Origin of the sequence: Streptomyces sp. NPDC048196, from assembly GCF_040652715.1 — a bacterium.
Lineage (GTDB): Bacteria > Actinomycetota > Actinomycetes > Streptomycetales > Streptomycetaceae > Streptomyces > Streptomyces siderophoricus.
This window is the reverse complement of the sequence record NZ_JBEZMM010000035.1, coordinates 1-57671: the sequence shown is the minus strand read 5'-3', so window position 1 is coordinate 57671 and position 57671 is coordinate 1. Positions and strand designations below refer to the sequence as shown.

The 57671-nt window shown below is 66.4% G+C and carries 31 protein-coding genes and 5 pseudogenes; 9 read left to right on the top strand and 27 right to left on the bottom strand.

Going from position 1 to position 57671, the window contains the following annotated elements:
- Positions 1–283 precede the first annotated feature (283 nt).
- The gene (locus tag AB0E02_RS27890; RefSeq protein ID WP_362143830.1) at positions 284–1033 is read right to left on the bottom strand and encodes a maleylpyruvate isomerase family mycothiol-dependent enzyme; all 750 of its coding nucleotides are present in this window, start codon (positions 1031–1033) and stop codon (positions 284–286) included.
- Between the two features lie 274 nt (positions 1034–1307).
- On the opposite strand from AB0E02_RS27890, the pseudogene AB0E02_RS27885 reads away from it, so the two are divergent.
- Together AB0E02_RS27885 and AB0E02_RS27880 are read left to right on the top strand one after the other, a co-directional pair.
- A pseudogene (locus tag AB0E02_RS27885) lies at positions 1308–2067 on the top strand (hypothetical protein); the annotation flags it as partial.
- Positions 2068–3009: 942 nt separating this feature from the next.
- Positions 3010–3618, top strand: a complete 609-nt coding sequence (locus tag AB0E02_RS27880; RefSeq protein ID WP_362143827.1) for a hypothetical protein — start codon at positions 3010–3012, stop codon at positions 3616–3618.
- Positions 3619–3676: 58 nt separating this feature from the next.
- Here the strand turns inward: AB0E02_RS27880 and AB0E02_RS27875 are convergent, their stop codons facing one another.
- Positions 3677–4510, bottom strand: coding sequence for an ABC transporter permease (locus AB0E02_RS27875; protein ID WP_362143824.1), 834 nt, complete (start codon positions 4508–4510; stop codon positions 3677–3679).
- Positions 4507–5448: an ABC transporter ATP-binding protein gene (locus tag AB0E02_RS27870; protein ID WP_362143821.1), complete on the bottom strand. Its 942-nt coding sequence runs from the start codon at positions 5446–5448 to the stop codon at positions 4507–4509. The genes AB0E02_RS27875 and AB0E02_RS27870 overlap by 4 nt, the downstream gene beginning before the upstream one ends.
- A 218-nt stretch (positions 5449–5666) precedes the next feature.
- Between AB0E02_RS27870 and AB0E02_RS27865 the strand changes: the two genes are divergently transcribed.
- Both AB0E02_RS27865 and AB0E02_RS27860 read left to right on the top strand, forming a co-directional pair.
- Complete coding sequence (locus AB0E02_RS27865; protein WP_362143818.1) at positions 5667–6134, top strand: hypothetical protein; 468 nt, start codon at positions 5667–5669, stop codon at positions 6132–6134.
- On the top strand, positions 6131–6475 hold the full coding sequence (locus AB0E02_RS27860; protein ID WP_362143815.1) for a transcriptional regulator: 345 nt from the start codon (positions 6131–6133) through the stop codon (positions 6473–6475). The genes AB0E02_RS27865 and AB0E02_RS27860 overlap by 4 nt, the downstream gene beginning before the upstream one ends.
- Positions 6476–6522: 47 nt before the next feature.
- Here the strand turns inward: AB0E02_RS27860 and AB0E02_RS27855 are convergent, their stop codons facing one another.
- The 8 genes from AB0E02_RS27855 to lxmK all read right to left on the bottom strand — a co-directional run bounded on the left by AB0E02_RS27855 (position 6523) and on the right by lxmK (position 14445).
- A complete protein-coding gene (locus AB0E02_RS27855; RefSeq protein WP_362143812.1) occupies positions 6523–9126 on the bottom strand; it encodes an insulinase family protein in 2604 nt (867 codons plus the stop codon).
- A gap of 38 nt (positions 9127–9164) precedes the next feature.
- Positions 9165–10043 (bottom strand): hypothetical protein, encoded by an 879-nt coding sequence (locus AB0E02_RS27850; protein ID WP_362143810.1) that lies wholly within the window; start codon positions 10041–10043, stop codon positions 9165–9167.
- Complete coding sequence (locus tag AB0E02_RS27845) at positions 10040–10654, bottom strand: flavoprotein (protein WP_362143808.1); 615 nt, start codon at positions 10652–10654, stop codon at positions 10040–10042. The genes AB0E02_RS27850 and AB0E02_RS27845 overlap by 4 nt, the downstream gene beginning before the upstream one ends.
- On the bottom strand, positions 10651–11613 hold the full coding sequence (locus tag AB0E02_RS27840; RefSeq protein WP_362143806.1) for an LLM class flavin-dependent oxidoreductase: 963 nt from the start codon (positions 11611–11613) through the stop codon (positions 10651–10653). The genes AB0E02_RS27845 and AB0E02_RS27840 overlap by 4 nt, the downstream gene beginning before the upstream one ends.
- 150 nt (positions 11614–11763) lie before the next feature.
- Entirely contained in the window at positions 11764–11967 is a 204-nt protein-coding gene (locus AB0E02_RS27835; RefSeq protein WP_362143803.1) for a hypothetical protein, read from the bottom strand.
- A 105-nt stretch (positions 11968–12072) separates the two neighbouring features.
- A complete protein-coding gene (locus AB0E02_RS27830; RefSeq protein WP_362143801.1) occupies positions 12073–12282 on the bottom strand; it encodes an LxmA leader domain family RiPP in 210 nt (69 codons plus the stop codon).
- Positions 12283–12421: 139 nt separating this feature from the next.
- Positions 12422–13387: a T3SS effector HopA1 family protein gene (locus tag AB0E02_RS27825; protein ID WP_362143798.1), complete on the bottom strand. Its 966-nt coding sequence runs from the start codon at positions 13385–13387 to the stop codon at positions 12422–12424.
- Entirely contained in the window at positions 13384–14445 is a 1062-nt protein-coding gene (gene lxmK / locus AB0E02_RS27820) for a class V lanthionine synthetase subunit LxmK (RefSeq protein ID WP_362143795.1), read from the bottom strand. Before lxmK ends, AB0E02_RS27825 begins: the two co-directional genes overlap by 4 nt.
- Positions 14446–14861: 416 nt before the next feature.
- Between lxmK and AB0E02_RS27815 the strand changes: the two genes are divergently transcribed.
- Both AB0E02_RS27815 and AB0E02_RS27810 read left to right on the top strand, forming a co-directional pair.
- On the top strand, positions 14862–16595 hold the full coding sequence (locus AB0E02_RS27815) for an ABC transporter ATP-binding protein (RefSeq protein WP_362143878.1): 1734 nt from the start codon (positions 14862–14864) through the stop codon (positions 16593–16595).
- Complete coding sequence (locus AB0E02_RS27810) at positions 16592–18490, top strand: ABC transporter ATP-binding protein (RefSeq protein ID WP_362143792.1); 1899 nt, start codon at positions 16592–16594, stop codon at positions 18488–18490. The genes AB0E02_RS27815 and AB0E02_RS27810 overlap by 4 nt, the downstream gene beginning before the upstream one ends.
- A 633-nt stretch (positions 18491–19123) precedes the next feature.
- On the opposite strand, the pseudogene AB0E02_RS27805 reads toward AB0E02_RS27810, so the two are convergent.
- The 10 genes and pseudogenes from AB0E02_RS27805 to AB0E02_RS27760 form a co-directional block, all read right to left on the bottom strand.
- Positions 19124–19289, bottom strand: a pseudogene (locus AB0E02_RS27805) (helix-turn-helix domain-containing protein); the annotation flags it as partial.
- 529 nt (positions 19290–19818) lie between these two features.
- Entirely contained in the window at positions 19819–20130 is a 312-nt protein-coding gene (locus AB0E02_RS27800) for a hypothetical protein (RefSeq protein WP_362143789.1), read from the bottom strand.
- A gap of 29 nt (positions 20131–20159) precedes the next feature.
- Positions 20160–21272 carry a type VII secretion target gene (locus tag AB0E02_RS27795; RefSeq protein WP_362143786.1) on the bottom strand — a complete coding sequence of 371 codons (1113 nt, stop codon included), beginning with the start codon at positions 21270–21272 and terminating at the stop codon, positions 20160–20162.
- Between the two features lie 115 nt (positions 21273–21387).
- Positions 21388–21789: a hypothetical protein gene (locus AB0E02_RS27790; RefSeq protein ID WP_362143783.1), complete on the bottom strand. Its 402-nt coding sequence runs from the start codon at positions 21787–21789 to the stop codon at positions 21388–21390.
- A 759-nt stretch (positions 21790–22548) separates the two neighbouring features.
- Positions 22549–24711, bottom strand: a complete 2163-nt coding sequence (locus AB0E02_RS27785; RefSeq protein ID WP_362143780.1) for a hypothetical protein — start codon at positions 24709–24711, stop codon at positions 22549–22551.
- Positions 24712–24731: 20 nt separating this feature from the next.
- A complete protein-coding gene (locus AB0E02_RS27780) occupies positions 24732–25403 on the bottom strand; it encodes an ABC transporter ATP-binding protein (RefSeq protein ID WP_362143777.1) in 672 nt (223 codons plus the stop codon).
- Positions 25404–25496: 93 nt separating this feature from the next.
- Positions 25497–25766 (bottom strand): hypothetical protein, encoded by a 270-nt coding sequence (locus tag AB0E02_RS27775; protein ID WP_362143774.1) that lies wholly within the window; start codon positions 25764–25766, stop codon positions 25497–25499.
- Between the two features lie 526 nt (positions 25767–26292).
- Positions 26293–26850, bottom strand: a complete 558-nt coding sequence (locus AB0E02_RS27770; RefSeq protein WP_362143771.1) for an XRE family transcriptional regulator — start codon at positions 26848–26850, stop codon at positions 26293–26295.
- A gap of 9 nt (positions 26851–26859) precedes the next feature.
- Positions 26860–29100 carry a helix-turn-helix transcriptional regulator gene (locus AB0E02_RS27765; RefSeq protein ID WP_362143768.1) on the bottom strand — a complete coding sequence of 747 codons (2241 nt, stop codon included), beginning with the start codon at positions 29098–29100 and terminating at the stop codon, positions 26860–26862.
- An 802-nt stretch (positions 29101–29902) separates the two neighbouring features.
- Complete coding sequence (locus AB0E02_RS27760; RefSeq protein ID WP_362143765.1) at positions 29903–30796, bottom strand: IS982 family transposase; 894 nt, start codon at positions 30794–30796, stop codon at positions 29903–29905.
- A gap of 113 nt (positions 30797–30909) precedes the next feature.
- On the opposite strand from AB0E02_RS27760, the pseudogene AB0E02_RS27755 reads away from it, so the two are divergent.
- From AB0E02_RS27755 to AB0E02_RS27745, 3 pseudogenes are all read left to right on the top strand, one after another.
- Positions 30910–31726: pseudogene (locus AB0E02_RS27755) on the top strand (transposase).
- Between the two features lie 22 nt (positions 31727–31748).
- Positions 31749–31973, top strand: a pseudogene (locus tag AB0E02_RS27750) (hypothetical protein); the annotation flags it as partial.
- Positions 31974–32036: 63 nt separating this feature from the next.
- Positions 32037–32120, top strand: a pseudogene (locus AB0E02_RS27745) (IS5/IS1182 family transposase); the annotation flags it as partial.
- A 656-nt stretch (positions 32121–32776) separates the two neighbouring features.
- Here the strand turns inward: AB0E02_RS27745 and AB0E02_RS27740 are convergent.
- The 6 genes from AB0E02_RS27740 to AB0E02_RS27715 all read right to left on the bottom strand — a co-directional run bounded on the left by AB0E02_RS27740 (position 32777) and on the right by AB0E02_RS27715 (position 57664).
- The gene (locus AB0E02_RS27740; protein WP_362143761.1) at positions 32777–34126 is read right to left on the bottom strand and encodes a methylaspartate mutase; all 1350 of its coding nucleotides are present in this window, start codon (positions 34124–34126) and stop codon (positions 32777–32779) included.
- The gene (locus tag AB0E02_RS27735) at positions 34123–34560 is read right to left on the bottom strand and encodes a hypothetical protein (protein ID WP_362143759.1); all 438 of its coding nucleotides are present in this window, start codon (positions 34558–34560) and stop codon (positions 34123–34125) included. Before AB0E02_RS27735 ends, AB0E02_RS27740 begins: the two co-directional genes overlap by 4 nt.
- A 1-nt stretch (position 34561) precedes the next feature.
- Positions 34562–36556 carry a non-ribosomal peptide synthetase gene (locus AB0E02_RS27730; protein ID WP_362143756.1) on the bottom strand — a complete coding sequence of 665 codons (1995 nt, stop codon included), beginning with the start codon at positions 36554–36556 and terminating at the stop codon, positions 34562–34564.
- 140 nt (positions 36557–36696) lie between these two features.
- Complete coding sequence (locus tag AB0E02_RS27725; RefSeq protein WP_362143753.1) at positions 36697–37734, bottom strand: TauD/TfdA family dioxygenase; 1038 nt, start codon at positions 37732–37734, stop codon at positions 36697–36699.
- Between the two features lie 3 nt (positions 37735–37737).
- A complete protein-coding gene (locus AB0E02_RS27720; RefSeq protein WP_362143750.1) occupies positions 37738–37956 on the bottom strand; it encodes an MbtH family NRPS accessory protein in 219 nt (72 codons plus the stop codon).
- A 46-nt stretch (positions 37957–38002) separates the two neighbouring features.
- Positions 38003–57664: a non-ribosomal peptide synthase/polyketide synthase gene (locus tag AB0E02_RS27715; RefSeq protein ID WP_362143876.1), complete on the bottom strand. Its 19662-nt coding sequence runs from the start codon at positions 57662–57664 to the stop codon at positions 38003–38005.
- Positions 57665–57671: the final 7 nt, after the last annotated feature.

Genomic DNA, 57671 nt, shown 5'->3' with positions numbered 1-57671 from the left:
CGCAGTTCAGCCGGCGTACTTTGTGCAGCCGCTGCCAGACACTTGCGTTGTTCCAGTCTGCCAGCATCGCCGGCACGGACCAGCCCCACCCGTACGATCACATCGTCGACTCCGCCGGGATAGAGCGCGTCTGTCCCAGACACGTAGGACGAGAGCCGCGAACAAAAGACGGTAACGGTTCGTTGGCATCCTTGCTCAACAGACGTACTGCCGATCTTCCTGCCTCTGGGCCGGCGTAGGCTGATGCGAACCCACGAACGACACCAAAGTGGTGGTGCGGAGGTCAGCCCAGGTCGGGCCAGCTCAGGAAGTACTCCAGAGTGGCGCGGTCACCCTCGCTTCGCAGACTGTCGAGGGGGAGGCGGCCGTGCAGGGTGAGGAAAAGGTTGGTCGCCGATCCGTGCAGGTCGGCGGTCGTCTTGTGTCGGCCGTCGGTGACGTGTGAGGTCGACGCCGTCAGGTCAACCAGCCACGACTGGCCTTCGGCGGCGTGCAGGCCGATCCGAGTCGGCTCGTGCGGCCAGGGGCCGGCGGTGCCGTGGCTGACGCCGATGAACTCGGTGATGCCGTCGAGTGCAACAGCCGCAGGGACAGGCTTGGGAGTTCCGGTGGCCAGCTGGGCGTCGAAGGCGTGGACAGCGGCCTCCCGGACCTGATGGCGAGCCACGGCGCTACTCGTCGTGGGCACGTTGATGTCGCGCCACCAGGTCCAGCAGCCCTCTTCGGGCCCTGCGGCTCGCAGGGCGGCTATCAGCTCCTGCGTAGCTGCTGCCGAACGGGGCAGGAGGTCGGCTGACGGTAAGTCATCGACCAGTGCCACTGTCGGGGGCTTCTCACTGGGGCCGGCCCCGACCGCCGCCGCCCAGAACCGGTGCACCTCGGTAAGGTGCTCGACGAGGTCACGGAGGGACCAGTCGGGGCAGCTGGGGACGCAGACATCCAGATCGGGAGAGCCCGCGACACTGCTGCGCAGGGCGGCGGAGCGGTCCTGGATCAGGGCCAGTAGGTCTTCGAAGGCAGGTGCCTGGGTCATCCCAGCTTCCTATCACCAGGCACCGACATTGCGGCCATCCGGTTTCCACCGACCCGTTGGCACTCCAGTTGCAGACCCCGTTCTTGCTGGTCGGGGCGGGTCCGAGAGCGGATGCGGCCATCGGTGATCATAGGTATGTGAAGACAGAGGATCAGACAGGGGCCGCAGGCCACAGGACAGAGCCTGCTCGTTCGCAGGAGACGTTCGAGACCCTGATGGCCGTATCGCAGGACGGTTCGTCCGGGTAGAACCACGGCGCCGGGCACGGGCATTCATGCCCGGGCTGTTGTCGGAGCTGTCGCGCAAGAACTGCTGGACGCTCGTCGAACATGCCGGGGACACGCCCCCGTACGGCCTGCAGCACCTGCTGTCGCGCGCCGAATGGGACGCCGACACCGTTCGCGACGACACCCGCAGCTTCGTCGTCGAGCAACTGTGCAACGCCACGGCGGGTATGCAGCGCCAGTAGACCGGCATTGCCGGGCGGGCGACCCGCACCTGCGAACCATGCTGGAGAAACGGCAAGTCGGCTACGTGCTCGCCGTTGCCCGCGATCAGCAGATCACCACCTACGCGGGCAACTTCCGCGCCCACGTCCTGGTCAAGAAGCTCCCCGCACGAGCCAGGCAAGACTCTTCGCCAGCTCTGGCGCCGGCGCCGGAGCCAAGGGCCACCGCTTCTACGACTGGGCCCTGGCGGACATCGTCGACAACCGGCCCGGCCACCACCAGTTGCTCATCCGCCGCAACCGGCGAACCAGCGGGCTCACCTTGTACCGCCGCTGCTCGGCCATCCAGGCAGCGCTGTCCACCCTGGTGCAGGGACGGGACCCAGATGGACGATCGAGGAGACCTTCCAGTCCGGAAAAGGCCTGGCCGGACTGGACGAACACCAGGTCAGAGGCTGGACGTCCTGGCACCGCCGGGTCATCCTCGCGATACTCGCCCATGCCTTTCTCGCCCTCGCCCGTTGCCGACCAAGATTCCCGCCGTCCCGGGCCGGACAACCTGATACCACTCACCTGCAACGAGATCCATCATGCTCGGCGGTGCCATGCCCCCGGATACGACAAGGCCAGGGACGTGATCGGCCCGCTGGACGACGCCGGCGCCACCTGGTGGGACGAGCGACAAGTCGGCACCGGCCCCGACCTGAACCGTCTGTGCCCGGTGTTGCGCCGCGTCGCGGCAGGACCACCGGTGCGCCGACCCTTCGAAGGGCTGCCCTGCAAGGGCCAACGGCGGCTGACTCCGTACCGAACCCGGTACCTACGACCTCAGGGATCGGACCAAAGCAGTCGCCTCCTTCATCCTGAGGCTCGGCCGTGCTGCCCGGAGCGCTTGGATTGCCCTGATCTCCTTTGCCTTCGGATCGATCCCGGCAACGGCAAGCGTCTTTTGTGCCCACTCCTCCGTGGCAGGAGACCGGTCGGAGACGAACCCGTCCACAATGTCGAATGCCCTTCGCAAACCTGGACGTTCCAACTCGTCAGCGTCGTTGAGTGCGTCTTGAATGGCGCCTTTGACCGGCTCAAGATCAGGGAGGGACGGACGGTTCGGCAGTGGCAAGTAGATCACCGAAGGAACCCTTTCGTTCGATCTGACCCCCCAGCACGATACGCGACCTTTGCATCGTTCCCGCTCGATCGCGGCACCCACATGGCGCATATTCACCTACGTTGATGGGGGTGACTTTTGGTATGCACCTGCGATCCTTAGGGCGAAGGTGGTGGAAGACCCATCTCCGACTCATTATGATCGAGAAGACCGATTCCGACTCATTGCGATCGAGGAGGGGGGAATCCGACTCATCGCGATCGAGCGGAGGGGTTCTGACCAGGTTCACTCGCATGCAGGGGCCCAGCGCCCAGGGGGAACATGTTTAACGGGAAACCACTTCTTGACGGTATCGATGCGGCGTCAACAGAAAGACGCCAAGGCGGCATCCACATACGCCGATTGAGCGGCTCGAGAGAAGTGCGCGAACAGATCGAAGACCTGGCTTTCGCCACCCATCACGAAGTACTCGCTGCCCTCCGGCTGGACCGGCTGACGCCGGCCCGCTTGGAGCTACACGAGTACCTGACGCTCCGTTGGATCCGGCGTGGCGTGGCGATACGCTATCTGTTTGATTCCGCCGCGCTGGATGATGCTTCCACTTTCGCGTACCTCCGTCAGATCAGCGTGGCGGGAGCAGAGGTCCGGATCGCGGCTAGCCTCAAGAGCAACCTGCTGATCTGTGACAACCGTTCAGCCCTCCTCTACACAAAACCCGAAGACCCGGAGGGCGGCGCCATGGTAACGAAGGAGTCCGATCTGGTGGCCGTGGTGCGGGGGCTCTTTTCGCAGACATGGGAACAATCCACGGAACTCGGGCAGCTCACGAAAGACCGTCTCTGTCTGGCACCCGCTGACCAGGAACTCCTGATCCTCATCCTCAAGCCGGGAAAGGACCTCGCCCGCGCACGTGAATTGGGCGTTTCGCTTCGGACGTTCCACCGGCGCGTGGCCGACCTCTACGAACGTCTCGGCGTGACGAGCCGCACCGAAGCCGCCCTCGTCGCACGTGAGTACATCAGCGCTTGACGGTGGCTCCGGGCGGGCCTGCGCAGAACCAGCCAATACGCAGGCCCGACCTGCTTCATCAGTAGGCCGTTTTGGCCATACGCTTCTGCTCGCGTTCCGAAAGCCGGCTGCCGGATTCGCGGCTGGTCATCCGGCGCAGCAACCGGGGGGCCAGCAGAAAGCCCAGAGTCACCCAGACGGCAAGGACGCCGAGGGTGGGCAAGTGCTGCCAATCGCCCGTCGGTTCCAAGATTTTTGCACTGTCGGGAAGCAATGCCGAGCGTACGCCCTGGGCAATCCAGCGCAGTGGGAACACCGAGGCGAAGTCCTGCAGCCAGGACGGCAGGTTCCGCAGTGGTGAGAAGGCGCCGGAGATGAACATCAGGCTCATGACGGGCAGCATGTAGAGAGCCAGCGCCTCCCGCGCCGCCGGAAGCACCGAACCGATGGCTGCGCCCATCGGCACCACGGCTGCGATGCCCAGGAGAACCACCCAGCACAAGGTGCTCCACTGCCCCAGACTGCTCGGAAGATCGACGCCCAGAAGCGCCGCGCCGCCCACGAGAAGGAGTACAACCGAAGCAAGCAGATTGACCAGGACGAAGAGTGTCTTGCCCACCAGGTAGGACGTCATCGCACCGGGGATGCCTCGCAGTCGCAACAGCGTCCCGTCCTCGCGATCACCGAAGAGGAACTGCGGCACCGTCATCAGGCCGAACATGACGATGGTCGAGGCGATGCCGCCGGCCAGGGACAGCTGGGTCATCTCGCCCTTGTGCCCCCCGGCCCGCCAGTAGCTGATACCGAGAAAGATCACTGGAGTCGACAGGTACGCGTAGAGGTCCTTGCGGGTGCGCATGACCTGGCGCAGCTCGATAAAGCCTCGGTGCAGTCCGAGGCGTAATGGGTTCACGATGCCTCCGTACGAGCGGCGGTGAGGTCGGTGTCGGTCTCCTCGGGCAGATCGGCACCGACCATACCGAGGTAGGTATTCTCAAGGGTTGGGCGGCGCACTTCGATCCCGGGTATCGGGCCGTTGAACTGCTGGTGCAACTCCCAGAGTGTCTGCGACGGATCTGCGGTGAGCAGCCTTTGCGCCACTCCCTCCTTGTCCGTCCACCGGACCTCGGAGCGGGCGCTGGCCGCCGCCGCGAGTTCGTCGAGCGTGCCGACTGCAGTGAGGCGGCCGGTCTGCAGGATGCCGATGCGGTCCGCGAGTTGCTGGGCCTCGGTCATGTCGTGCGTGGTGAGCACGATGGTCATGCCGCGTTCGTCGCGTAATTCTGTGAGCAGTGCGTGGAAGTCACGGCGCGCCGCGGGGTCGAAGCCCGTCGTCGGCTCGTCCAGGAACACCAGGTCGGGGCGGCCGATGATGCCCATGGCGACGTCAAGCCGTCGGCGCTGGCCGCCGGAGAGCGTGCTCAGCGTCTGATACGCCTGGGCTGTGAGGCCCACCCGCTCCATCAGCTCCGCGGGGTCAAAGGGATCGGCGTAGTGCCGGGCGAAGTGATCGAGCATGTCCCCGATCCGCCAGCGGCCGTGGTCCCGACTGGACTGGAGCACGATGCCGATCCGCGCCCGCCAGGAGGGTTCGTCCCGCTCCGGATCCACCCCCAGCACCTCGACGGTGCCTGCGGAACGGCGTCGGTAGCCCTCGAGGATCTCGATCGTGGTGCTCTTGCCGGCTCCATTCGGGCCGAGTAGCGCGAACAGTTCACCACGGCGGACCTCAAGGTCCAGACCGTCCAGGACGTCGTGCTGTCCGTACCGCATCCGCAGCCCGGTGGTGCATATTGCGAGGTCGTATGTCCTGCCGCCGGCCATGGAAACGGCGTCTGCAGTCACCGTCATATCCCCTCCACCAGCCTGTCGTCGGTTCTCTTGCTCAGCCCGTTGAACACAGGCGCCCCCCATTGCGCTTGCGGGTGTTGTGTAACGGCGCGGCTATCCGCGCCCGGCCGTGCTCTGCGCACCGGCCGACTTGCCTGCCACGCTAGTACTTGCCTACCAGGAATGTAAATGCCACTATTTCAAGTGACCTTGTGGGACTGGACTTTGGAGGCCTACCGATGGATGACACACCCGCGACGAGCGCTGCCAAGGCCGCAACGGCGCTGCGCATTGCTGAGGCTGCCCGGGCGGCAGCGGTCGAGAGGCCCCGCCCCCTGCCTGCGTGGTATCCGGCCGCCAATGGCTTGTTGTTTGCCGCCGGGTTCACACTGATCGGTCTCCAGTGGGTCGTGGCCACCGCCCCGTGGCAGCTGACGGCGGGATGCCAGCTTGCGGGCGCCGTTCTGCTGGTCGTCCAGTGCTTCCTTGCCCAGCGGGTCGAACGCCGCCCCGGCATCATCCAGACCGTCCCTCGCTTCATCAGCGGGCGCGGTCTCGCGACGGCGTACCTGGCTTCACTGGCTCTGGCCGCCGCGCTGTTCCTCGTCTCCGGGCCAGCCGGCCTGTTCATCACTCTGGGTGTGAGCTGTGGTCTGGTGAACTGGCTGCTGTTGCATCGGGAGCGCGTCATGGCGGGTGCCAAATGAGCATCGATCCACGCCGCCCTCCGGCACTCGACGAGCTGATTCATCACCCCACCCGGCTCGCGGTGATGGCGTTCCTCTCCGGCTGTGCGGAGGCCGAGTTCCGCGCGGTCCGCGAGGGGTGCTCGGTGTCCGAATCCGGTCTGAGCAAAGTGGTCGCCCGTCTGGAGGCAGCTTCCTACATCAAGGTGCGCAAGGGCGCCATCGGGAGGCGGCCCAGGACCTGGCTCCGCCTGAGCAATGAGGGCAGGCAAGCTCTCACCGATCACCTCGCCGCGCTTCAGGCGATCGCAGCCGAGGCGGCAGCTCTTGGAGCAACCGTGGACTCCTCGGTCGGCGACTAGAAGAAGGCGCCCTGGCCGCCCGGAGCGGCCGAGGCACATCCCGCACGTCATGTGCTTCCCCCGGGGCGCCAACGCGACCACACGGCGTGCAGTGCCTCCAGGGTCGTTGGATCGCCCATCACGACTCCGCCACGCAACTCGTGGCGAAGGAGCCGCGCGGCCGTCTGGGACACCTGTCCAGCAGTTACAGCGAGCAGCCTCTCCGGAAAGGTGGTGAGCGCTTCGGGCGCCCATCCAAGTACGCCGAACCGGGCAAGGGCGTCGGCAAGTGCTGCCGGAGAGTCGAAGACCGATGTCATCTGCGCGGCGCAGAAATCCGCCGCCTGCGCGAGTTCGGCTGTGCAGGGAGGTTCGTGTGCCAAGCGATGCGCCTCCCGGCACACGACATCCAACAGCTGCGCCGCATCGACAGCTGCCGTCCTCGCTCGCACCCATGCTCGCCGCTGGCCCACGAAGCGGTCCCGCCCGACGAGAAGTTCCGCAACAGGTGCGCCCAGATCGCCGAGCGCCGTGGCAAGCCGCGATCCGTAGTAGCCGCCGAAAAGAGCGGTGGTGAGGTATCGCGTGGCTTCGCCCTCGGCGTCGGATGCTTCCGGGGAACAGAGGAGGAACCCAGCCTCCGCTGATCCCTTTTGCTCCACATGCCTCAATTCCGCGCCTGCCCAAGGAACTCCTCCGCGGGCGGACGCCGAGCCGGTCTCGGCAGTACCAGGCAGCAGCTGCTTCACAAGGCTCAGCGCCGCTTCCGCGGACAGGGCACCCACGACGGCAAGACAACCGCCCTGAGTACTGGGACGGATCCCCTCGTACCGTCCGTCCTGCTTGCAGACCCCGTTCCACAGAGCCAGTTCCATCAGCCGCCAGGGCTCCGCAGCGGGTTCCGCTGTGACATTCTCTCCCTCAGCCACCGTTCCGGTATCAGCCGCAGCGACGGCCGCCACCACTGCCGCGACCGGTGCCAGCCCCACCTCCAGTTCATGGTGGGGAACATGGGCAAGGGCTTCGAGCCACTGTCCGTCTCCGCTCATCCGCACGGCAAAGGAGGCGCCGGAAACGGTCAGGGCCTCTTGGACGCCGCGCACCATGCTGTCGCGCAGGAGGCGCCCGACGGCGTGCGGTGCGGTCAGGCCGAGTGACCCGAGGGGAAGCCGCAGCCGTGCCTCGACCACTTGCCCCCTGGGGTCCTCGATGGCCGAGACACGCAGCCCGTTGGGCAGCACCTCGTCCCTGGCAGCGCGGAGCTCCGCATGCCGGTGCTTACCCATGGGTGGTACGGGCAGCGGCCCTTGGTGCCCACGGGCCGGCCGTTCGTTCGCAGGGTGCGGATGAGGTGCCTGCCGCTGAACCGGTCTATCGGCCGCGACGGAGGGCGCAGGCCGTCTCCGCACTGGGGCGGGCTCGATCACCAGCAGACCGTGCGGCGCCGTCGCGAGAGCCTCTGCGGCATGGGCCACGTCGGCGGCGCACACGACCGCCAGCTGGTCCGGTATCTCGTCAAGCAACTCCGGGCGCCCGTAGAGGTATTCAAGCCGTCCCAGCATGCGGCTGCGGGCCAGCAGATCGCTGTGGTTTCTCAGGTGCTCAACGCGCAGGCGGCGGCTTACTGCTTCCACACCCTCGGCGGTGACGTCCCCACTGGCCCATCGCGCGAGGGATGACCGCACGGCCGCCAGGAACTCCTCGGGGGCAGCTCCGCCGGGCAGCAACCCGGCGACGATGAGGGCGTCCGGACTCACGGCATCGAAGGGACCGAAGAATCCGCAGCTGCCACTCGCCTTCCAGGTATGCCCCGCATCGTCCGTCGCACCGCTTCTGCTCAGCTTCCCAGCGAGGACAACGGTGGCCAGATATCTGCTCAGGTCCTTTTCAGGCCCCGGGAGTTGATACCCGAGGGCGACTGCCGTGCTGGTGATCGCCGGTTCGCTGCAGGTGAGGACGGAGCCAGGGACGCCGAACGGTTCGTCCAGCTCCGGGCGCGGTGGGCATCGGCGCGGTGGTATGCGGCCGAAGTGCCGCTTGGCCAGAAGAATTGCTTCCTGGGGGTCGAATCCGCCTGCCAGGGTGAGGACGGCATTACCGGGGGCGTAGTGCTCCTCGAAGAAGTCAGCGCAGTCCTGAAGCGTGACTTTCTTCAGCTGGGCGATGTCGCCGTAGCCATCGTGGGCGTTGCGGTGGAGGCTGTAGAGGGCCTGCGGGAGCAGTGGCCACGGAAAGCCGCCGAGGGGGCGGTCGAGGGTGCGCTCCCGGATCTCGGCCTCGACACCCTTCAGTTGCTCCGCAAGGACACGCTCGGTGAACCGTGGCGCGCGCATGCGGTCCGCTTCGCTGAAGAGCGCCGGCTCCAGGCCGGCGGACGGCACCACCTGGAAGTAATCCGTGTAGTCCTGGTGCGTGGTCCCGTTGGCTTCACTGCCCAGTCGGCGGATGTGCTCGTAGAACCGGCCATCGGGCAGGCTCGCACTGCCCCGGAACATCAGATGCTCGAAGAGGTGGGCCAGCCCTTCCTCGCCCGGTCGCTCGGAACGGAAGCCCACCCCGTAGGTGACGCAGACGGCGACGCGGGGCACCTCTGGCACGGGGTCCAGCAGGATGCGCAGTCCGTTTGGCAGCACCGCGCGTACCAGTCCCTGGTCACTCGGGTCGCCAGCCATCGTTTTCCGTCGCGCTGTCACAGGTTCGAGCCTCGTCGTCACAGATCGATGAGAAAGGACAGGAATCCGGCGTAGCGCGGGACGTCCTGCGGCCGCCACGCCACGTAGGTGCTGAAGTCGTGCAGGTGAAGCGCGGTACGCAAAGCAGCCGCACGGTTCCAGCGGTTGCCGAGATCACGCCCGTAGCCGGAATAGAGGGCTGAGAGTAGGACCTGCCACTGCTTGTGATCGCCTCCCTGTTGCCAGGCGAGTTCCACCAGCTCCCCAGCCACCCAACCCACGTCCACGTACCACGGGGTCATACACACGTCCTCGCCGGTCAGCAGCTCCACGCCGGCCGCACCCATGACCGTCGCTCCCAGGGAGGGGCTGCCGTGGGAGAGCACGTGCCTGGAGTCTGCGACGACTTCGGAGCACCACTTGCCGAGAACGCCCCATCGGACCTCGCCGAGGGCCTTCCGCAGCAGTTCGCGTGCCGGGCCGAACCCTGCTCCGTTCGACAGCCAGTGGGCGAGGCGGTCCAGGCCGGCCGGCCGGCGGGACGGCATGTCGGAGGGGGGTGTCAGCCTGTGCAGGCGGGCGAGAAGGGCTCCGACACGCAGTAGGGACGTCTCCGCCTCGGTTGTGGGCCCGTTGTTCAGAAGGCGGGCGGCCAGTGACTCGTTGCCCGTCACCTGGTAGTGACGGGTGCTGCCGGCGTGCCGTGCCGGGGCCAGCCGGTCCGGACCGCCATCGCCCAGGCTCGTGAGCAGCGTCGTCAGGGACGGCGGCACTACGGCGAAGGTCTGCGGTGCCTGCGGTCCGGGCTCCCGGCTCCACAGCCAGCCGCCCTCATGGCATGGTCGGATCGCGGTGCGCAACAGCCCCGTGCCGTACGCGCGATCATCGCTCCGGTCGCCGGTCTTCGCGGACGTCATCCCGCGGCCTTCTCATAGGGGCCAGCGGCCAGCCCGCAGCGCAGACGCTCCAACTCCCTTATGGCATGGGGAAAGAGCGCTGGCGCCCATGCGTCCGGTCGTCCGGTGGTCTTGCTGACTCCTGGACGCGGCGGCAGCAGTGCAGTGTTGGGGCGGGCCGAGAGGGCGGCCACGTGCGCCGTGCACGCGGGGCTCTGCCAGCCACCTGGCGGCAGGGCCGGTGCCACGACCACGGGTGCGGGGGTGCACTGGGCGGCCAGCAGGGCGGGGCTGTCGGCGAGGCCGAGTGCAAGCCTTGCGAGAAAGTGGAATGACGCTGGGTAGACCAGGATCCCTTCCGCCCATTCCGCCCATTCGACATGAGGGGCGCAGCTGTTGTCATCGGACCAGGCGTCGACGAGTGCCTCGCCCGATCGGTGGGCCGACATGCCCTGCCGGGTGACGAACCGCTGTGCGCTGTGGGTCAGCACCACTTTGATCTCGGTCGCGGGGTACACCTCGCCGAGCCAGTTGAGCCAGAAGGGCATGGTCGCGGCGGAATAGGACCCGGTGACCACCAGAAGAAGCCGGGACAGGCCCAGCGGCGACAGGGCCTCCGCACCAGTGGTCACGGGGCGACCTCCCTGACGATCTCGTCGAGTTCGTTCAGCGCTGCCTGGGGACCGTACGCGGCGTAGACCCCGGTCAGGTTGACAACGACCTCGTCTACTCCGGAGGCCCAGAAGTGCCGTATACGCTCGGCGAGTTCCTCCACCGGCCCGTAGAGGAAGGCTCCGCCGTCCACCAGCCCCTTGGCGCCGGCGGCGAGATCGGTGGGAACCGTCTCGATACCGGCCCTGCGCAGCATGTCGCGGTAGTGCGGCATGTTCAGGTGGCCCGTGTTGCTGGCGCGCGCGAGCAGCACCGGGTCCCGATCCGGACGGCTCACCGCCATCGGCACGATGGACACCACACGCGGAGTCTTGCGCCCCTTGCGCTCCGCGCCCTCGCGCAGAGCCGGCGCCACCACGTCCCGCACATAGTCCGCGGGCGTCAGCCAGGTGATCGCGACATCGGCCAGCTCGCCGGCCAGGCGTGCCATACGGGGGCGGAGCACACCGAGCCCCACCTCCACCGGAGGGGTCGGCAGGGGATGCAACCCGGTGCGTATCCGGAAGTACGCGCCTTCCTGCTCGACACCGTCGCTTTCGAGCAGGCCCCGTACCGCGGATATGTACTCGGCAACAGCAGTCAGCTGGCTGGTATAGGGAGCACCCATCAGGCTCGTCTGGAACACTTCTGCTGCGGGCCCGAACCCCGCGACTACTGGATGCCCCGTCGCGGCAGCGAGCGACCTGGCCTGCACGGCGGCTTCATAGGGGTGACGCAGAGGCATCAACGTCACGCCCGTCCCCACTGGCACCCGGAATCCCGCGCCTGCCGCGAAAGCGAATGCCTGATGAGACTCGACCAGCGTCGACTGCCCCTGCCACAGGCGGTGTGCCTGGCTCCACTGCAGGTACGCCGCATACGGAACGATATGCTCTGGTCGGTGCGGTACGAAGGGGACGAGTACGGAAATCACAGCCACGGGAGTCCTCCAAGGTATTTCTGGCGTCGGCTGCGTGGCTTGACGTAAGAGGTTTCCGGGAAGTCCTGAGAACACCCAGACCGCCGCAGCGGGTGCCGTCTCGACCGGCACCCGCTGCGGCTCATCACGATCTGGCCCGCAACGGTCTGTTCAGCAGCCGTGGTCGAATGTGGCCGTGACAGCCTGCGAGACCGAGAAGCCCGAGGCCGCACTCTCGATGGTGTAGACGACGCTGGCGATGCAGGCCGGCGTGGTGGCCGGAGCGTCGGTCATGGCGTCGGCGGCCAGGCCGTCGGCGCCCACGTACGCGCCGTAGCTGGACACGAGCTCCATGGCGATCGTGTTATGGGTCATGATCAAACCTGCTTTCTTGAGGCCGGAGCAACCGGCGTGGATGGAATGAGTCTCTTGCCCGTCAGCGCAGTTCAGGCTGTCGGCAGTCCTCTTTCGGGGGCTGTGTCAGCAGCCCTTGTCGAAGGTGGAGGTGATGGCGCTCGCGGCGGCGGAAGCCGCGCTGGCGCACGCAGCCGAGCTTTCGAGGGAGATAACGGAGACACACACGAAGGTGGTTGCCGGCGCGTCGGAGGACGCGGCCGCGTTCAGCTCCGACACATCGGCGTATGCGCCGTAACCGGCGACGAGCTCCATGGTGGCGGCGTTGCGGTTCACTGTTGCCCCTTTCTGATGGTTACGTGTGTTTTTGCATCCCGTACCCGTTTGGGCCGGAAGCAGGGAGCGTGTGCACCCGCTCCCTGCAACCGCTCCAATCCGGTTCAGCCGCGCCAAGGGCGCGATCGATATATCCGTTTCAGACGATGCCCGCCGGTGAGTCGGCATTTGACGCCATGTCATCCAGGGCGATTCGGGCCTCGGTGAATCGTTCGGTGATCTTCTCGTGCAGCGGGCCCGCACCCTTTCCGTGGTCGATCAGGGCCTTGGCGAGAACGCCCGCCCGGTGCTGGCCGAAACTCAGCCCGCGCATGCCCGCGCGCTGGTCGCTGGGCTCCCAGGCCGCCGCGATGCCCTTCGCCAGCGGGCGGGCGAACAGCGAGACGCCCTCTCCCAGGCCCGGCAGGCCACCGAGGGATTCCGCCAGGGCTCCTGCGAGATCCCACGATCCGTCCCTCAGATACACCACCAGCGCATCCCTGCGGGGGTAGAGCAGCTTGGTGGACAACACCTTCGCGCGGTAGTGGGCCTGCCTGTCCTCCAGGAGCTGGAGCGCAGTTCGCCACACCTCCACGGCCAGGTCCGGGTCGGCGAGATGGACATACACCCGCAGCACCGGGCCACGGCGCAGCGTCGGCAGAGATCCATCCACGAGGAAGAAACCCGGTGAGAGCGCGGGCCGGGCGGCTGCAGCCGAGACCATCACGTGCTGCCCCTCGGTCAGCGTTCCGGGAGTCAGCACCTTGTCTCGCGCCGTCCACACCCGCACGCCTTCACGTTGGACGAGAACCACCCTGCGCTCCGCCTCAGGAGCGACGCAGACGACTCCGGGTGCCTGTGCCACCCGGTGCGGAACAGCATCCGCCAACTGCCTCTCGAACTCCGGCGACCGGATGTGGAAGGGAAGCGATCCGGGCTCGGCATCCATTCCCGCGTGGAGTACGTCGTACAGCGCGGCCGAGAGCAGACGCTGCAGTTCACGCGGACTGTCCGCCTCGATCTCTCGGTGCCCCACGGTGGCAGCCGAGAGGTCCTCGGTGATCGTGACCTGGTCCAGCACCTGGTGGAACTGGTCGGGCAGGGACAGGGTGTCCGGGGCCGTCATACGGTTTCCTCCAATCCAAGAGTGGTGGCGAACTTTGCAGGGGCGAGAAGGGCCGCGCGGCCCACCCCAGCGGCCGCCCGCTCGATCCCGGAGAGGCGGGCACTCCGTACCGCGCTCGCCATGAGTCTGTCCAGCGCGTGCCAGCCGGCGAAGGCCGTCGCACGTTCCCGTAGGCCGGCATCGACCTCTGGGCGCATGCTGCGATAGCCCCGCCAGAAGTTCTCGATGCGCGGACGGAGCCGCTCAAGCTTCTCGACACCGCGGCTGACGATCAGATCGTGGGTCAACTCGAAGTCCACGAAGGTCGAGGCGCCCTCTGCATCGCCACGTGTGGTGACAATGTCCAGGACCGACCGGTAGAGCCATTCACCGGCGAACCCGCCGACATCGCGGGCCGCGTCCGCCAAGCGGAATTCTTCCCAGTCGGCGATATACAGCACGTCGTCCTTGATCAGGAATTGATCTACCCTCAGGTCACAATGTGACGGCACCTTTTCTGCGCCACGCTCGGCCTCAAGGAGATTCTCCACGCCTTCGCTCAGCTCAGAGTCATTCTGCATCAAGCTCCACGCTGAAATCTGCCCGAAGCTGAGGTTTCCGAAAAGACTCTCCGGAATCCCGCGAAGGAGATGCGGGGCAGGCAGGGAAGGCGGCTTGGTCTCCAGTTCTGCAGTGCCGGGAGCAGTGGCGTGCAGGCTGCCGATAGCCTGCCCGGCCGCAAAGGAAAGGACGTTGTCAAATGTCTGATCGATCATGAGCTCCGCACCGTTCTGCGCGTCCTCGATGCATTCGAAGACAGCCAGTCCGGCACCAGAGTCGCTGCCCAGCAGGACCGGGCGATGCAAGTAGCGCAGCCGACCGCCGCTGGCGAACCCCTCGAACGCGAGCAGTCTGGCCATGCGTCCGCGGACGTCGTCCTCGGGCCCCCTGAGCCGCTTGACGAAGACCTTGCGGCCGTTAGACGTCGTCCCGGTCCATGCCTCGTTGCGTCCGGGCGCAGAGGCGAGCGTCGTCCTGTCGAATGCCCCGAATCCAAGGTCTTCCAGCAGTGAATCCACTTCCGGAACCGCGTCGAGGTCCGACGGAGCGTACCCTAACTTCGCCATTCCTTACCCCCGAGAAATTCGTGTTCCTGCAGGTGAAATCAGGTGAGAGTTAGGGGAGCTGATACAGCGGCGTCATCCGCAGCATTCGCTGAATCTTCCCCGGCCACGTCCCCCCGCGCATCGTCGTGCCGGGGGCAACACTGTCATCCTCTTGCGTCACTGCGCCACATTCCGCGCTGGCACGTCACTGCCAATGCGTGGCGCCGCAACGCCAGCCGCGCACCGCCGATTCCCGTTTCGCAGGCGAGGTCAGCGAATTAACGTTGCACTCACCGTGGGGAACCCACGCAGGGGGCGAAGTTCCGTCTGGGCACAATCCTCCTCCGTTGCGGATTCAATCCGTTTCGTCCGATTATGAGGGCATTCGTATGCTCATCCGACTTGCATGGTCCCATTTACGGCCCTATGTCCGACCGATGGCACTTCTTGTACTGCTACAGCTGGCACAGACGGTCGCAACGCTCTGCCTGCCGGCTTTGAACGCGGACGTCATCGACAAAGGAGTCGTCAAGGGAGACGTGACCTATGTACTGCGTGTCGGCGCTGTCATGACCGCAGTGACCCTGCTGCAGGTCGCCTGCCTCCTCGGCGCCACCTTCCTGGGTGCACGAATCTCCGCAGCTGTCGGCCGTGACCTCCGTGCCGCCGTCTTCGGGCGTGTCCAGTCCTTCGCCGGCGTCGAGTTGCACCGCTTCGGGGCAGCCTCGCTGCTCACCCGGACCACCAATGACGTCCAACAGGTCCAGACGCTGGTGCTCATGGCGCTCACGCTCATGGTGTCTGCGCCGGTCATGTGCGTCGGCGGCATCGCCATGGCGCTCCGGCAGGACCCGCCCCTGTCCGCTCTTCTTCTGCTGGTCGTCCCAGTGCTCGGCGTTGTCGTCGTACTGATCCTCCGCCTCATGCAGCCGCTGTTCCGTGGACTGCAGAATCACATCGATCAGGTCAACCAGGTGCTACGGGAACAGATCACCGGCATACGCGTCATCCGTGCCTTCGTCCGCGACCGGTACGAGCGCGAGCGATTCACCCGTACAAACACTGGTCTGCGCGACATCTCCCTGAGCGCCGGACGGCTCATGTCGCTCATGTCTCCCGCTGTCATGCTGGTGATCAACAGTGCCGGTATCGCCGTCGTGTGGTACGGGGGCCATCGGATTGACCAGGGGCACCTGCAGATTGGCGCGCTGACGGCGTTCCTGAGCTACCTTGCCCAGATCCTGATGTCTGTGATGATGGCCACCGTCATGTTCATGATCATGCCGCGGGCCGCGGTGTGCGCCGAGCGCATCGACGAGGTTTTGTCGACGGACTCCAGCGTCGTATCCCCCCTCGCACCGGTCACGGAGTTGCACGGGCGCGGTCGTCTGGAGCTCGCCGGCGTGGAATTCCGCTACTCGGGTGCCCAAGAACCTGTCCTCAAGGGCATCTCCCTCGTCGTGCGGCCCGGCGAGGTGACGGCCGTTGTCGGTTCCACCGGAAGCGGCAAGTCAACGCTGCTCGGACTGGCTGGGGGCCTCTTCGACGCCACGTCCGGGACCGTCCGCATCAATGGCGTGGACATACGCCAACTCGACAGCTCCGCGCGCTCCGCAGCCGTGTCCATCGTGCTCCAGAAGCCATACCTCTTCTCCGGGACCGTCGCCTCAAATTTGCGCTATGGCCGACCTGATGCCACCGACCAGGAGTTGTGGCACGCCCTTGAGATCGCGCAGGCGCGCGACTTCGTCGAGGCGATGGAAGAAGGGCTTGAGACATCCATCGCGCAGGGCGGTTCCAACGTCTCCGGCGGCCAGCGCCAGCGACTGGCCATTGCCCGGGCTCTGGTGCGTAATCCGGAGATCTACCTCTTCGATGACTCCTTCTCCGCCCTCGACTACACCACCGACGCCCACCTGCGGGCTGCCCTCGCCCGCGAGATCGGTGACGCGACCGTGCTCATCGTCGCCCAACGCGTTTCGACCATCCGCAATGCCGACCGCATCGTCGTCCTCAACGAGGGGCGCATCGTCGGCGACGGGCCCCACTCCGCACTCATGGAGTCCAACGAGACCTATCGGGAGATCGTGCTCTCCCAGCTCACCGAGAGGGAAGCCGCATGACTCCGGCACAGAGTACGGCGAGCAACGCACTCGGAACCTTCAGACGGCTGATCTCCGCGATACGTTCCGAACGCCTGCTGCTGTTGGCCTCATTGGCACTCGGCATCGGCAGCGTGGCCCTCTCCGTCGTCGGGCCGAAGATCCTCGGTCACGCGACAGACCTGATCTTCGCGGGGGTGGTGGGACGGCAGCTGCCTGCTGGTATCAGCAAAGGACAGGCAGCGGAATCCCTGCGCGAGCACGGGCAGTACGCCCTTGCCGACATGATCGGATCGCTGGACGTCGCACCGGGTCACGGAGTCGATTTCGACGCGCTCGGACGGATTCTGCTGTGGGCACTGGCGATCTACGTCGTGGCATCGGTACTCGGCTACCTCCAGGCACGTACCGTCACGACGGCGGTGCAGCGGGCGGCATTCCGGCTGCGCGAGGAGGTGGAGGAGAAGCTCGGGCGGCTGCCGCTGGGCTACTTCGACAAGCAGCCGCGAGGTGAAGTGCTCTCCCGCGCAACGAACGACATCGACAACCTCACCACGGCGCTGCAGCAGACCCTCAGCCAGATCATGGTCTCGCTGCTGACGCTTGTGGGAGTGCTGGCGATGATGTTCTGGATCTCTTGGCTGCTGGCTCTCGTCGCACTGGTCACCGTGCCACTGTCTGTGGTGGTCACCACCAAGATCGGCAAGCGGGCGCAGCCCCACTTCGTCGCGCAGTGGAAGTCAACCGGCAAGCTCAACGCGCACATCGAGGAGATGTACACCGGCCACGCGCTGGTGAAGGTCTTCGGCCGGCAGCAGGCGTCTGCGGAGACCTTCCGCAAAGAAAACGAGGAGCTCTTCCGGGCCACTTACAAGGCCCAGTTCGTCTCCGGCCTCATCCAGTCCGCCATGATGTTCATCGGCAATCTCAACTACGTGCTGGTCGCGCTCGTGGGTGGTCTGCGGGTCGCGAGCGGTTCGCTGTCGATCGGTGAAGTCCAAGCCTTCGTGCAGTACTCGCGGCAGTTCAGCCAGCCGCTGACGCAGGTGGCGTCGATGGCCAACCTCGTGCAGTCCGGCGCGGCCTCCGCCGAGCGTGTTTTTGAACTCCTCGACGCCGAGGAACAGAGGCCGGATGCTGCCGCCGCAGTACGGCCAGAGCACGTCCACGGCAAGATCGTTTTCGAGGACGTCTCCTTCCGCTACGAAGCAGACAAGCCGCTCATCGAAAACCTCTCGCTCACCGTGTGCCCCGGTCAAACCGTCGCCATCGTCGGCCCGACGGGCGCGGGCAAGACCACCCTGGTCAACCTGCTGATGCGCTTCTACGAGGTCAACAGTGGCCGGATCACGCTCGACGGCGTGGATACCGCCGCGATGTCCCGCGAGGAGCTGCGCTCCCACATCGGCATGGTCCTTCAAGACACCTGGCTCTTCGGCGGCACCATCGCCGACAACATCGCCTATGGCCCTCAGGACACCTGCATGGACAAAATCGTCGAGGCGGCCAAGGCGACGCACGTCGACCGCTTCGTGCACACCCTCCCCGAGGGCTACGGCACGGTCATAGACGATGAGGGCTCGAACGTCTCCACCGGAGAGAAGCAGCTGATCACTATCGCCCGAGCCTTCCTGGCCGATCCCGAGATCCTCGTCCTGGACGAGGCGACCAGCTCGGTGGACCCCCGCACCGAGGTCCTCATTCAGCGAGCCATGGCCCAGCTGCGCTCGGGACGCACGAGCTTCGTGATCGCCCACCGGCTCTCGACGATCCGCGATGCGGACGTGATCCTCGTCATGGAATCCGGCCTCATCGTCGAACAAGGCACACACGACGCGCTTCTCGCAGCCGGAGGCGCATACGCCAGGCTCTACGAAGCACAGTTCGCACAGCCACCAGGTCGAGTCGTGGTCTGAGGAAATGATGGGGCCTCATGCGCGGTTCGCCATCGATCCGAACAGGCCGAGCCGGCCTGAGCGATCGCTGGCCGGCATAGAGGGAAGACCGTTCAGGGAGCCGTCGCGACGTGACCCTGGTGCTGCGCCAGTGGGACTTCCATGACTGGTGACCGACTCCCGGACCCGCGGCGGCCGGTTCGATCGGTTGTCTTCACCGGGCGTTGCGACCCGCCAGGACGGATTTTCCACCTACAACGGCCTGAGCCGGCTCGGAACCCACGCTGTCGTTACGCCGTGGTGCGGGTGGTCGAGCCATTCGGGAAAGCTCGGCGCAGAGCGGCGTTGAACCGGTCAGGTGCTCCTGATGCGGCATATGGCGGCACCAGCCATGTCGGTGACCTCGGCGCCAGGTGTGAGGGCGGCGGAGGCCCGGAGCAGCCCCAAGAGCCGCGATGGCGTCCCGCCGGCTGATCCGCTTCAGCCGCCGACCACCGCCCACGGTGCACTCCCCCGTGAGGCACGGCGACCGGGCGCGGCTCGCCTGCGTGTCCATTTGCAGCGTCCACTCGGGCGGGGTGCGTGGGCGCGCCGCACCCACACGGGATGGTGGCGGGTGCGCGGTGAGGCTGATGGGGGGCTGGGCCGGGCTTCCATCCCGGCCCGGCCCTGCAGTCGAGAGCGGCTGGCCCAGTGGGTGGCTGTGATGTGGCTGACCTGGAAGCGTTCTGCGGCTCGGCGCAAGGGCCAGCCGTCGTCAACGTCGCAACGTGTCAGCCGAGCCTGCCGGTCGGGGAAGCGGGGCGTTAAGGTGGGGCACGCGTGCCTCCTGCAGTCGGCGGTAGATGTCGCAATCCCCACCGAGCCAGAAGGCCCATACTTCATTCAAGCGCCCTCAAGGCGTGTCGCGCGTGACCAACGTGTCGGGAGAGCGCCTCCAGGCCCTCCGATCCTCAGTGTCGGACTCGCCCGTGCCAGTAGGGGTGCAGCGGTCTACTCCCGGCGGACGGTCGGGGTGTGCCGTGAACTGGACTGCGAGCCAGCACCGGTATCAGCCGCCCTGCCCTTCGAGTTCGCTGGCATCATTCAGTTCACTCGCTGATCTCATCAGCCTTAGTACGCCCGGCCACCACAGCTGCCGGGCAGTCCCAAACGGACATTGGTCCTGGCCGTCCGGGCGTTGGGTCGGACGGCCAGGAGCACTTCGCACTGCTCTCAGCAGAGCACCTGGATGGGAGACTGAGCCAAGGTCGTGTGTGCGCGGAGCCGGTCCACGCTCCGTGCCATCGCCATGTCGCGGGGGATGACGCTGAACCCGGCCTGCGGCATCTCGCTCCCGTCCCAGTCTGTCAGTTCAGGCGACGGAACAACTCCGTGCAGACGATCCAGCACACCACGACAGCAGCGAGAGCCACATATGTCCGACGGGACTGTCTCCGCCACCCCCGAAACACGATGAAGAGCCCTGCGTAGGTACCCAGCAGGTTCAGCACTGGAAGCCACAGCAGGGTCGGATTTCGTACCGCTGCGATCCAGAGGAAGGCCCACGGAGCCAGCAGGCCCATGATGGCCAGCGCATACTCATAGAAGCGCTGCTTCCAAGCCGGCAGCCCCTGTCGAGGAATCGGATCCCCCATATCGGGGAGCTCTGGCTGAGTCATGCCATGTTCCTTTGCTGCTGCACGGCCTACTAGACGGCCTGGTTGTCGTAACCCGAGCCGGGCACCGGGAAGTTGTTGACGGTGTTGAAGGCCACCCCAAGGGTGCCTTGAATGGCGCCGGTTGCGGCGCTGGCGATCTTCATTGCTTGGCCGAGTCTCTCCGTGGCTTCCCCCCATCGTTCCATCACCCGCACTATCTGCAGAGCCGACATGGCGTAAAAGGGTGCGGCCGCAGCGGCGCCGACGCCGGTGGCCAGTGCCGCGTCGCCGGCGATGAAGTTGAGCAGTGCCTTGAGCCCTAGGTCAAGAACATCCACGATCATGCCCTTGTAAAACTCCCCGAAGGCGTATACCGCCCCGGAAATCTCAAAATAATTGTCCTTGAGCGAGTTAAATGTCTCTTCGAGTGAGAGGAGCTTATCGCCGAGTTCATCGAAGTATGCGTATGCCGCGTCTGCAGAGTTCCCTTGCCATGACGCGTCCAGTTCGATGTTGCCCGCTTTGATGTTCCGGGAAATCGCCGCTGAAAGGTCAGCCAAGGAGCCCCAGACGTCCGAACAGTTGAGGAAGGATTCCCAGTCCCCGGCCGACCAGTTCACGAAGTCCCCGAGCGGATCCCATCCGGTCATCGCCTTGATGAATTCAAGGGTCGTGGCGGAAGGGCTGGCGAAGTCGAGCAGCGTGCCGAACCCCTTCTCGAAGGGATGCGCCTCGAACTCTCCCGCCCAGTCGGCCACATACCCGTCATCGCCACCGGGCGCCTTCAGGTGCGATGTGGCGTCTTCTTTGTCCGCGAAGTTCGACGAAGGACCCTTCGCACCCTTGGCGTCCCCGCTTCGATGAGGCTTGCTCCGCGGATACGTGGCATCGACATTGCGAGCCTGCTCTTCATCAGTAGTCCGGTAGTACTTGGCTGATTTATTGAGTTCGTTTGACGAAGCGTCGAGAATACGCTTGAAGCCGTTCAGGCACTTCTTCGCCCCGTCCAGATGCTCCTGATGCGATCCGTAGACGGTTTGCCAGAGATCCCCGAACGAGTCCTCGATATTGGCATTTTTCTGCATGAAGTCAATGCCACTATCGATGTCGTCACCCGCGCGCGATACCAGTTTTGCGCAGCCATCCAGGTCTGCGGGCTCCACGGCGAAACTCATAATGTCCCGATCCCCCTCGGGGTATTCGTACGGTGATTGAACTCGTCGCCCTCAGGGGGCGACTTGATGTATCTTCTGGACTTGCAAGGACCAGGTCAGGCACTTAATACAATGACCAGCCGCCACCGCTGTGACGTCCGGCAGAATGGGAGTTTTGGCCCTGCACCGCACGGCGCTCCTCAGCAATCTCGCGACGCTCGTTCTCGAGGGCTCGTTCACCCTCGGCGGCGCGAGCATGGCGCTCAGCCTCGGACATCCCGTTCCATTCCTGTTGAAACGGTTCTGACTTCTCGATGAGCGCGTCGGTGTACCCCGCTGTCTGTGCAGCTTGGCGTAGACCGATGCGCCCGGTCAGGACGTCCTGAGCCATCTCCTTGAGGGTGTCTCCGGCCCCACCGCGGGCAATCATCTCCAGTGACTTGCGCAATGCGCGCGCCTCCCCCGGATCCCGGGCGACATCCATGAACTCCGCGTCGTCAACACGTTTCTGATGCTCACTGGACACGACTCTCCCCCTCATGCAAATACGATTTTCGCCAACCGTACAGCATGCGGCGGGGGGTAGAGTGGCGCTTATCGGCCCCACGAAGTAAATATGGTGAATTGCAGCATGTTCTTTGAGATGTCGCGCATATCAGAAAATTCCACCCTCAAAGGTGCTGTGCGGGCAACTTGAGGGCGGTCTCCCAGTTCGGTGGATACAAAGCTCCAAACAGGTCGCAGGAGATGCCCCGTTGCTCACCTCACCAACAGAAGCCCTTGCATGACCGACCCCTGCCAGCCGTGGCCGCACTGCGGCCGTTGCGTTCGGCTGCTCGTGGTGCGTCGACACGATCTGTCCGATGAAGCTGGGTGGTGATCGAGCCGCTGCTGGCTACACCACGGATGACCGCCCGGTGCGAGATCCACGCTAGGTGCATTGACCTCCAGCGGTCAGCCCTCAGATCGTTAGGAGGAAACCGCATTGATCACGATTCCTTCGTTGACGACCGTCAGCGCGCCGGCGTGCTCACTCGGCGGATGCGACAGTGCCAGGTTACGAGGTCCAAAGGGCCTGGTGAGGGTCGGAAGCAGTGTCTCGTCGATGCCCGTCCCTGGCCGCCCGACGGCTCGTCGCCATGCCTCCTTGTACTCGGGCCCGATGGCTTGCCCGGATAGGCAGCCACGGTTTCAGAGCGCTCTGGTCGATGTACTCCAACTCGGTATCCGCGCACGCCTTGTTGTACGCGATGACCTCCGCCAGGCTGCGTGGAGGGGCTTGAGGTCAGTCAGCGCGAGGCCGCCACGTCAGTGCACGTCGTGCGGCTGTGTAACCGCCTGCCACAGTCGCGGCTGCGGCGAGGAGAGCCGTTGCGGTCAGGACGGACGTGATGAGGTTCCATGACAGGGTTGCTCCGCTTTCTCCTCCGGTGACGGGCTGGACCAGGACGACATGAACGAAGGTGCCGATGGCGCCGGCGCCCAGAAGCGGGGCTCCCAGGCACCAGAAGGCTGTGGTGTGGAATACCTGGCCGCGTCCGGTGAGGACGGTGAGCGGGGCGAGAGTTGGGGAGAACTGCAGGAATTCCGAGAGCGCGGCGAGTGCCATGGCAGTGAGGAGGACGAGTGTGCCGATGGTGCCGAGGAAGGGAATCCAGCGGGACTGGTAGCCGACGGCGAAAGACTTGGCTCCGTCTTCAGCTACCGGCTCGGTGAGGGCTTTCACACTCAGGTGGAGGTGGGCGGCGCGTTTGACGGCCGGGATATCCATGGGCTTGTCGATGTCGGTGAAGACTACGGCCTGCAGACCTCCGGCGGAGTTGACGGCGCTGACCGGGCCGGTGCGGACAGCCGCGGGGGTTTCGCCGAAGGTCTGGTAGCCGGAGACCCGTAGGCGCTTGTCGAGTTCCCCGTACGGCACGTTGGCCTCTCGGCCGGGGGCGGGGCAGGGCAGGTGCAGGGCACGGAGGCTGCTGCAGGGCGCTTGGAGGACACGGCTGGCGCTGGAACCGTCGGACTGCGTGTGCCCTGTCCCGATGGCGATCGCGTGTGCCCCCTTGGGAAGTGCGGCAGCGAAGGCATCGGTGAGGCGCGGTGCGGACGTTTGCACGAGTGCCATGGTCCGGCCTTGCGCGGAGTTCAGCTGCTCCTCGTCCCCGGAGCGGGCGAACAGGAGGCTGGTGATGATTTGAGTCTGTCCGATGACACCGATGGCGATGATCATCGCGGCGACCAGTCGCACCACCATTCCAGGCCGGGCCGCGGTGGTACGGGCGGCGATCAGGCGTGCGGGGGCACCGCTGTGGTGAGGCGACTTCGAGGCGCGGCGGCTGATACGTGACGCGGCCCAGCCGATCACCCAGGGAAGCGTCACCCACACACCGACGACCGCGAACAGATAAGCCGCCGCGGAGCGTTGTGCGCCGAAGGACTTCGAGGTCAAAGCCAGGACGAGGAAAGCAGGACAGGATCCCAGGGCCAGGAGGCGTAGCAGACCGCTTCCTGCCGTGCGGGGCCTGGTGGACGCTCCCCTGCCTGCTGCGGCGGGCCGCAGCAAGAGAACCAGCCCGAGCATCATCACCACGGAAGCAGCGATCGCACCCGCCAGAGTCGCGCCGACGTGTCGCAGATCCGGCGCGTACAGCGTGTAGTCGATCCACGGCAGCTGCACATCTACCAGCAGGAAGGGAGTGGTGAGCAGGGCGGCGACAACTGCCCCGATGCAGACCGGCCGGATCGCGGCCCCGATGTCCATCCAGGCGCGTGCCGCCCGCCCGGCACCGAGTGTGTGCAGCAGAGCATCGCGACGGTCCCGTCCCGCAGCGCCCATTCTGGCCGCTGCGGCCGCGAGCCCCAGCGCAGGAAGCCCGAGCAGTACACCGATGACGGCCAGCATCGACGACTGGGGGCCGATGACGCGCAGGTCACCGAAGGCAGGACCGGCGCCTCCGTACCCGGTGATCTTCTCCATGCGGGCCGTGCCCAGCATCGTCGTGGTAGGGCGAACGTAAGCCAGGCGTTCGCCCGGTGAAGCGAGCCCCTCGTCCGAGATGGTGCCGACGCTGGTCCCGTACCGGTGGGCGAAGTCCTCAGTGGTGGGGCCCTCGGCCAGGGCCGGCGACAAGAACACTTCGCCCGGGCCTGGCCAGCGCGCCACCCCGGGCGGCAAGGGCGCATCCGCGGTCAGCGGGGCGATGACGACCACAGTGAACTGGCGCCCCTGGTAACTGTCCCAGTATCGGCTCCACAGAGCTGAGCCCTGCTGCCCGTGACCGGCAAGGACGGGCACTCGCGCCGCCCCTCGCTGCTCACGGCCCTGCCACGTCGCGGCTGTGGCAGACAGGGAGCAGAGCGTCACGGCCACGATCGCTGTAGCGGCCAGCAGCGCCCAGAAGCGGGCCCTGCCGCCCTCGGCGGTCCGTCCGGCCGCCCGGCCGATACGCAGCATGTGGCGAATGCGACCGCGTTTCATCGGGCACCTGCCAGAGCGCCTTGTTCCAGGTACAGGACCCGGTCGGCCCGGCCTGCCACGGCCGGGTCATGGGTGACGACGAGCAGTCCGCACCCGCGCACGGCCGGTAGGGCGAAGAGCGTCTCGGCCACATGATCGCGCGACGTTTCGTCCAGTGCCCCGGTGGGCTCGTCCGCAAGAAGCAGAGCTGGGCTGCCGATCAACGCACGGGCCACGGCGACCCGTTGACGCTCACCGCCGGAAAGCTCACTGGTCGCGGTCTCGGTGACAGGCACGCCGAGTTCGTCCAGCAGCTTCCGGCTGTCGTCATACGCGCGGTCACGGTCCGCACCGTCCAGTAGGGCGGCCAACGCAAGGTTCTCCACCGGAGAGAGCTCAGGCAGCAATTCCCCGAATTGGAAGACCATCCCCATGTGCTTTCTGCGGTGCTCCGCCAGGCGCCGTCCCCGCAAACCGACGACATCATGACCAGCGACCAATACTGATCCCGCATCAGGTCGCACGAGGCCGAGGAAGATCGAGAGAAGCGTGCTTTTTCCTGATCCGGAAGGGCCCATGACGGCAACGGACTCGCCGCCGCCCACGGTAAGTTCGAGTCCGTCGAGCAGACGTCGTCCCCCGACCTCGTACCCCAGTCCATTGACTTCGAGGGGCAACGCATCCGACACGCCATCGGCCTTTCAGGAGAAGAGAATCCGCAGTGCGCCGCCCGGGGCGCAGAACGTCCCGGGCAGCGCGATGTCACAGCGGGCCGTTGTGGATCAGTGGTCGTCGCTCCACCAGTTGGAGCAGTCGTCGGGCCACTTGTCGATTTCGGTGCAGACGCGCATGTCCCACACCTTTCCACCCTGGTTGCTGTACACCTTGGTGCCCTGGCCGCTGTGGTTCCACAGCGTGTACAACTCCGTACTCGGGCTGTTGCGGTTGTACTCGGCCTTTACGGAGTTGCCGTCTCCCTTGGTGTCCTGCAGGCCGACTTGAGACCCGCCCGCCGTACGCCACGCATGCGCACCGGACGTGTACCGGTCCATGTCCCGAAGGCGGTGGTGGAACCTGCGGCTACGGCGACCCCCGCGATCACCACAGCTGCCCGTGACACTAACTTGCCGGCTCTCTTCATGAGACGTCCTCCCGTTGTCGTGCAGGCCCCCACTGGCAGAGATCGTGGGAGGGGGATGAACGCTGAACGTACTCCCGACCGACATTCACATCGGCCGCCCCCGGCACGTCAACAGGCAGAGAGAAACCAACCGCTACACGCGGACTCTATGGCACAGAGCATCGCATTACTGCCGTTCTCACCTCGTCCTGGAAACGGCACGACCGTGGTGGTTCACGCGACGGTCCATGACGAAGGGCTGGAGGTCGTCTCACTGACCGCGGTGGTTCAACGTGGCGGTGGCAGGATCGGCAGCGCACTCTTGACCGCTGCCATAGAGGCAGGCTGAGAGCGACGCCTCATGCGACCAGCAATCGGCCACGTGTTGCGAAGGTAGACGGGTGCCGATCGGCAGCACGGGCTCTCTGGCTGGGGCCAGATCCTCAGCTGCAGCGCTCTCAGAAGTCGAGCTCCGCATAGTCGATGTCCGTGAACTCGACCAGAAGGCCGTCGGCGCGGCGGCCGCTGTCCTTGAAGTAGATTTCCTGCAGGCCCTCGGCGGCGATGTTCTGCAGCTGCTGCTCGGTGGCGCCGGCGGCCTGGGCGTCGAAGAGACGAGCTGCGTACTGCGGGGGCAGGTGCTGCGTGATCAGCCGGATCCGCCCGTCATCGGTTGTTCCCGGGGCGGCGGTGAAGCCGAACCGCGCCCGCGTCTCGATCGTGATTCCGGTGCGCTGGGCAGCGCGCTGCTGGGCCCGCTGACGCACCCTGGGCTGCCAGCGCTTGCGGACCTCGCGCTCCATGCGGGCGGCCAGCTCACGGCGGGGCCGGCGGATCTGGTCTTTGACGTACCGCTCCACCGTGCGCTGGGAGACGCCCAGCAGCTGTGCCACGGCCTTGGTGGAGCCCTTGTGCTGCTTGACCAGGAACCTCATCTGTGCACCGGCCGACTTCGGGATCGGGCGGGTGGCGGTCTTCGCGGCGGCCTGTTCGAGGCTGTCGCCGATGATGCCCATGTCCCTCTCCTACTCTCCGTTGAGGGCGGCGTCGATGCCCTTGATGTGCCGGGCAGGGTTGTGGCCTTCGTCGAGCATTTGCACCGCCCACAGCAACTCTTGGGTGCCTTCGTGCTTGACCATGCCGGGCGAGACGCCGAGCCGGAAGGTACCGGGGGCCGGCTTGCCGTCGGCGGTGTGCGGCAGGAAGTCCAGCGGGCTGGGTCCGTCGGCGAGGTAGACCGCGCAGTCGGACAGCAGCGCGATCGGGATCAGAGCGTCCTGGTCGAGCATCAGGTGCCCGGAGGGTGCCGGGGACTGCTGGGTGGTGCAGGCGGTCTTGAGGACCTTGCGGTGCATGTTGACACGGGCGGCGGAGATGACGGCGGCGCGGATGTCGGGACGCCAGGTCGGCCGCTCCAGCGCCGGCCACCGCTCACCGAACTTGTAGCCGACGCCTTGGGGTCGTTCGCGCAGCTTGCCGATGCCGCCCTTGACTGTCGACTTGATCGCGGACAGCACTGCGGCCAGGGCCGGATCCGTGGCCTTGTGCTGCTCCATGGCCGCTAGGAAGTCTTCCTCCGACAGGTCGGAGGTGACGCCGAGGTCGGCCATCGTCGCCTTGTACGCCTCACTGATGCGCTTGTACCAGGGATCCAGATAGGGGCCGGACTCGGTACGGATCCAGGCTTCCACCGGCCGGGCCTGGGCGGGCAGGCGGTAGGTGTCGATGAGCTCCTGGGCGTAGGCGACGGTCGGGGTCGCGTACCAGGCCGGGCCCTCGGGCCGGGTGCCGTGCGGGGTGAACGGGTTGGGCAGACGTGGGTCGAGCTCGATGCCGGACAGGTCCACCAGCCAGGACCCGGGCGTCTTCTTGTCGAACGCCGGCGCCTTCACGTGCACCGGGCCGGAGAGGCCGACGACGAGGCGGTTGGCGGCGGCGAGGAAGGCTGTGTTGACGTCGATGCCGACCGCGAAGGTGCGCCGGCACTCGGCGTCGGTGAGCAGCTGCGGGTCGCGGATCCACTCGTACGCCTCCTCGTCCAACACCTCGGCGGGGGTGCGTTGGTGGCCTCGGGGGTAGAGGGCGGCGGCGACCGGGTGCTCGTCCGGTGCTTCCACGGGGGCGGGGTCGACGGGCTCGGTCAGCGAGCCGGGCATCGGACCGGAGACCCAGCCGCCGGAGTCGGCGTCCTTGACTGCGCGGGTGGGCGGGCGCAGCGCGGTCATCGCCTCCAGGCCGGAGACCGCCGTGGAGCCGCGCGGGGTGATGACCCGGGAGGCGTAGGTGCCCAGCACGCGCGCGATGTCCGCGGGTTCCAGCCGGTCGGTGCTCCCCCACGTGCGCGCATCGAGGGCGCCCCAGGGCAGGACCGCCAGTTGCACGCACTGCCGGCGGCTGCCTTCGACGGGACGGTAGATACGGGCCCACGGGCCGAATCCCCGCCGGGTGAGCTGCCACTTCGCGCGAGCGAGCTGCTTGACGACCTTGTGGCCGTCCGGCAGCCGCAGCCCCCTGCGGTCCTCCAGCTCCAGCGGCAGGCCGAGCCGCTCTGCGGCCGCCGCGGTCAGCACGATCAGCGGGTCGGCATCCTTGCCCGAGGGGTGCAGTCGAGGCGCGCCCAACTGGGCTTCCGACAGTGTCCAGTCGACCAGGGCCGGCACGGTCTTGGCTGGGCAGTCCAGCACCAGGCCGCCGACGCAGTACAGGGTCCCGTCGCCGTCCAGCACGCCGAGCGGGCCGTTGGCGAAGCGGTCGTCGGGGGCGGTCGCTGAAGGGCGGGGTTGAGTCGTTGCCTTCTTGGCGTTCTTGGCCGCCGGACGGCGTGGCGTCGGTGGAGTGGCGGTTGATGACGGGCGGACTGGCGCGGCCGCAGCGGTGGGAGGCGCGGGCTCGGGTGCTGGTTCCGGCGCGGGTCCTGGTTCCGGCGCAGCCAGCTCGGAGGCAGCCGAGATCAGAGCCTCGCCGGTCAAGGTCACGGGGGCTTCCGGCGCTGAGGTGGGGGGCATCTGCGAAAGCGGGGCGGGAAAGCGCTCAGCGAGGCCCTCCAGGAGCCGGGCGTAGGCGGCGCGCTTCGGCGGCCGCGGCTCGGTTTTCCCCAGTTCCCAGTTGCTCACCGCCTCCCGGCGGGCGTTCAGGGCGGTGGCGATTTGCGCCTGGCTCAGCCCGGCGGCCTCGCGGAGCCTCTTGCGCTCAGCAGGTGGCGGCAGATCATCCTGCGCGACCTGCTGCAGCAGCGCATCGACCGCATTGAACAGCTGGTTCTCCATGGACAACGGGGCACCTCCACAGGCCACGGTATCTCAATCGCGCAACGAAGTACCCCTCAGCCCGCACGCAGATCACGCACAGAACGCGCATGGGTGGTGTTCGCCGATGAGGATCGACGTCCGCCGTGTGCTGTTCGGACCGAGGCGTAGGCCGATGGCTGTCAGGAGGACCGGCGAGCAGCGAATGCGATGTGGTGCCGGTGGTTCTGCCCGAAGACGAGAACCGGCCTCGGTCGCCGCCCGCGGGAGCTGTACCGGCTCTCGCGCGGTAGCCGACCTCCGGGCGCGGCCCGACCGCGGCCGCGAAGAGCGCGAGCGCGAACGACACCCCGCAGCGGCCCGCCGACGGCCGCCGCGGATCGTCCCACGGCCTAACCCTGGCGTGTACTGCGGTGACACCTCTCGCACACGTCGCACACGTCGCGAGAGGTATCACTCGTGTGCTCGAAGTTCCGGTGCCCTTGCGGTACCGCCGCTACAGCCCTGTTCTCGTATCAACTGGTTCGCCGCTCGTCACGGCACCTCTCCACGCCACGTGTCCACGGCGTTGTATCCGGCCTTCTCGGTGAGCTTGCAAAGCGGCTTGCGCAGGTGTTTGTAGAGAGACTCGCGCCAGTTTTCTGGAGAACTGCCGAGGGCTCTGACGCGATTCTCGTACTCGCAACGGGCCTTGCCCTGGGCAGGGCTCACCGGGACGCCCTGCGCTCCGACGAGTGTCTGGCAGCGGGTGAGAAGAACTTCCGCGCCCACATCAGGTACTCGAACGGGATGTAGCCCTAGATGAGTAGGTCCGAAGTCTTTGTCAGTGGTCGTAGGCGATCAGTGATCGGGTGACCGGTGCGTTGTTGGTGCGGTTGTGCCAGATGGCGGTGGTCAGGGCGAGAATGCGCTGTCCGACGCGGGCCAGGACGTCGGCTGGGGTCCTGGCCCCTTGCCGTTCGAGGTCGAGTGGGCCTTTGAGCGTGTCGTTGCCCGATTCGATCAGTTGCCGGATTGGCTTGAGCAGGTGTTCGCCGGGTCGGAGCTTGCGGTGGCGGTAGCTGGGCCGCAGCAGGGACAGGCCGTGGTCGGCCATGAAGGCGTCGAGGTGTTGGGACGCGTAGCCCTTGTCGCCGATGATCGTCTGTCGGGGATGGCTGGTCAGCAGGTCGGCGTCATAGAGGAGCATGGCGGTGAGGACTTCGCGTTCGTCGGTCTTGGGGTTGGCCAGTGCCCAGGCGATCGGCAGACCGCCGGGTGTGCAGATCAGGTGCAGCCGCAGGCCCCGGAAGAACCGTGAGTGCGAGGGGCAGTAGGAGTAGGCGGCCCAGCCGGCCAGGTCGGAGCGTTTGGTGGTGGGGCGGGAGCGGGCGCGCTCCACCGGGGTGGAGTCCACGATCCACACGTCGTCGTGCCACAAGTCCGTGTCTCGGGTCAGTGTGCGGATGAACCGGCTGACCAGCGTGTTCGCAGCCCGCAGGCGCTTGTTGTAGCCGGACTGGCCAGGCAGGTAGGGGAACTCGGCGGCCAGATGGCGGCGGCCACACCGCAGCCACCTGGCTTCAGAGACGAACCCCAAAACGGCTTGCATCACTGCCACCGTCAACAGTTCCGCATCCGTCAGCCGCGGAGGCCGCCCCGGCCGCCGCGTTCCTGCCAGAGCGTCATCGATCTTCACGTACAGTGCTGTCGCGAGGGTTTCGAGATCTGTCGTCACAAACGGATCAACGAGACCCTCGCTTCATGCACCCGAAGACTTCGGACTTACTCATCCAGACGAGTCTTTCCGAATGGCTGCGGGCATGGGGAGAGGGTGTTCACGATCTGTTTGTGACGACAGACATGAACACCCTCGTGACCGCACTGTACGTAAAGATCGATGACGAGTGGGCGGCCGTCCGGCCAGCTGCCCGGACGGCCGCCCAGGCTCAGTCACTCCGAACTGCTCTGCCTGGCGGTCATGCAGGCGATACTCGGCTTTCACAGCGAGGCCCGATGGCTGCGGCATGTCCCTCGGCACTACCGCGGCATGTTCCCCTACGTACCGCTACGTACCGCAGGACGCCGGCTACAACAAGCGCCTGCGCGCCGCGTTACCGCAGATCAAGCGGCTCATCCGCACCCTGGCCAAGGACACCGACTTCTGGCACGACACGGCATGGATCGGCGACTCCGGTACTTATGGGGACTGCGACTCTTCCTCGTCTGCACCCCCCTCCGGGGTGCCATCCTGTGGGCACTGGCCTCCCCGAAGCTCGATGAGCGTGAAGTCCTGGCAGCAATGCTGGAGGTCGACGCCCCGCTCGTGAGTGCACGGCCCGGCCAGCTGCTGATCACGGACAAGGGCTTCGCCTCCAAGCCGTTCGAACGGTCACTGTCAGATCAGGGCATCACCCTGCTACGACCGTCGACGAAACGCGAAGCCACCCAGCTCGGCGAGCCGATGCTCAAGAAGGTCCGTCAGCTGATCGAGTCCGTCAACGACACCCTTAAAGGCCAGCTCGACCTGGGACGACATGGCGGACGCACCATCGAAGGCGTCGCCGTGCGCGTCGCCCAACGCATCCTGGCACTGGCCGCCGCAATCTGGCACAACTTCCACACCGGCCAAGCGGTCAGTCGCTCACTGACCGCCTACGACCACTGAACCATTCGGAAAAACTCGTCTAGTGGTCAGACGGTCGTTGATCATCGCATGGGGCAGGGTAAGTGGAGTTGGATTGTTCCGGACGGGTTGTGGGAGATCGCGAAGCCGTTGCCCCCCGTCGAAGGTGCGACAACAGGGCGGCGGGACGCGGGACATCCCTGATGAGACGCTGTTCACAGTGATCATCCACGTGCTGGGCAGCGGTTGCGCCTGGCGCGCGTTGCCGCCCTGCCTCGGGGTCTCCAAGTCGACCGCTCATCGTCGGTTTCTGATCTGGTCTCGGGCCGGCATGTGGGGCCGGCTTCACGGCGAACGTTTGGGGCGGCGTCGTTGGGTGATCGAGCGCACCATCTCCTGGCTGTCTGGCTACCGCAGACTCAGCCCCCGCTACGAACGCGTTCCCTGCCACTACTGCCTTTTTCGGAATTGCCGCGCCATTTTGTTGCTACAAGCGCCTGCTCCGCCTCACCACATAGGACACGGTCTAAGAAGCTGGCGGGGCGGCGACGAGGATTTTCCTATGGCCAGGCCACGTTGGTTGCACGCTCGATGGAGGCGAGCCCGTAGCTCGGGCCGTTGATTGACGCGACATCGCAGGGTGCGGAAGTCGGTCGAGGATGGCAGGGGCCAGGACTTCGTCACCGAAGACCTGACTGTCCAAGGATAGCGGCGGCTCGCCCTCGGCCATCATCGCGGCAACTGCTGATGATGATGCGTGCAGCTATCATGCAGGCTGAACACGCTGAAGCGCGCGGCTGAGTCAGGTCCTCTTGGCGATCTTGGATGAGCCGCAAACGTGTGCAAGGTCCAGAGCCTCCCCGACGACTACTCGCACTTCGGGAGGCATGTAATCGCGATCACGATCTGCAGTCCCACCGGCAGGGGCACCGTGTGTGAGGGTTACGGGCATGCACGCGCTCTTGTCCGCCGCGACGATCAAGCTGATCGGCTCCGGTATCGATGACGCTGACTCGTTCAACCGCGTCCGGAGGGCCGGGCCCTACCTTGCGTGCCGTGCGAAATCGACAGCGTGGCGTGCCGGTACAGGCTTCATGAGGAGGCTGGGTCGGTGCTCGCGTCCTGGTCGTATGCCCTGCGTACGTAGGACAAGGCGGCCAGCAGTTCGGCCGAGCCGAGGGCCGTGGCAGCGCTCGTTTCGACAATGCCCCCCAGCGGAAGCGAGCCGAGGTCTGCCCATCTGATGCGGCCGCTGTCGTCCAGGTAACTGCGGCTGCGCCCTGGGTTGTCCGGGTGCAAGCAGTAAGGGACGTCGAGATATCCGAACTGAAACGCGCGGATGAGCGCCCTGCCGAGGTCATCACTGAGATCCCGTACCGCCTCGATCAGCCGGAGCGCTTCGAGGTAGACCTGGGTGTCGCGTTGTTCCAAGGGTCTCGCGTCCTGGGTGTCGTTGCTTTCGATCTTGTCCGGTTGCTCTGCGGCCCATCTGCCGGTGACCTCGGCGGCGTACTTGAGGGCGGCCACGTTCTCGTCGATGGTGGGAATACGGCTCGATTCAGCCACTGTTTTCACGATCAGCCGTTCCGTTCCGGTGGCTGCGGCCAGCTCGGCGGCCTGGCCGAGTAATCGATAGGCCCCGTGCGCGGTCGTGGGGTAGACGCCCATGTAGGTATAGAGCACGACGTGCCAGTCGATGTCGGGCAGGAATCGGCCACACAGCCGTCGCAGCGCTGCGAGGGCTTCCCTGTTCTGCTCGGGGTTCGGCTGCTGGGCGTAACTGACCGAGATACTGTCCAGGCCGTGCTGCCGGAAGAAGAGCGCCTCCAGGACGCTGATGGCGACGAGCAGGCTTGGTGGGCAAAGTTGTCCCAGCATGCAGCCGCCGAAGGTTTCCAAGTGCGGCCGGGCGCCGGTCGCACCGCTGCGCGCGAGGAGGCGGCAGGATGCCGCCCAGTTGTGTACGGACTCGACCAGGGGTGTGCGTCCATAGGGAAGGCAATACGAAACCGGCCCGCCTTCTGTGGCGTTGAGCCCCGCGGCGAGCAGCGCGGCGAGGATGGACCTGGGTGCTGCTGATCCGTGGCGTACTTGCACGGCGAAGGAATCTGACTGCACCCCGGCCAGTACGCGCCGCGTGGTGGCGGCGTCGTGATGAGCGAGGGGATATCCGTTGAGGTCGCGGCCGGCTGCCAGGGCTTCGGCCACCGCACGCAGGTCACCGACCCGGGTGTAGCTGTCGACGGTGATCGTACCCGCCGTCGCAACCGCCGCGGCTTCGGTCGCCACGAGGCCCGCCCGCATGGTTTTGGGGTCGCTGAAGCCCATGCGGGGTTGTACGACGGTGCCGGCCACCCGGTGCCGTTCCCTGATGAAGGAGCCGAAGTCGGCCGGACCGGCCGCCGGGAGCGGATCCGGGCGCGCGGGGCTGCCACCGGTCAACAGACGACTCTTTCCGGGAGGGCGGCGAGGAAGCGTCGGAACTCCGTGACGGCGTGAGGGCGGTCCGGGAAGACGGCGTCGAATCCGGCGTCACGCAGGTCGCCTGCACGGTCGGGGTCGGTACCGGAGATGTCCAGTTTGCCGCCGATGACGACCGGCGTTGTGACGAGGTCCTCCACCGCTCGGATCCGCCTGATCAGGCGGAGACCGTCTTGGTGGCCATGCCCGTTGACGCTGCTGAGGAGCAGCAGCCGCGGTCGGTACAGGAGGCACGCTTCGATGAGGGTGTCATCGGGCACGCATGGGCCCAAGTTGACGCTAGGGTGGTTGAGTTCCTCGATGAGGAGTTGCAGGTAGATCAGGTTCCAGGTGTGCGCGTCCGAGGTCGGGGCCGCGATCAGAACCGGGTGGCGGGCGTCTCTTACGGTCGTCATCTCAGGCCGGGGTCTCCTTGATCGGTTCCGCGCTGGTCTTCTGTGTCGCTCCCGCGGCGTCGAGGACGGCAGTCAACTCGGCGAGGGACGCGTCATGGTCAAGCAGCATGCGCAGCGGTACGTCCACGCCGTACCGGTTCCGGCACCAGGCGAGCAGCCGCACGGCGGTGAGTGAGTGCCCGCCGAGGGTGACGAAACCGGTTTCGGCTCCGTCGGCCGGGAGCCGGCCCAGCAGGCTCCACCATGTGCCGGTTAGGGTTTCCTCGTCGGGTCGCGATTCTTGCGGGCCCGTGCGGTGGCCCGGAGCGGGAGCCGTGTCGGGGGCTGCAGGGTCGGCGTCGGGCGTGCCGGGGCTCGTTCCCTGGACAAGGTCGCGCAGCCTGATGCGGTCGGCCTTTCCGCTGCGGGTGAGCGGAATGGTGTCGACCCAGAGCACCGTGGCCGGAAGGTAGGCACGCGGCAGGCGGTGGGCAAGGAAGGTGCGGAGTTCGGTAAGGGCCGGGCGTGCCTCTCCCGGGGGGTGAGCAGGGGTCGCCACCGCGGCTAGTTCCAGGTCGCCGTTGGGCAAGTTCTGAGGTACGACGATGGTCTGGCCGACGCCGGGATGCCGGCAGAGGGCGTTCTCGATCTCAGCCGGTTCGATCCGTACGCCGCGCACCTTCAGCTGGTCGTCGATCCGGCCCAAGTATTCGAGTTCGTCGCCGACGACGCGGACCAGGTCTCCGGTGCGGTAGCGGGGCTCACCATCCAGTTCCGAGAAGGCGGCGGCGGTGGCATCGGGGCGGTCTGCGTAACCAAGCGCCACCGGCGTGCCACCGACCCAGAGTTCTCCCTGGTCTCCCGCAGCCACGGGCCGTCCCTGGTCATCGAGGACGTACAGGTTCGTGTTGTCGATCGGCTGGCCGATGAGGACAGGCTGGTGGGGCGGGAGTGGATTGGGTACCGGCCAGTGCGTGACGTCGATGGTGGCTTCGGTCGGGCCATAGAGGTTGACCAAGTCGGCATCCATTGCCTGCTGGAATTGCGCGACAAGCTCGGAGGGCAGGGCCTCGCCGCTGCAGAACACCAGACGAAGTGAGGAGCAGGCGGGCGCGAGGGCGGGGTCGGCGAGGAACTCGGCCAGCATCGACGGCACGAAGTGGCAGACGGTCACCTGCCGGCGGCGGATGGCGGCGGCCAGTTCGCGGGGATCTCGTTGGCCGCCCTCCGCCAGGTACTGGCAGCGGGCACCGGTGATCAGCGGGAGGAATATCTCCCAACCCGAGACGTCGAAAGTGCAGGGGGTCTTCTGAAGGACGACATCACGCGATCTCAGTGGGTAGGCGCGACGCATCCAGGTGAGGCGATTGCACAGTGCGTCGCTACCGACGATCACCCCCTTGGGAGCGCCAGTGGAGCCCGAGGTGAACAAGACATAGGCCGGCTGGCCCGGCGGGACGGGCGTCAGGGGACGGATGTCGGCGGAGCGGTGCGGTGGGGCGGGAACCGCGAGCGCCGGCATCCCAAGGAAAGGGGTGCCCGGCTCATCCGGGGTTCCCGTCACCACGGCGGCTGCCTGGGTGTCGGCGAGCATCAGGGCCACGCGCTCGTCCGGATCGTCCAGGGCGATCGGTACGTACCAGCAACCGGCTTTGAGTACCCCAAGGAAGGCGACGGTCACCTCGACGCTCTTGGCCAGGCGCACCGCCACCGCCGCACCACCGCCTCCGGTGACCTCCAGCAAGACGGTTGCCAGCGCGTCACTGGCGAGCTCAATCTCCCGGTAAGTCCATGCCCGGTCACCGTCGGCGCAGGCGACGCGGTCGGGGGTTCGCTGCGCCTGTTCGCGTACCAGGCCCTGAATGCCGTACGGAAAGGACTCGCTGACTCTGGGCCCGGTAAGGGCCGGAGGAGACAAGGCCCAGTCGGATGTGCCGGTATGTCGGGTATCGGCATTGGGCGTACCCATATCCGGTGGTACGGCGGAGCGGGGGGTCACGGTGGAGTTCTGGTCCACGCGGCTGCCTTTCTGACGGGCGGCCAGGCTCAATCCGCGGCGTCGAGCCTGGCCGCCATATGAATGTGCGGAATGCGCGGCCGATTCCCTCGCGCCCGCCCTCTCAGTACCGTGTGACTGGCATCACCGGCTTGTCGGCATTACCGGCTGTCGGCAGCCGCCGTCGGTGGTGGATATGCCGGCGCACAGTCGGCCAGGCGCACCGGATCACCGAATACCAGGCCGAGTTCACGCTCTCCCGTAAAGGGTTCGCGGCTGTGTGCCATGCGGATGTTGTCGATCAGAAAAAGATCCCCAGATTGCCATGGCTCACGCAGCGTCGCCGCCTCGTACACCTCCCCGATGATTGCCGCCGTCTCGGGGTCGAGCGGCTCACCACCTCCGAAGGCTGTGGTGAACGGCAGCCCTTCCGGTCCGAACTGACCCACCATGAACTCTCGGACTGCGGGGTCGAGGTTCCATTCGCTGAGGAAGCCAATCTGATTGAACCAACAACGCGCACCGGTGACCGGGTGGTGGATCACCGCGGAGCGCCGCTGATGAGTACGCAGTCGGCCGTCCGGCTGCCATTCGGTGATGATTTTGTTGGCTCTGCAGTATTGCTCTGCGGCGGTGCGGTCCGCCACGCCGAACGCCTCCTGCCATGAAAGTCCGAGCAGGTTGTTGTATGAGCGAGAGAGTTTCCACCCTTCTCGTTCGAACCTTTCCACCAGGGGCGCGGGTAACTCTGCCAGTACCTGTTGCGCATCGGCCACGCCTGTGACGCCGCCCCTTTCGGGAGCGCTGAAGCAGCCAATCACCAGCGTTCGCGGGAATTCCAGCGCATAGCTCAGCTCGTGATGCATACACATCGGCTGGTCCGCCGGCCACTCCAGGGAGGAGACGGCGTCGGCACCCAGCTGCCGCCGACGGGCAAACGCCTCCCGTTCAGGAGCCGCGCGCGTGGTGATCCGCTCGCCGACCCGTTGCAGTGCGGCGGCATCCGGGATGCCGAGGCCTCGCACGAGAACCGCACCGTGGCGGAGAACGAGTTCGTCCAGCTCCGCTCGGCGCTCGGTGATCCAGTCCGCGGCGTGCTCGGGCCGGAGCCGCTCGGTCACCCGTAGAAGTGCAGGCTTTCCCGGATTGACTTCGACGCAGAGATCGGGGGCCGTATGTGTGCGGATAGGTGTGTCCATGTGTCAGAATCCTCTTTCTTCCATGGCCTTGATCAGGCCCGTGGGACGCATGTCCACCCAGTTCTTCTTTACGTATTTCAGGTGGGCTGGGACGTTGTCTTCCTGCTTCACCACCGTCCAGCCGTCGGATACGTCGATGAAGGAGGGCCACAGTGAGTGCTGGTCTTGACCATTCATCAAAACGAGATCGGTGCCGTTCGGGTTCTCGAATGGGTTCTTCATATCTTTCTCATTACGGATTCTGTGCGGGAGAGCATGGGGCCCGCGATCACTGCGCCGACTCGTCCGGCTCGACAAGACTGCGCCGAATCCGGTCCGACACAATTGGACCGATTTCCTCCAGCGGCCCTTGGTGCAGCATCTGCGAGTGCCGGGCAGCCACCTGATGGAATTCGATACCGCCAGTGATGTGCTTGCTCCACATGTTTTCAGTGAGTGGATTGTTCGGCGCCTCACCGGCCGCGATGATGAGCGTCTCCGCGGCCACGACGTGGTCTTCGACGCTGTTGCGGATACGGATGTTATTGATCAGGACGTCGGCCAGTGAGCGCACTTCAGCCTCGCTGAGTCCGGCGAGCACCGAATTCTTCTCCCGGAGTATTTCGACGACCCGATCATGGCTGAGGCTCTTGGCCTCCGCTTCATCGAGGTGCACATCGAACTCTTCCAGGATGCCGCGGTACATGGTCGGCATATCGATACGGGAGGCCATCTCTTCCACATCCGCCGCGGCCATCTCCTTCCTCGGGTAGGAGTCCAGCAGCGTGAGCAACTCGACCTTCTTGCCACGCCGTTCCAGGAGCGCCGCGATGGTGTGGGCCGCGAGTCCCCCGAATGACCAGCCGAGGAGGAAATACGGGCCTTCCGGCTGTAGTCGGAGGATCTGCTGGACGTAGTCCTCCGCCATATCGTCCAGGGACTCCGGGAGGGGTTCCTGATGCCGGAGGCCGCGGGCCTGGAGGGCATAGACCGGGATCTGAGTGGAGAGGTGCTTCAGCAGCCTCGAATACGACCAGCTCAGGCCGCCCGCCGGGTGGATACAGAAGAGCGGACGGTGCCGTCCCCGCGTGCGCAGTGGCAGCAGGACATCCAGGCTGTGACCCTCTTCGCCAAGGTCCATCCTCCGGGACAGCGCCGCAACGGTAGGCGCCTCGAACACCGCCCGGATGGGCAGTTCCACGCCCAGTACGTCTCGCACCCGGCTGACCAGCTGAGCCGCCAGGAGGGAGTGCCCGCCCAGGTCGAAGAAGCTGTCCTCGACTCCGGTGCGTGGCACGTTCAGCACTTCCGTGAACAGATCGCACAGCAATTCTTCGCGCGGCGTCCTCGGTGCCTGGCCGTGGTGTCGGATGCTGTAGTCAGGGGCCGGCAGGCGGGTGCGGTCCAGTTTGCCGTTCGGGGTTAGCGGCAGTTTCTCCAGCACCACCAGGGCCGACGGGACCATGTATCCGGGCAGTACCTCGGCGACTCGCGCACGGAGCTGTTCGGCATCGGCGTGCTCCTCGTCGGACAGCGCCACGTAGCCCACGAGTCGGATGTCGCCGGGAATGTCTTCCCGGGCCACGACCACTGCCCGGGTCACCGCGGGGTGGCTGGTCAGTGCAGCTTCCACCTCGCCTGGTTCGATGCGGTGGCCGCGTACCTTGACCTGTTCGTCCGCACGGCCAACGAACTCCAGCTCACCGTCATGGTTCCAGCGCACCAGATCACCCGTGCGATACATCCGCACGCCCGACTCGAACGGACACGCCACAAACCGCTCAGCCGTCAGACCAGCACGCCCCCGATAACCCCGCGCCAGGCCAGCGCCGGAAACATACAACTCCCCCGCCACACCCGACGGCACCGGACGCAACCCCTCGTCCAGAACATAAACACGCGTGTTCCAGAAAGGACGGCCAATCGGAACGGGACCAGCCGAAAGCGACTCCCCCGGCGCCAACTCATACTGCGTGCAGTTGACCGTCAACTCCGTCGGCCCATACGCGTTGACAACCGTGGCCGCCGGATTCCGGCTACGCCACCTCTCCACAACCTCACCGGTAAGAGCCTCACCACCGAGAATCAACATCTCATCCGGCGACCACCCCGCAGCAGGTCCGGTCAACAACGGCAGATGCGACGGCGTGGCCTTGAGCAGCCCCACCGGAACACCACAGCCAGAGGGAACATCCTCCAAATCCGCCAGATACACCCGGCCACCCAACGCCAGAGTGGTATAAAGACCGGTCACCGTCAGGTCGAACGACATCGGCGACGGAACCAGCGTCGCCCTCCCCGCCGCCGGATAATGCCGCGTCGACCAGCCCAGATAGTTGGCCAGCGAACCATGCTCGACAACGACACCCTTGGGACGCCCCGTCGAACCCGACGTATAAATCACATACGCCGGATTCGACAAGCTCAGGTCCACTACTGGCTCATCATCGGGATAACCCATCCCAGCCTGGGAAACCGTCTCCTCATCCAGCACCAGCAAAGGCTCGGCATCAGCCAGCATGAAAGCCAAACGCTCAGCCGGATGCGCCGGATCCAACGGGACATATGCACCCCCCGCCTTCAAAACCGCAAGGACAGCCACCACCATCTCCACCGACCGGGGCAACCGCACACCCACAATGACCTCGGGCCCCACACCCCGATCGATCAGATAGCGCGCCAGCCGATTCGCCCGCGCATTCAGCTCCCCATACGACAACGACTCCCCGTCACCGGAGACCACCGCCACCGCCTCCGGCACCGCATGAGCCCGCTCGGTGAACAGCTCCACCACCGACGGCGTGGAAACCTCGACAGCCGTGTCATTCCACTCACGCAACAGCCGCGACCGCTCCCCACCAAGCAGCACATCCACCGCACCGATCGACAACCCCGGATCAGCCGCCACCTGCTCCAACAACCGCACCCAACGCGCCACCAACAACTCAACCGTGGCCCGATCAAACAAATCCGTCGCATACTTCAGCACCCCGCTCACACCAGCCGGCGCACCGGCCTCATCGTGATGCTCGATCAAATTGGCCGAGAGATCGACCTTCGAACTCTCCATTCCGACCGGCTCTTCCCGTATGTCCAAGCCGTGCAGGTCGACAACACCGCCGCCGATCGGCAGGTTCTGCAGCACGAGCATCACCTGGAACAGCGGGTGGTGCGCTGTGGAACGCTGCGGATTCAGCACCTCCACCAAATACTCGAACGGCACATCCTGGTGCGCGTACGCCGCCAGACTCGTCTCCCGGACACGCCCCAACAACTCCCGGAAACTCGGGTCCCCCGACGTATCCGTACGCAACACCAGCGTATTGACAAAGAACCCGACCAAATCCTCCAACGCTTCATCCGTACGACCCGCGATCGGGGACCCCAACGGAATATCAGTACCCGCACCCAACCGGCTCAACAGCGCCGCCATGCTTGCCTGCAACACCATAAAGACGGTCACCCCGGAATCCCGCGCCACCTCCGCCAGGGCCCTGTGCAGCTCGCCGTCCAGCCCGAAGGTGACATAGGAACCGGCGTACGAGGAGGCGACCGGTCGCGGCCGGTCTGTCGGAAGGTTCACCACCTCAGGAAGTCGGTCCAGTTGCCGGGTCCAGTAGCCGACCTGCTGGGCGAAGACACTGCCCGGGTCGGACTCCTCCCCGAGCAACTCGCGCTGCCACAGCGTGTAGTCCGCGTACTGAACGGCCAACGCCTGCCACTGGGGGGCCCGGCCCTCGCAGCGGGCGGCGTAGGCCGTCATGATGTCGCGGGTCAGTGGTCCGTTGGACCATCCGTCACCGGCAATGTGGTGCAGCAGGATGAGCAGTACGCATGCGTCCCCGCCGCCGTCGAACAGCCAGGCCCGGATGGGCAGCTCAACCGCCAGGTCGAAGCCGTGGCGTGCGGCCTGCGCCACTTCCCGTTGTAGCTCCTCGATGGGAACAGAACGGGTCTCCCAGCTGAGTTCGTCGGCCGTCATGATCTTCTGGTGCGGACGGCCGTCGTGCTCGGGGAACACCGTGCGCAGGGACTCGTGGCGGTCGACCACATCTCGCAGCGCGGCCCGCAGTGCCCCGTGGTGCACGTGGCCGGACAGCCGCAGTGCCAGGGGCATGTTGTACGCGGTGGACGGCCCATCCAGTTTGTGCAGGAACCACAGCCGACGCTGGGCGAAGGACAATGGAATCTCGTCCGGACGGGCCATGGGAGTCAACGTCGGGCGTACCCGTGCGCCGTCGTCGCCCAGGCGCCGGGCCAGTCCGGCCACGGTCGGTGTCTCGAACACCACCGCGATGGGCAGTTCCACACCGAGCGTGCCGCGCACTCGGCCGGCCAGCCGCGTGGCGAGCAGTGAGTGTCCGCCAAGGTCGAAAAAGCTGTCGTCAATGCCGACCTCAGGCAGCCCCAGCACCTCGGCGAACAGTCCGCACAGCGCCTCTTCTCGCGGGGTGCGCGGGGCACGGCCCCCGCTGAAGAGGGTGTAGTCCGGTGCCGGCAGTGCCTTGCGGTCAAGCTTGCCGATGGGGCTCAGGGGAAGCTCATCGAGCAGGACGAAAGCCGCGGGCACCATGTACTCCGGCAGCCATCGGCCCAGCCGGGCACGGAGTTCTTCGTTGAGGCCCCGCAGCCGGTGGGTGTTCGCGGGCTGGTTGGCCAGCCTGTCGTCCGCCTCGGCACTGCGGTAGGCGGCCACCGGCCGATTCTCCCCCGGTGGGAGGAAGACCGCGTCGAAGCAGTCGTCACGCCCGGACGTCGCCCACGTCATCACCGCTTGGTATCCGTGTGCGGCGGCGAGTTCGTGACAGGTTTCGGGGTCGCTGCACGCGGTGGCGGCCTGGTCGATCTTCTCCGAAACCTGTCGGGCCGTGCTCCCGGCCCGGATTTCCCGCATCGCGGTGTGGTCGGCGAGCAGCCGTCCGTTGGGGATGTCGTTGCAGCGGAAGCCCTCAGGGTGGGTAAGCAGCGCTTCCCGGATGCCGGCGAGGGGGTCTTCGCCCACCTCGGACCAGGTGATCTCCGGTAGAGAGTCGACTGCTGTCGGGGCAAGCGGCGCCTTGCACAGGACGACGTCGTAGCGGTAGCGGGACAGTTCGTTCGCGTAGGTACCGCTCTTGAGCCTGATGTCGACACCACCCAGCTGCGGTAGGTCCGTTTCGAGACCGGTGAAGAACTCCGGGGAGAGCAAGAGTTCCTCCTCCCCGGTCACCTGCTGCTCGATGGCGGCGCGGACGGCACCCAAGTCGGCTTCGTCAGTGAGCCGGTGGCAGGCGATGCCGCTGTGCAAGGTGCGCAGCAAACGCAGGTGGCGTATGTCGCCCAGGTAGAGCGATCCGCCCGGTACCAGCAAGTTCAGGCAGGTGCGGATCACCTCGCGCAGGTAGTCGGAGTGAGGGAAGTACTGGACGACCGAGTTGATGACGATCGTGTCGAAGAACTCCCGGGGCAGACCCGAGTCGTCATCGGCGGACTGCGCGCGCAGTTCGACGGTCGAGGCCGACTCGGGCAAGGCGGTCAGCCGTTCCCGCAACGCGTCGATCGCCGACGGGGAGAAGTCGGTGCCCCAGTACGCCTCACAGTGGGGTGCCACCTGCGACAGGATCAAGCCGTTGCCGACGCCGATCTCCAGTACGCGGCGGGGTTCGAGTTCGAGGATCCGTTCGACGGCGGCGCTGCGCCATTCCCGCATCTCAGCGAGTGGGATCGGGTTCCCGTCGTAGCTGCTCCGCCAGATGCCGAAGTCCTCCCAGAAACCGTCGTTCGCCAGCTGGTCGCGGTACTGGGACTCGTATACCTGCTGCCAGGAGTCGATCTGCCGGGCTTCCTCCTGAGCGTCTCCCGAGGCGGCCCACTCCTGGTCGGGCACCACATATCCGACGAGTTTCCGGTCACCGTTGCCGTCGTCGCGGACCATCACTGCGGCCTCTGCCACACCGTCCTGCTCACAGAGCGCTGCCTCGATCTCGCCCAGTTCGATCCGGAATCCTCGCATCTTGACCTGGTCATCGGCCCGTCCGACGAAGTCGAGGCCACCGTCGCGGCGCCAGCGCACCAGATCACCGGTGCGGTAGAGCCGGCTGCCGGGCCCACCGAACGGATTCGCCACAAAGCGTTCGGCCGTGAGGGCAGGGCGTCGGAGATAGCCGCGGGCCAGTGCGACGCCGGCGACATACAACTCTCCGGCCACGCCCGCGGGGACCGGCCGCAGGTGCTGATCCAGGACGTAGCTGCGGACGTTCGGCAAGGGTGTCCCGATCCCTGGGGTGTGCTCACCGTTTTCCACCGTGGCCAGGGTGTTCCAGACCGTGGTCTCGGTAGGACCGTAGAGGTTGAGGACTTCGCTGCCCACTGCGCACAGCGCCCCGGCCAGGCGGCTTGACAGCGCCTCGCCCCCCACGAGCAGCCGCACCCCGGCGAGGCCCTCAGGGGCGGTTGCCACCATCGACCGGTACACCGAAGGCGTGGCCTGCAAGACAGTCGCCCTGCGCTCGGCCACGAGCGCCGAGAGCGCGGCCGGATCCTTGGTGACGGCCGAGGGGGCGATCACCACACTTCCGCCGTTGAGGAGCGGCAGGTAGATCTCGACGGCCGCGATGTCGAAGGCGAGGGTGGTCGCCGCGACCATGCGGTCCCGTCCGGTCAACTGGACGCGGGTGCCGAGTCCATGGAGGAAGTTGGTGAGGCTCTCGTAGGAGATCACCACGCCCTTGGGCCGCCCTGTGGAACCGGAGGTGTAGATGACATAGGCGGCATTGTCCGCATGGACCGGGAGGCGCATCTCTGACGCGTCGAGGATGCTCAGTTCCGCTTCCACGGCGGGGGCGCCGAGCACGAGGCGGGGAACGTCGGATTTCGGCAGTCGCTCGCCCGCCCCCTCCGTGGTGATCACCATTGCGGGAGCTGCGTCCTTGAGCAGGAACGCCAGCCGGTCGACAGGGTGGCCGGGGTCCATCGGCAGGTAGGTGGCTCCCGCCTTGAGCACAGCAAGCATGGACACGACCATGTCCGTCGTCCGGGGCAGGGCCAGCGCTACGACCATCTCCGACCCGATGCCCTGCTCGGCGAGGTACCGCGCGAGGCGGTTGGCCCGCTCGTCGAGCTGACGGTAGGTGAGGTCCGCATCCTCGCCGCTGACGGCCGGCGCGTGGGGCGTCAGCGCCGCCTGTCGTGCGATGTGCTGGTGCGGCCAGGCCGCGGGCATCGGTACGGCGATCGTGTCGCGGGTCCCGACCAGTTCGGCGTGCTCCTGGGCGGACAGCAATTCGACGTCGGCGAGACGCACGCGCGGATCGCGGACCACGGCGCGCAGGAGATTCTGGTACCACGCCGTGATGCGCTCGACGGTCTCCCGGTCGAACAGTTCCGTGGCGTACTCGATCCGCCCGAGCAGGCCGTCGGGGGCGCCGGATGCGGTCTGCGTCTCGACCAGGCTCACGAACATGTCGAACTTGGCGCTGCCGCGTTCGACCAGGTGCGGGGTGGCCTCCAGGTCATGCACCCACCTGGAGGGTCGGTCGACGTTCTGCAGCGCGAACATCACCTGGAAGAGGGCGTTGCTGGACAGTGACCGGGCAGGGTTGATCGCCTCGACCAGATATTCGAAGGGCAGTTCCTGGTGTGCGTACGCGTCCAGGGTAGTGGCCCGGACCCGCTCCAGCAGCTCCTCGAATCGGGGATTCCCCGCTGTGTCCGTACGCAACACCAACGTGTTGACGAAGAAGCCCACGAGCGGACGCAGCGCCTCGTCGGTACGGCCGGCGATGGGGGTGCCGACGGGGATGTCGCTTCCTGCGCCGAGCCGTGTCAACAGCGCCGAGAACGAGGCCTGAAGGACCATGAACAGCGTGGTCTGGGTCGATCGGGCGAGTGCGGCGAGCTGAGCGTGCAGCTCGGCGTCCATGGTCCAGGTCACATCGGCGCCCTGGTAGTCGGCGATGGCCGGCCGGGGCCGGTCCGTGGGGAGTTCGAGCTGCGCCGGGATGCCTTCGAGGGCTCGCATCCAATACGCCAACTGCGCCGACACCATGCTGGCCGGATCGTCCGTCTGGCCCAGTAGCTGGTGCTGCCAGAGCGAGTAGTCCGCGTACTGCACCGGCAGCGGCGTCCAGTCTGGCCCGGTCCCTTCGGTCCGTGTCCGATAGGCGTCTCCCAGGTCGCGCAGGAGGGGCGCCCGGGAAGAGCCGTCACCGGCGATGTGGTGCAACAGCACGAGCAACAGGACTTCGGAGGCGCCACCGGCGGGTACCAGGTCTTCACCGATGTCGCCGGTGTTGGACGGCAGCAGGAGCCAGGCGCGCACCGGAGGCTCGGTGAGCAGGTCGAAGTGGTGGTCGGCCAGTTCACGAACCGTGTCGTCCCACAGTGCCGCGTCGACATGGCGGACGTGCCAGCCCACCTGCACCGAGCCGGGGTCCAGCACCACCTGTGTGGGCTCGCCGTCCCACTCGGGGAAGACCGTCCGCAGCGATTCGTGCCGTGCCACCACGTCGAGCAGTGCGGCATGCAAAGCCCGCACATCCACCGGTCCGGTCAGTCTGAGGGCCAGCGGCACGTTGTAGGTGGCCGAAGGACCCTCCAGTTTGTGCAGGAACCACAGGCGGCGCTGCGCGAACGAAAGGGGAATGTGTTCCGGGCGCTCCATCCTGACGAGCGCCTGGCGGACCGGGCCCGCACGGTCCAGCAGCTGTGCCAGCTCGGCGACCGTGGGTGCTTCGAAGACCGTCGCGATGGCGACTTCGACGTTCAGTACGCTGCGGATCCGGCTGACGAGCCGGGTGACGAGGAGCGAGTGGCCACCGAGGTCGAAGAAACCGTCGTCCACGCTGACGGCGGGCACGCCCAGCACTTCGGCGAACAGCCCGCACAGCACCTCTTCCTGGGGTGTGCGCGGTGCCCGGCCACCGCCGAGCGCGGTGTGGTCCGGTGCGGGCAGTGCTGCTCGGTCCAGTTTGCCGTTCGGGGTTAGCGGCAGTTTCTCCAGCACCACCAGGGCCGACGGGACCATGTATCCGGGCAGTACCTCGGCGACTCGCGCACGGAGCTGTTCGGCATCGGCGTGCTCCTCGTCGGACAGCGCCACGTAGCCCACGAGTCGGATGTCGCCGGGAATGTCTTCCCGGGCCACGACCACTGCCCGGGTCACCGCGGGGTGGCTGGTCAGTGCAGCTTCCACCTCGCCTGGTTCGATGCGGTGGCCGCGTACCTTGACCTGTTCGTCCGCACGGCCAACGAACTCCAGCTCACCGTCATGGTTCCAGCGCACCAGATCACCCGTGCGATACATCCGCACGCCCGACTCGAACGGACACGCCACAAACCGCTCAGCCGTCAGACCAGCACGCCCCCGATAACCCCGCGCCAGGCCAGCGCCGGAAACATACAACTCCCCCGCCACACCCGACGGCACCGGACGCAACCCCTCGTCCAGAACATAAACACGCGTGTTCCAGAAAGGACGGCCAATCGGAACGGGACCAGCCGAAAGCGACTCCCCCGGCGCCAACTCATACTGCGTGCAGTTGACCGTCAACTCCGTCGGCCCATACGCGTTGACAACCGTGGCCGCCGGATTCCGGCTACGCCACCTCTCCACAACCTCACCGGTAAGAGCCTCACCACCGAGAATCAACATCTCATCCGGCGACCACCCCGCAGCAGGTCCGGTCAACAACGGCAGATGCGACGGCGTGGCCTTGAGCAGCCCCACCGGAACACCACAGCCAGAGGGAACATCCTCCAAATCCGCCAGATACACCCGGCCACCCAACGCCAGAGTGGTATAAAGACCGGTCACCGTCAGGTCGAACGACATCGGCGACGGAACCAGCGTCGCCCTCCCCGCCGCCGGATAATGCCGCGTCGACCAGCCCAGATAGTTGGCCAGCGAACCATGCTCGACAACGACACCCTTGGGACGCCCCGTCGAACCCGACGTATAAATCACATACGCCGGATTCGACAAGCTCAGGTCCACTACTGGCTCATCATCGGGATAACCCATCCCAGCCTGGGAAACCGTCTCCTCATCCAGCACCAGCAAAGGCTCGGCATCAGCCAGCATGAAAGCCAAACGCTCAGCCGGATGCGCCGGATCCAACGGGACATATGCACCCCCCGCCTTCAAAACCGCAAGGACAGCCACCACCATCTCCACCGACCGGGGCAACCGCACACCCACAATGACCTCGGGCCCCACACCCCGATCGATCAGATAGCGCGCCAGCCGATTCGCCCGCGCATTCAGCTCCCCATACGACAACGACTCCCCGTCACCGGAGACCACCGCCACCGCCTCCGGCACCGCATGAGCCCGCTCGGTGAACAGCTCCACCACCGACGGCGTGGAAACCTCGACAGCCGTGTCATTCCACTCACGCAACAGCCGCGACCGCTCCCCACCAAGCAGCACATCCACCGCACCGATCGACAACCCCGGATCAGCCGCCACCTGCTCCAACAACCGCACCCAACGCGCCACCAACAACTCAACCGTGGCCCGATCAAACAAATCCGTCGCATACTTCAGCACCCCGCTCACACCAGCCGGCGCACCGGCCTCATCGTGATGCTCGATCAAATTGGCCGAGAGATCGACCTTCGAACTCTCCATTCCGACCGGCTCTTCCCGTATGTCCAAGCCGTGCAGGTCGACAACACCGCCGCCGATCGGCAGGTTCTGCAGCACGAGCATCACCTGGAACAGCGGGTGGTGCGCTGTGGAACGCTGCGGATTCAGCACCTCCACCAAATACTCGAACGGCACATCCTGGTGCGCGTACGCCGCCAGACTCGTCTCCCGGACACGCCCCAACAACTCCCGGAAACTCGGGTCCCCCGACGTATCCGTACGCAACACCAGCGTATTGACAAAGAACCCGACCAAATCCTCCAACGCTTCATCCGTACGACCCGCGATCGGGGACCCCAACGGAATATCAGTACCCGCACCCAACCGGCTCAACAGCGGCGCCATGCTAGCCTGCAACACCATAAAGACGGTCACCCCGGAATCCCGCGCCACCTCCGCCAGGGCCCTGTGCAGCTCGCCGTCCAGCCCGAAGGTGACATAGGAACCGGCGTACGAGGAGGCGACCGGTCGCGGCCGGTCTGTCGGAAGGTTCACCACCTCAGGAAGTCGGTCCAGTTGCCGGGTCCAGTAGCCGACCTGCTGGGCGAAGACACTGCCCGGGTCGGACTCCTCCCCGAGCAACTCGCGCTGCCACAGCGTGTAGTCCGCGTACTGAACGGCCAACGCCTGCCACTGGGGGGCCCGGCCCTCGCAGCGGGCGGCGTAGGCCGTCATGATGTCGCGGGTCAGTGGTCCGTTGGACCAGCCGTCGCTGGCAATGTGGTGCAGCAGCACCAGCAGGACATGCTCGCTGCCGGTTCCCTCACCGGCGTTCTCGCCAGGGCGGTCGTCCGTCACGTTGAACAGCACCACTCGAACGGGTATGTCCGCGGCGAGGTCGAACGTGTAACGGGCCGCACTCGCCAGAGCGTCCGGCAAGTCGCGCTCCGTGACAGTGTGGTTCTCCCAGCTGAGCCGCAGCTGGTCGGTGGGGACGGACCACTGTCGGGGCTGGCCGTCCCGTTCAAGGAAGACCGTGCGCAGCGACTCGTGTCTGCCGATGACGTCGAGCAGGGCGGCGTGCAGGGCCTGCCGGTCCAGCTCTCCGGAGAGCCGAAGTGCAAGTGGGGTGTTGTAGGTGGACGAAGGTCCTTCGAGCTTGTGCAGGAACCACAGCCGGCGTTGGGCGAACGACAGCGGAATACTGTCCGGGCGCTGCATCGGGACGAGCGGCGGACGTACCTGTCCCATTTCTTCCAGCCGCTGGACCAGTCCCGCCACCGTAGGAGTGTCGAAGACCGTCGCAATGGCCACTTCGACACCCAGCACACTGCGAATCCGGCTGATCAGCCTGGTCACCAGGAGCGAATGCCCGCCCAGATCGAAAAAGCCGTCGTCAATGCCGACCTCGGGCAAACCCAGCACCTCGGCGTACAGCCCGCACAGCACCTCTTCCCGCGGCGTACGCGGCGCCCGCCCACCACTGAGCACGGCATAGTCCGGGGCGGGCAGGCCCCTGCGGTCCAGCTTGCCGTTCGGAGTCAGCGGCAGCCGATCCAGCACCACGAACGCCGAGGGCACCATGTACCCGGGCAGCAGACCGGCCGCGTGCGCCCGCAGTTCCTCACCATTGACGGGTTCTCCACCGGCGGACGCGACACCAGCAGGCTCCGCGCCGGCGGAATCAGCACCGCTCACCGCCACATAGGCCACCAACCGTACGTCGCCGGGAGTGTCCTCCCGAGCCACCACCACAGCCTGCTTCACCGCTGGATGCCCGGTCAGCGCGGCCTCTACCTCGCCGGGTTCGATGCGGAAGCCCCGCACCTTGATCTGCTGGTCGGCGCGCCCGGCGAACTCCAGCTCACCGTCCGCGTTCCAGCGGAGCACGTCGCCTGTGCGGTACATCCGCGCGCCGGGCTCGAACGGGCAGGCGACAAAGCGCTCCGCAGTCAGCCCCGGTCGATCCCAGTACCCCCGGGCGAGTCCGGCGCCGGTCACATACAACTCACCTGCCACGCCAGGCGGCACCGGACGTAGCCGAGCGTCGAGGACGTACATCCGGGTGTTCCAGAAGGGGCGTCCGACGGGCAGCACCCCGGGCCGGGGCCGGGTACCGGGCTCCAGACGGTATTCCGTGGAGTTGACGGTCAGTTCCGTCGCTCCGTAGACGTTGATGACGGTGGCCTTGGGGTTCCGGGCGCGCCAGGATTCCAAGGCCTCGCCGGTGAGGGCCTCGCCGCCGAGGATCAGGGTTTCCGTCGGCGACCATTCTGCCGGCAACTCGGCGAGCACCGGAAGGTGCGAGGGGGTGACCTTGAGCAGCGACACCGGGACGTCCGGGGTCGGTGGCAGATCCTCCAGAGCGGCCAGATAGACGCGGCCACCCAGCGCCAGCGTGGTGTACAGGCCGGTCACCGTGAGGTCGAAGGAGAGGGGGGACGGCACCAGTGTCGCCGTCGCGGCCCCCGGGTAGTGGCGGGTGGACCACTGGAGGTAGTGGGCGAGGGAGCCGTGCTCGATGACCGTTCCCTTCGGCCGCCCGGTCGAGCCCGACGTGTAGATCACATACGCCGTGTGACGCGGCTCGGGCAGTGGCTCCGGGTCGGCATCGGGGTAGGCGCTCCGGTCCTGGCCCAGCACGCCAGGGTCGAGCACCAGCAGCGGCCGGGCATCGGCGAGCATGAACTCCAGCCGGTCAGCGGGGTACGCCGGATCCAGGGGTAGGTAGGCACCGCCGGCCTTGAGAACCGCGAGTACGGCGACCACCATGTCGACCGACCTGGGCAACGAAACCCCGACGATCCGCTCCGGCCCCACGCCTTGCTCGATCAGGTAATGCGCGAGGCGATTCGCCCGGCGATTCAGCTCTCCGTAGGTCAGGGAATCCGCGCCACAGAGCACTGCTGTCGCTGCGGGCACGGTACGGACCTGCGCCGCGAACAACTTCACCACTGTCGGCGCGGGCAAATTCGTCGTGGTGTCGTTCCAGTCCGCCAGGACGCGGTCCCGCTCGCCCGCAAGCAGGATGTCCGCTTGGCCGATAGGACGTTCCGGGTCCGCCAGGACCTGTCCCAGAAGCCGAGTCCACCGGGCGAGCAGGGACTCCGCAGTGGAGCGGTCGAACAGATCGGTCGAATACCTCAGCGCTCCCTGAATACCAACAGGCTCGCCTGACGCGTCGTGGCGCTCGATCACGTTGACGGACAGGTCGACCTTTGAGACGTCCACACCGACGGCTTCTTCGGTGACCTGAAGGCCAGGAAGCGTGATGTCGCCGCTGACAGCGTTCTGCAAGGTCAGCATCACCTGGAAAAGGGGGTGGTGTGATGCCGAGCGCTGCGGATTCAACGTCTCCACCAGGTACTCGAACGGTATGTCCTGGTGGGCATAGGCCGCGAGGCTCGTCTCGCGGACGCGGGCCAGCAGCTCGGTGAAGCTCGGGTCGCCGGAGGTGTCCGTTCGCAGCACCAGCGTGTTGAGAAACAGGCCGACAAGGTCGTCCAGCGCCTCATCCGTACGGCCCGCGATCGGAGACCCCAGCGGGATATCCGTCCCCGCGCCCAGTCGGGTCAGCAACGCTGCCATTCCCGCTTGGAGCACCATGAAGACCGTCGCGCCCGCGTTCCGGGCCAGGCTGAGGAGACCGCGATGGAGTTCCGCATCAAGTTGGAACGCCACGTTGTCGCCTGCGTACGACTGCACGGCGGGGCGCGGCCGGTCCAGCGGCAGCGGCAAGAGATCGGGAAGGTCGGCCAACTGCTCAGTCCAGTAGTCGACTTGCCGGGCGAACACACTCTCCGGGGCGTTCTCGTCACCGAGCAAAGCTCGCTGCCACAGCGTGTAATCCGCGTACTGCACCGGAAGTGCGGTCCATTTCGGCGCCTGACCCGCGCTACGGGCCGAGTATGCCGCGACGAGGTCGGCGGCCAGCGGGCCTGTCGACCAGCCGTCGGCTGCGATGTGATGCAGCAGGATCATCAAAACGTGCTCGTCGCCCTCGTCACCGCAGGTGAACAGCGACGCCCGGACCGGTATCTCGGAGGAGAGTTCAAACCCGTACGCGACCTCGGCTTCCAAAACTTCGGGGAGTTCCTGCTCTCGGACCGAGCAGGATTCCCACGGCAGTCGCACCCGGTCCGGCGCGAGGACCAGTTGCCGGGGCTGACCGTCCTGCTCCGGGAACACGGTACGCAGCGACTCGTGCCGCCGCACCACGTCCAGCAGCGCGTGCCGCAGTGCCTGCTCATCCAGCCGACCGGTCAGCCGCAGGACCAGGGGGGAGTTGTAGGTGGGTGAGGGGCCTTCGAGCTTGTGCAGGAACCACAGCCGACGCTGGGCGAACGACAGCGGGATACTGTCCGGGCGCTGCATGGGGACGAGCGCCGGACGCACCACTCCGGCTTCTTCCAGCCGCTGTGCCAGTTCCGCCACGGTGGGCGCGTCGAAGACCGTGGCGATGGGAACCTCGGCGTTGAGAACGCTGCGGATCCGGCTGACGAGCCGGGTCACCAGCAGCGAATGCCCGCCCAGGTCGAAGAAGCCGTCGTCGATACCGACCTTGGGCAGGCCCAGCACCTCGGCGAACAGCCTGCACAGCACCTCTTCCCGCGGTGTACGCGGCGCCCGCCCACCACTCAACACGGCGTAGTCCGGCGCGGGCAACGCCGTGCGGTCCAGCTTGCCGTTCGGGGTCAGCGGCAGCCGATCCAGCACCACGAACGCCGACGGCACCATGTATCCCGGGAGCACGTCCGCGCTGTGGGTCCGCACGTCATCGGTACCGACACGGGAATCGGACAGCACCACATAAGCGACGAGTCGGGTGTCGCCGGGGGTCTCTTCCCGGGCCACCACCGCCGCTTGCACGACCGAAGGGTTGGCCGACAGGGCGGCTTCCACCTCGGCGGGCTCGATCCGGAAGCCCCGTACCTTCACCTGTTCATCGGCACGGCCTGCGAACTCCAGGTTGGCGTCGCGGTTCCAGCGGGCCAGGTCGCCTGTGCGGTACATCCGCGCGCCAGGCTCGAACGGGCACGCCACGAAGCGTTCAGCGGTCAGCCCCGGTCGGCCCCAGTAGCCGCGGGCAAGTGCGGTTCCGGCCATGTACAACTCGCCGGCCACACCGGGTGGCACCGGGCGTAGCCGAGCGTCGAGAACGTAGACCCGGCAGTGGGCGAACGGACGGCCGAGCGGCACGGTGCCGTCGGGCGGCAGCGTCTCGGCGGACAGCGCGTCGCTCATGGTCACGGCCACTGTCGACTCGGTCGCCCCATAGACGTTGACCAACCGCCGGCCCACTGACCACCTCGCCGCGAGGTCCGGTGGGCAGGCTTCCCCGCCCACGACCACGGTCGTCAGGTCCGGCAGCGCGGAATCGTGCCGATCGAGCGGGATCGAGCGCAGCACCGACGGCGGCAGCTGCACATGTGTGATGCGCCGTTCGGCGAGTACGTCCAGCAACGCGCCTCCCGCCACGCTGTCCCGATCTGGCAGCGCCAGGGCCGCGCCAGCGACCAAAGCGATGCACAGGTCCGCGAAGGAGACGTCGAAGCTGGGGGACGCGACCTGGAGGAGTCGGCTCTCGCCGGTCACCGCCATCCGATTCCGGTGTGTGATCGCCATGTCGGCTACTCCGGCGTGTGAGACCAGTACGCCCTTGGGGCACCCGGTGGAGCCGGAGGTGTAGATGAGGTATGCCGGATGCGCGGGTGCCAGGCATGGCCGAGGATCGTCGTCCGGGTAGTCCCTCCGGTCAGCCGCGAGTACATCTTCGTCCAGCACCAGCAGCGGCCGGGCGTCGGCCAGCATGAACTCCAGGCGGTCGGCCGGATACGCCGGATCCAGGGGCAGGTAGGCTGCCCCGGCTTTGAGTACGGCCAGGACGGCGACCACCAATTCCACCGATCGCGGCAATCCCACACCCACGATCCGCTCAGGGCCGACGCCCCGCTCAATCAGATAGTGCGCGAGCCGGTTCGCCCGGGAATTCAACTCCCGGTACGACACCACCTCTCCCTCGCTGGAGACCACTGCGGTCGCGTCCGGCACCGACCGTGCCCGCTCGCTGAAAAGTCCCGCCACTGTGGTGAAAGGGGCACCCAGCGCAGTTTCCGGAGTGGTTTCGTTATAGGCGGTCAGCAGCCGGTCGTGCTCGCCGTCGAGCAGGATCTCCGCCTCGCTGATCGGCCGCGCCGGATCGCACACCACCTGTTCGAGCAATCGCACCCAGCGGGCGGCCAGTGACTTCGCCGTGCACTGGTCGAACAGGTCGGTCGCGTATTCCAAAAGTGCGTCGATTCCGGCCGGGGCGCCGGTGTCGTCATGCCGCTCGACGACGTTGAACGAAAGATCAACCTTGGACACCCCCAGGTCCACCTGCTCGGCGCTCACCTGGAGTCCCGGCAGCTCGAAATCCGCCGAGGGCGCATTCTGCAAGGCCAGGATCACCTGGAAGAGCGGGTGGTGCGACAGCGAACGCTGTGGGTTGAGCGTCTCGACCAGATACTCGAAGGGAACGTCCTGGTGGGTGTACGCGGCCAGGCTCCTCTCCCGGACCCGGGCCGTCAGTTGCGTGAACGCCGGGTCATCCGAGGTGTCGACCCGCAGCACGAACGTGTTGACGAAAAGGCCGACGAGATCGTCCATGGCCTCATCAGTACGGCCGGCGACCGGGGTACCGATGGGGACGTCCGTGCCCGCGCCGATCCGGGTGAGAAATGCGGCCATGGCCGCTTGTAGCACCATGAACACGGTCGCCCCGTTGTCCCTGGCCAGTGCGGTGAGATCGCGGTGGAGCGCACGGTCGATCGAGAAGGTGTGGTAGGAGCCCTGGTGCGAGGCGACAGCGGGCCGGGGGCGGTCGGTGGGCAGACTCAGCAGCTTGGGCGATCCAGCCAACTGCCCTGCCCAATAATCCACTTGCCCTGAGAAGATGCTGTCCGGGTCCGAGGCATCGCCCAAGAGCTCACGCTGCCACAGCGTGTAATCCGCATACTGCACGGGCAATGCGGCCCATGACGGAGCCTGTCCGGCGCACCGAGCCGCATAGGCCGTGACGATGTCGCGCGCCAATGGCTCCATCGACCAGCCGTCGCCGGCGATGTGGTGGATGAGGATCATCAGGACCAGCTCTTCACCGCAGGCGAACAGCCAGCCGCGGACAGGGATTTCCGTAGCGAGGTCGAAGGGATGGCTCGCGGCGGCCGCCACAGCAGCGGGCAGTTCAGCCTCGGTCAACGACCGCGTCGTCCAGCCCAGATCGACGGCGGCAGGGTCCAGCACTGCCTGTCGTGGTCGGCCATCCTGCGCCGGAAAGACAGTGCGCAGGGCCTCATGGCGCACCACTACGTCCAACAGTGCGTCATGCAGCGCCTGCGCATTCACTCTGCCCCGCAGCCTCAGCACCAAAGGCATGTTGTAGGTGGGTGAGGGGCCTTCGAGCTTGTGCAGGAACCACAGCCGACGCTGGGCGAACGACAGCGGGATACTGTCCGGGCGCTGCATCGGGACGAGTGCGGGACGGACCTGCTGGTCAGCGTCCAGCCGCTGTGCCAGTTCCGCCACCGTTGGGGCGTCGAAGACCGTGGCGATGGGAACCTCGGCGTTGAGGACGCTGCGGATCCGGCTGACGAGCCGGGTCACCAGCAGCGAATGCCCGCCCAGGTCGAAGAAGCCGTCGTCGATACCGACATTGGGCAGGCCCAGCACCTCGGCGAACAGCCTGCACAGCACCTCTTCCCGCGGTGTACGCGGCGCCCGCCCACCACTCAACACGGCGTAGTCCGGCGCGGGCAACGCCGTGCGGTCCAGCTTGCCGTTCGGGGTCAGCGGCAGCCGGTCCAGCACCATGACCACCGACGGCACCATGAACTTCGGCAACCGCTCACCGAGCATGGTCCTCACCGAAGTCACGACATCGCCGTTATCCGTGACCGCAGCCGGAGTGTTGACCAGCGGCTCTGTCAACGCACCGGCACGATAGGTTCCCGAAAGCGCCTGACCAGCCGATACGCCGGGCATAAGAACGACTTCGAACAGGTCGGCATCTACGGCGCTCCAGGTCAGCGACACCGCGAAACCGTGCCGCTCGCCCCAACGGGCGAACTCCTCCGGGTCCATGGCTGCGGGCCCACCATTATCCCCGGCTTCTGTTCCTGGGCGTTCGCCGGCCAGACGGCCGTTGGGAACACCCGTTACCCGAAGACCCGCCTTCTGCCCGTCGAACTGCGACAGCAAATCCCCGAGACCGGAAACGTCCCGCCCCCAGACCACTTCCCGAACCTCGGCCAACGACACAGCCGTGACATCGGCCGAATGCAGCACCACCTCATAACGGTGCCGCGTCAGCTCATTGTGATACCCACCCCGCTTCAACCGGATATCCACCGCGCCCAACCGGTCAGCACGCGCCGCGAAATCCACAAAGAACTCCGGCGCCACCAACAACTCCGGTTCCGCACGCAACGCCTGCTCCACAGCCGAACCCAACCGAACCGCGCCCGCGCCCGCGCCCGCGCCCGCGCCCGCGCCCGCGCCAAGCCTCACCCCCTGGACCGCCGCCTGCAACACACCAGCCGTCCGCACATTACGCACATCACCCACGACCACACGGCCACCCGGAGCCAGCAGCCCGACAACGCCCTCCAACACCCGCTCTAAATAGTCACCCGAAGGGAAATACTGCACCACGGAATTCAACACAACCGTGTCGAAAAACCCGAGCGGAAGCCCGTCCGTGTCATCAGCAGACTGACACCGCAACCGGACCCGGTCCGCCAGGCCCGCCTCCGCGACCTGCCGCTCCAGCCTCCCGACCACATTCTCCGAGAAATCGGTCGCCCAATACGACTCGCACTCCGTGGCGAGCTGCGCAAGCAGCAGACCCGAACCGACCCCGATCTCCAACAACCTGCGCGGCCGGAATTCCCGAACCCGCGCCACCGCCGCATCCCGCCACTCCCGCATCTCGTCCAACGGAATAGGCTCACCCGAATACGAACTGTTCCAACCCGCGAAACCCTCACCCAACACATGCTCGGAACCACCGGAATACACAGACTCATAAATCTGCCGCCAGTCACCGACCTGACGGTCACGCTGCCCATGGCCGGCAGAGGATTCGGGCACCACATAGGCCACGAGCCGGGCGTCGCCAGAGGCCGACTCCCCGGCAATCACCACCGCCTGCGCCACATCCGGATGGGCCGTGAGCGCAGCCTCGATCTCACCAGGCTCAATACGAAAACCGCGCACCTTGACCTGTTCGTCCGCGCGGCCAACGAACTCCAGCTCACCCCCGCGGTTCCAGCGCACCAGATCACCCGTGCGATACATCCGCACACCCGGCTCGAACGGACACGCCACAAACCGCTCAGCCGTCAGACCAGCA

Coding starts and splice junctions, on each gene's coding strand:
- AB0E02_RS27860 (WP_362143815.1), top strand. CDS start 6,131: ATGAGCATCGATCCACGCCGCCCTCCGGCACTCGACGAGCTGATTCAT.
- AB0E02_RS27835 (WP_362143803.1), bottom strand. CDS start 11,967: ATGACCCATAACACGATCGCCATGGAGCTCGTGTCCAGCTACGGCGCG.
- AB0E02_RS27765 (WP_362143768.1), bottom strand. CDS start 29,100: ATGGAGAACCAGCTGTTCAATGCGGTCGATGCGCTGCTGCAGCAGGTC.
- AB0E02_RS27800 (WP_362143789.1), bottom strand. CDS start 20,130: ATGACTCAGCCAGAGCTCCCCGATATGGGGGATCCGATTCCTCGACAG.
- AB0E02_RS27810 (WP_362143792.1), top strand. CDS start 16,592: ATGACTCCGGCACAGAGTACGGCGAGCAACGCACTCGGAACCTTCAGA.
- AB0E02_RS27770 (WP_362143771.1), bottom strand. CDS start 26,850: ATGGGCATCATCGGCGACAGCCTCGAACAGGCCGCCGCGAAGACCGCC.
- AB0E02_RS27775 (WP_362143774.1), bottom strand. CDS start 25,766: ATGGACCGGTACACGTCCGGTGCGCATGCGTGGCGTACGGCGGGCGGG.
- AB0E02_RS27825 (WP_362143798.1), bottom strand. CDS start 13,387: ATGACGGCCCCGGACACCCTGTCCCTGCCCGACCAGTTCCACCAGGTG.
- AB0E02_RS27850 (WP_362143810.1), bottom strand. CDS start 10,043: ATGACGTCCGCGAAGACCGGCGACCGGAGCGATGATCGCGCGTACGGC.
- AB0E02_RS27855 (WP_362143812.1), bottom strand. CDS start 9,126: ATGGCTGGCGACCCGAGTGACCAGGGACTGGTACGCGCGGTGCTGCCA.
- AB0E02_RS27815 (WP_362143878.1), top strand. CDS start 14,862: ATGCTCATCCGACTTGCATGGTCCCATTTACGGCCCTATGTCCGACCG.
- AB0E02_RS27735 (WP_362143759.1), bottom strand. CDS start 34,560: ATGACGACCGTAAGAGACGCCCGCCACCCGGTTCTGATCGCGGCCCCG.
- AB0E02_RS27870 (WP_362143821.1), bottom strand. CDS start 5,448: ATGACGGTGACTGCAGACGCCGTTTCCATGGCCGGCGGCAGGACATAC.
- AB0E02_RS27725 (WP_362143753.1), bottom strand. CDS start 37,734: ATGGACACACCTATCCGCACACATACGGCCCCCGATCTCTGCGTCGAA.
- AB0E02_RS27785 (WP_362143780.1), bottom strand. CDS start 24,711: ATGCTGCGTATCGGCCGGGCGGCCGGACGGACCGCCGAGGGCGGCAGG.
- AB0E02_RS27890 (WP_362143830.1), bottom strand. CDS start 1,033: ATGACCCAGGCACCTGCCTTCGAAGACCTACTGGCCCTGATCCAGGAC.
- AB0E02_RS27720 (WP_362143750.1), bottom strand. CDS start 37,956: ATGAAGAACCCATTCGAGAACCCGAACGGCACCGATCTCGTTTTGATG.
- AB0E02_RS27865 (WP_362143818.1), top strand. CDS start 5,667: ATGGATGACACACCCGCGACGAGCGCTGCCAAGGCCGCAACGGCGCTG.